The 55,469-nt window shown below is 70.1% G+C and carries 48 protein-coding genes, 3 tRNA genes and 1 pseudogene (1 of these 52 running past the window's edge); 31 read left to right on the top strand and 21 right to left on the bottom strand.

What is annotated here, in order from left to right; genetic code table 11:
• Positions 1 to 581, bottom strand: partial view of an alanine/glycine:cation symporter family protein gene (locus tag EPA64_RS05130; RefSeq protein WP_134725186.1) — the beginning only. It extends 829 nt beyond the left edge of the window; 581 of the gene's 1,410 nt are visible here — the first part of the coding sequence; its start codon is at positions 579 to 581; its stop codon lies beyond the left edge, outside the window.
• Between the two features lie 87 nt (positions 582 to 668).
• On the opposite strand from EPA64_RS05130, the gene EPA64_RS05125 reads away from it, so the two are divergent.
• The gene (locus tag EPA64_RS05125) at positions 669 to 2,015 is read left to right on the top strand and encodes a cytochrome P450 (protein WP_134725185.1); all 1,347 of its coding nucleotides are present in this window, start codon (positions 669 to 671) and stop codon (positions 2,013 to 2,015) included.
• Here the strand turns inward: EPA64_RS05125 and EPA64_RS05120 are convergent.
• Positions 2,012 to 2,860 carry a 2-keto-4-pentenoate hydratase gene (locus EPA64_RS05120; RefSeq protein WP_246026617.1) on the bottom strand — a complete coding sequence of 283 codons (849 nt, stop codon included), beginning with the start codon at positions 2,858 to 2,860 and terminating at the stop codon, positions 2,012 to 2,014. The genes EPA64_RS05125 and EPA64_RS05120 overlap by 4 nt on opposite strands.
• A gap of 236 nt (positions 2,861 to 3,096) precedes the next feature.
• Here EPA64_RS05120 and mutS point away from each other — a divergent pair, with 236 nt between their 5' ends.
• On the top strand, positions 3,097 to 5,730 hold the full coding sequence (gene mutS, locus EPA64_RS05115; protein WP_134725184.1) for a DNA mismatch repair protein MutS: 2,634 nt from the start codon (positions 3,097 to 3,099) through the stop codon (positions 5,728 to 5,730).
• Here the strand turns inward: mutS and EPA64_RS05110 are convergent.
• The 3 genes from EPA64_RS05110 to EPA64_RS05100 all read right to left on the bottom strand — a co-directional run bounded on the left by EPA64_RS05110 (position 5,691) and on the right by EPA64_RS05100 (position 9,988).
• Positions 5,691 to 6,707 carry a glycosyltransferase 61 family protein gene (locus tag EPA64_RS05110; protein ID WP_134725183.1) on the bottom strand — a complete coding sequence of 339 codons (1,017 nt, stop codon included), beginning with the start codon at positions 6,705 to 6,707 and terminating at the stop codon, positions 5,691 to 5,693. The genes mutS and EPA64_RS05110 overlap by 40 nt on opposite strands.
• A 280-nt stretch (positions 6,708 to 6,987) precedes the next feature.
• Positions 6,988 to 9,156 (bottom strand): glycosyltransferase family 2 protein, encoded by a 2,169-nt coding sequence (locus tag EPA64_RS05105; protein WP_134725182.1) that lies wholly within the window; start codon positions 9,154 to 9,156, stop codon positions 6,988 to 6,990.
• A 97-nt stretch (positions 9,157 to 9,253) separates the two neighbouring features.
• Positions 9,254 to 9,988 (bottom strand): DUF1013 domain-containing protein, encoded by a 735-nt coding sequence (locus EPA64_RS05100; RefSeq protein ID WP_134725181.1) that lies wholly within the window; start codon positions 9,986 to 9,988, stop codon positions 9,254 to 9,256.
• Between the two features lie 152 nt (positions 9,989 to 10,140).
• On the opposite strand from EPA64_RS05100, the gene EPA64_RS05095 reads away from it, so the two are divergent.
• A complete protein-coding gene (locus EPA64_RS05095) occupies positions 10,141 to 10,797 on the top strand; it encodes a ribonuclease T2 family protein (RefSeq protein ID WP_134725180.1) in 657 nt (218 codons plus the stop codon).
• Between the two features lie 231 nt (positions 10,798 to 11,028).
• Here the strand turns inward: EPA64_RS05095 and EPA64_RS05090 are convergent, their stop codons facing one another.
• Complete coding sequence (locus EPA64_RS05090; protein ID WP_134725179.1) at positions 11,029 to 12,024, bottom strand: NAD(P)H-quinone oxidoreductase; 996 nt, start codon at positions 12,022 to 12,024, stop codon at positions 11,029 to 11,031.
• Positions 12,021 to 12,689, bottom strand: a complete 669-nt coding sequence (locus tag EPA64_RS05085) for a COQ9 family protein (RefSeq protein ID WP_134725178.1) — start codon at positions 12,687 to 12,689, stop codon at positions 12,021 to 12,023. Before EPA64_RS05085 ends, EPA64_RS05090 begins: the two co-directional genes overlap by 4 nt.
• Before the next feature lie 98 nt (positions 12,690 to 12,787).
• Between EPA64_RS05085 and rpsU the strand changes: the two genes are divergently transcribed.
• On the top strand, positions 12,788 to 12,994 hold the full coding sequence (rpsU, locus tag EPA64_RS05080) for a 30S ribosomal protein S21 (protein ID WP_011748553.1): 207 nt from the start codon (positions 12,788 to 12,790) through the stop codon (positions 12,992 to 12,994).
• A 111-nt stretch (positions 12,995 to 13,105) separates the two neighbouring features.
• Here rpsU and rsmD read toward each other — a convergent pair whose 3' ends face one another.
• Positions 13,106 to 13,666, bottom strand: a complete 561-nt coding sequence (gene rsmD / locus EPA64_RS05075; RefSeq protein WP_134725177.1) for a 16S rRNA (guanine(966)-N(2))-methyltransferase RsmD — start codon at positions 13,664 to 13,666, stop codon at positions 13,106 to 13,108.
• Positions 13,667 to 13,791: 125 nt separating this feature from the next.
• Here rsmD and rfbC point away from each other — a divergent pair, with 125 nt between their 5' ends.
• From rfbC to rfbA, 4 genes are read left to right on the top strand one after another with little or no spacing between them, the layout of a single operon-like run.
• The gene (gene rfbC / locus EPA64_RS05070) at positions 13,792 to 14,346 is read left to right on the top strand and encodes a dTDP-4-dehydrorhamnose 3,5-epimerase (protein WP_134725176.1); all 555 of its coding nucleotides are present in this window, start codon (positions 13,792 to 13,794) and stop codon (positions 14,344 to 14,346) included.
• Positions 14,343 to 15,380, top strand: coding sequence for a dTDP-glucose 4,6-dehydratase (rfbB, locus tag EPA64_RS05065; RefSeq protein ID WP_134725175.1), 1,038 nt, complete (start codon positions 14,343 to 14,345; stop codon positions 15,378 to 15,380). The genes rfbC and rfbB overlap by 4 nt, the downstream gene beginning before the upstream one ends.
• The gene (gene rfbD, locus EPA64_RS05060) at positions 15,377 to 16,246 is read left to right on the top strand and encodes a dTDP-4-dehydrorhamnose reductase (protein WP_246026616.1); all 870 of its coding nucleotides are present in this window, start codon (positions 15,377 to 15,379) and stop codon (positions 16,244 to 16,246) included. The genes rfbB and rfbD overlap by 4 nt, the downstream gene beginning before the upstream one ends.
• Positions 16,243 to 17,112 (top strand): glucose-1-phosphate thymidylyltransferase RfbA, encoded by an 870-nt coding sequence (rfbA, locus tag EPA64_RS05055; protein WP_134725174.1) that lies wholly within the window; start codon positions 16,243 to 16,245, stop codon positions 17,110 to 17,112. The genes rfbD and rfbA overlap by 4 nt, the downstream gene beginning before the upstream one ends.
• Positions 17,113 to 17,309: 197 nt before the next feature.
• Here the strand turns inward: rfbA and EPA64_RS05050 are convergent, their stop codons facing one another.
• Positions 17,310 to 18,017 carry a response regulator gene (locus tag EPA64_RS05050; RefSeq protein ID WP_134725173.1) on the bottom strand — a complete coding sequence of 236 codons (708 nt, stop codon included), beginning with the start codon at positions 18,015 to 18,017 and terminating at the stop codon, positions 17,310 to 17,312.
• Positions 18,014 to 18,568 (bottom strand): MarR family winged helix-turn-helix transcriptional regulator, encoded by a 555-nt coding sequence (locus EPA64_RS05045; RefSeq protein ID WP_134725172.1) that lies wholly within the window; start codon positions 18,566 to 18,568, stop codon positions 18,014 to 18,016. The genes EPA64_RS05050 and EPA64_RS05045 overlap by 4 nt, the downstream gene beginning before the upstream one ends.
• Positions 18,569 to 18,749: 181 nt before the next feature.
• Between EPA64_RS05045 and EPA64_RS05040 the strand changes: the two genes are divergently transcribed.
• The 6 genes from EPA64_RS05040 (at position 18,750) to EPA64_RS05015 (ending at position 27,179) form a co-directional block, all read left to right on the top strand.
• Positions 18,750 to 19,622 carry a branched-chain amino acid aminotransferase gene (locus EPA64_RS05040; protein ID WP_134725171.1) on the top strand — a complete coding sequence of 291 codons (873 nt, stop codon included), beginning with the start codon at positions 18,750 to 18,752 and terminating at the stop codon, positions 19,620 to 19,622.
• 143 nt (positions 19,623 to 19,765) lie between these two features.
• Positions 19,766 to 20,920 carry a GNAT family N-acetyltransferase gene (locus EPA64_RS05035; RefSeq protein ID WP_425467016.1) on the top strand — a complete coding sequence of 385 codons (1,155 nt, stop codon included), beginning with the start codon at positions 19,766 to 19,768 and terminating at the stop codon, positions 20,918 to 20,920.
• Positions 20,921 to 21,019: 99 nt separating this feature from the next.
• Positions 21,020 to 24,457 (top strand): calcium-binding protein, encoded by a 3,438-nt coding sequence (locus tag EPA64_RS05030; RefSeq protein ID WP_246026615.1) that lies wholly within the window; start codon positions 21,020 to 21,022, stop codon positions 24,455 to 24,457.
• Between the two features lie 97 nt (positions 24,458 to 24,554).
• Positions 24,555 to 25,454, top strand: coding sequence for an acetylglutamate kinase (gene argB / locus EPA64_RS05025; protein ID WP_134725460.1), 900 nt, complete (start codon positions 24,555 to 24,557; stop codon positions 25,452 to 25,454).
• An 87-nt stretch (positions 25,455 to 25,541) separates the two neighbouring features.
• Positions 25,542 to 26,060, top strand: coding sequence for a SixA phosphatase family protein (locus EPA64_RS05020; RefSeq protein ID WP_134725169.1), 519 nt, complete (start codon positions 25,542 to 25,544; stop codon positions 26,058 to 26,060).
• 459 nt (positions 26,061 to 26,519) lie between these two features.
• Positions 26,520 to 27,179, top strand: coding sequence for a L,D-transpeptidase (locus EPA64_RS05015; protein WP_167626592.1), 660 nt, complete (start codon positions 26,520 to 26,522; stop codon positions 27,177 to 27,179).
• Positions 27,180 to 27,203: 24 nt separating this feature from the next.
• On the opposite strand, the gene EPA64_RS05010 is transcribed toward EPA64_RS05015, so the two are convergent.
• A complete protein-coding gene (locus EPA64_RS05010; RefSeq protein ID WP_134725168.1) occupies positions 27,204 to 28,490 on the bottom strand; it encodes a PP2C family protein-serine/threonine phosphatase in 1,287 nt (428 codons plus the stop codon).
• Between the two features lie 143 nt (positions 28,491 to 28,633).
• On the opposite strand from EPA64_RS05010, the gene EPA64_RS05005 reads away from it, so the two are divergent.
• Entirely contained in the window at positions 28,634 to 28,954 is a 321-nt protein-coding gene (locus EPA64_RS05005; RefSeq protein WP_167626591.1) for an Hpt domain-containing protein, read from the top strand.
• A 7-nt stretch (positions 28,955 to 28,961) separates the two neighbouring features.
• On the opposite strand, the gene ilvA is transcribed toward EPA64_RS05005, so the two are convergent.
• Positions 28,962 to 30,248 (bottom strand): threonine ammonia-lyase IlvA, encoded by a 1,287-nt coding sequence (gene ilvA / locus EPA64_RS05000; RefSeq protein ID WP_134725166.1) that lies wholly within the window; start codon positions 30,246 to 30,248, stop codon positions 28,962 to 28,964.
• Positions 30,249 to 30,392: 144 nt separating this feature from the next.
• On the opposite strand from ilvA, the gene EPA64_RS04995 reads away from it, so the two are divergent.
• The 4 genes from EPA64_RS04995 (at position 30,393) to EPA64_RS04980 (ending at position 33,794) form a co-directional block, all read left to right on the top strand.
• Positions 30,393 to 31,619 (top strand): argininosuccinate synthase, encoded by a 1,227-nt coding sequence (locus tag EPA64_RS04995; RefSeq protein WP_134725165.1) that lies wholly within the window; start codon positions 30,393 to 30,395, stop codon positions 31,617 to 31,619.
• Between the two features lie 218 nt (positions 31,620 to 31,837).
• Positions 31,838 to 31,911: transfer RNA gene (locus tag EPA64_RS04990), tRNA-Cys, on the top strand.
• Positions 31,912 to 32,088: 177 nt separating this feature from the next.
• Positions 32,089 to 33,282, top strand: coding sequence for a 3-deoxy-D-manno-octulosonic acid transferase (locus tag EPA64_RS04985; protein ID WP_134725164.1), 1,194 nt, complete (start codon positions 32,089 to 32,091; stop codon positions 33,280 to 33,282).
• Between the two features lie 86 nt (positions 33,283 to 33,368).
• Positions 33,369 to 33,794, top strand: coding sequence for a DUF1178 family protein (locus tag EPA64_RS04980; RefSeq protein WP_134725163.1), 426 nt, complete (start codon positions 33,369 to 33,371; stop codon positions 33,792 to 33,794).
• Between the two features lie 57 nt (positions 33,795 to 33,851).
• On the opposite strand, the gene EPA64_RS04975 is transcribed toward EPA64_RS04980, so the two are convergent.
• A complete protein-coding gene (locus EPA64_RS04975) occupies positions 33,852 to 35,957 on the bottom strand; it encodes a Hint domain-containing protein (protein ID WP_134725162.1) in 2,106 nt (701 codons plus the stop codon).
• 399 nt (positions 35,958 to 36,356) lie between these two features.
• Here EPA64_RS04975 and EPA64_RS04970 point away from each other — a divergent pair, with 399 nt between their 5' ends.
• The 3 genes and pseudogenes from EPA64_RS04970 (at position 36,357) to EPA64_RS04960 (ending at position 40,579) form a co-directional block, all read left to right on the top strand.
• Complete coding sequence (locus tag EPA64_RS04970; protein ID WP_134725161.1) at positions 36,357 to 37,613, top strand: aspartate kinase; 1,257 nt, start codon at positions 36,357 to 36,359, stop codon at positions 37,611 to 37,613.
• Positions 37,614 to 37,690: 77 nt separating this feature from the next.
• Positions 37,691 to 39,941 (top strand): annotated as a pseudogene (locus EPA64_RS04965) (phosphoenolpyruvate--protein phosphotransferase).
• Positions 39,942 to 40,186: 245 nt separating this feature from the next.
• Entirely contained in the window at positions 40,187 to 40,579 is a 393-nt protein-coding gene (locus tag EPA64_RS04960; protein ID WP_167626590.1) for a GFA family protein, read from the top strand.
• A 34-nt stretch (positions 40,580 to 40,613) separates the two neighbouring features.
• Here EPA64_RS04960 and EPA64_RS16245 read toward each other — a convergent pair.
• A tRNA-Ser gene (locus EPA64_RS16245) sits at positions 40,614 to 40,706 on the bottom strand.
• A 198-nt stretch (positions 40,707 to 40,904) separates the two neighbouring features.
• Here EPA64_RS16245 and EPA64_RS04955 point away from each other — a divergent pair.
• The 3 genes from EPA64_RS04955 (at position 40,905) to EPA64_RS04945 (ending at position 42,717) form a co-directional block, all read left to right on the top strand.
• Positions 40,905 to 41,330 (top strand): hypothetical protein, encoded by a 426-nt coding sequence (locus EPA64_RS04955; RefSeq protein ID WP_134725159.1) that lies wholly within the window; start codon positions 40,905 to 40,907, stop codon positions 41,328 to 41,330.
• Positions 41,293 to 41,826: a site-specific integrase gene (locus EPA64_RS04950; protein WP_134725158.1), complete on the top strand. Its 534-nt coding sequence runs from the start codon at positions 41,293 to 41,295 to the stop codon at positions 41,824 to 41,826. The genes EPA64_RS04955 and EPA64_RS04950 overlap by 38 nt, the downstream gene beginning before the upstream one ends.
• A 681-nt stretch (positions 41,827 to 42,507) precedes the next feature.
• Positions 42,508 to 42,717, top strand: coding sequence for a helix-turn-helix transcriptional regulator (locus tag EPA64_RS04945; protein WP_134725157.1), 210 nt, complete (start codon positions 42,508 to 42,510; stop codon positions 42,715 to 42,717).
• 1,878 nt (positions 42,718 to 44,595) lie between these two features.
• Here the strand turns inward: EPA64_RS04945 and EPA64_RS04940 are convergent.
• A tRNA-Arg gene (locus EPA64_RS04940) sits at positions 44,596 to 44,672 on the bottom strand.
• 82 nt (positions 44,673 to 44,754) lie between these two features.
• Entirely contained in the window at positions 44,755 to 46,155 is a 1,401-nt protein-coding gene (locus EPA64_RS04935) for a sensor histidine kinase (protein ID WP_134725156.1), read from the bottom strand.
• A gap of 266 nt (positions 46,156 to 46,421) precedes the next feature.
• Here EPA64_RS04935 and rpmH point away from each other — a divergent pair, with 266 nt between their 5' ends.
• The 5 genes from rpmH to EPA64_RS04910 all read left to right on the top strand — a co-directional run bounded on the left by rpmH (position 46,422) and on the right by EPA64_RS04910 (position 49,680).
• Positions 46,422 to 46,556, top strand: a complete 135-nt coding sequence (rpmH, locus tag EPA64_RS04930) for a 50S ribosomal protein L34 (RefSeq protein WP_073061402.1) — start codon at positions 46,422 to 46,424, stop codon at positions 46,554 to 46,556.
• Positions 46,557 to 46,639: 83 nt separating this feature from the next.
• On the top strand, positions 46,640 to 47,083 hold the full coding sequence (gene rnpA / locus EPA64_RS04925) for a ribonuclease P protein component (RefSeq protein WP_134725457.1): 444 nt from the start codon (positions 46,640 to 46,642) through the stop codon (positions 47,081 to 47,083).
• Positions 47,080 to 47,319, top strand: a complete 240-nt coding sequence (gene yidD / locus EPA64_RS04920) for a membrane protein insertion efficiency factor YidD (protein WP_134725155.1) — start codon at positions 47,080 to 47,082, stop codon at positions 47,317 to 47,319. The genes rnpA and yidD overlap by 4 nt, the downstream gene beginning before the upstream one ends.
• Before the next feature lie 130 nt (positions 47,320 to 47,449).
• Positions 47,450 to 48,343, top strand: coding sequence for a tRNA 2-thiocytidine(32) synthetase TtcA (gene ttcA / locus EPA64_RS04915; protein ID WP_134725154.1), 894 nt, complete (start codon positions 47,450 to 47,452; stop codon positions 48,341 to 48,343).
• 59 nt (positions 48,344 to 48,402) lie between these two features.
• On the top strand, positions 48,403 to 49,680 hold the full coding sequence (locus EPA64_RS04910; protein WP_134725153.1) for an EAL domain-containing protein: 1,278 nt from the start codon (positions 48,403 to 48,405) through the stop codon (positions 49,678 to 49,680).
• A 33-nt stretch (positions 49,681 to 49,713) separates the two neighbouring features.
• On the opposite strand, the gene EPA64_RS04905 is transcribed toward EPA64_RS04910, so the two are convergent.
• The 3 genes from EPA64_RS04905 to EPA64_RS04895 form a co-directional block, all read right to left on the bottom strand.
• Positions 49,714 to 50,574, bottom strand: a complete 861-nt coding sequence (locus tag EPA64_RS04905) for a carbon-nitrogen hydrolase family protein (RefSeq protein WP_167626606.1) — start codon at positions 50,572 to 50,574, stop codon at positions 49,714 to 49,716.
• A 175-nt stretch (positions 50,575 to 50,749) separates the two neighbouring features.
• Entirely contained in the window at positions 50,750 to 51,331 is a 582-nt protein-coding gene (locus EPA64_RS04900) for a GNAT family N-acetyltransferase (RefSeq protein WP_134725151.1), read from the bottom strand.
• On the bottom strand, positions 51,328 to 51,735 hold the full coding sequence (locus tag EPA64_RS04895) for a ketosteroid isomerase-related protein (RefSeq protein WP_134725150.1): 408 nt from the start codon (positions 51,733 to 51,735) through the stop codon (positions 51,328 to 51,330). The genes EPA64_RS04900 and EPA64_RS04895 overlap by 4 nt, the downstream gene beginning before the upstream one ends.
• 144 nt (positions 51,736 to 51,879) lie before the next feature.
• Between EPA64_RS04895 and EPA64_RS04890 the strand changes: the two genes are divergently transcribed.
• A complete protein-coding gene (locus tag EPA64_RS04890) occupies positions 51,880 to 53,253 on the top strand; it encodes a phosphohexomutase domain-containing protein (RefSeq protein ID WP_134725149.1) in 1,374 nt (457 codons plus the stop codon).
• A 26-nt stretch (positions 53,254 to 53,279) separates the two neighbouring features.
• On the opposite strand, the gene EPA64_RS04885 is transcribed toward EPA64_RS04890, so the two are convergent.
• On the bottom strand, positions 53,280 to 53,954 hold the full coding sequence (locus EPA64_RS04885) for an ABC transporter ATP-binding protein (RefSeq protein ID WP_134725148.1): 675 nt from the start codon (positions 53,952 to 53,954) through the stop codon (positions 53,280 to 53,282).
• Positions 53,955 to 53,961: 7 nt separating this feature from the next.
• Positions 53,962 to 55,469: KpsE/RkpR family capsule polysaccharide export protein (locus tag EPA64_RS04880; protein ID WP_246026614.1), on the bottom strand; the 1,508-nt coding region annotated here is incomplete at its 5' end.

Raw genomic sequence — 55,469 nt, 5'->3', positions numbered from 1 at the left:
AAGATGATGACCGCCGTGACCGCCGCCAGCCCGACCCCGGTCACCCAGCGCGGGATGCCGAACGTCACCCACGCCTCGGCGATGGAATTGGCCTGCACCGCCTCGAACACGAGACCGAAGGAAATCAGCAGCGCCACGGCGAACAGCGCCCCCAGCCAGCGCAGCCCCAGCCCGTTGGCGATATAGAACGCGGGGCCGCCCCGATACATGCCGTTCGGCCCGTGCACCTTGTAAAGCTGCGCCAGCGCCGATTCCGCATAGGCCGTGGCCATGCCGACCGTCGCCACCACCCACATCCAGAAGATCGCGCCCGGTCCCCCCAGCGTGATCGCCACCGCGACGCCCGCGATGTTGCCTGTGCCCACGCGGCTGGCCAGGCTGACCGACAGCGCCTGAAAGGGCGAGATCCCGTCCGCGTCCTTTTCCGTCCGCCCGAAGGTGCAGCGCAGCATCTCGGGAAAGTGGACGAACTGGATAAAGCGCAGGCGCAGCGTGAAATAGATGCCGACGACGATCAGCCCATAGATCAGCACATAGTTCCAAAGGACGCCGTTGATCGCATTGATGATGCCGTCGAGCATGGAGCTCTCCTGCTGCGGGTTTGACGCAGGGGTGACATCTTGCGTCCGCCCGTGCAACCGTTCCGTGGCTGCCGGGGTTAGGGCTGCATGAACACCGCCCCCGGCTATCCCCCCCGCGTGGCGCTTGCGCGCAAGCCGCTGGGCATCCTGGGATCGGCAATGACGGCGCGGCGCAACGTGCTTGAGCTGATCCCCGAACTTGCGCTGAAACAGCCGATGGTGTCGGGCAGGCTGGGCATCCGCTGGCACATGGTCATGGACCCCGGCGCGCTGCGTCGCGTGCTGAAGGACGCGGTCGAGGATTATCCGAAATCGACCGTGACGCGGCTGATCCTGGAACCGGCCATCGGCGACAGCCTGTTCGTGGCCGAGGGCGCGCACTGGCGCTGGCAGCGGCTGGCCGCCGCCCCCGCCTTTGCCGCCCGCCATGTCGAGGCGCTGGGGCCGGTGATGACCGCCGCCGCCCGGGCCAGCGCGGACCGCGTGGGCGGGGCGGCGCAGCCCTTCGACGCCTTTGCGGAAATGGTCGCCGCCACGTTCGAGGTCATCAGCGACGTCACCTTTTCCGGCGACGCGGGGTTCGACCGCGATGCCGTCCATACCGCGATCGAGGGCTATATCGCCCGCACCGCCCGCGTCTCGCTGCTGGACATCCTGGGCGCGCCGCCGTGGGTGCCGCGCCCGGGGCGGATGGTGGCGGGGGGCGCGCTGCGGCGGACCAAGGCGCTGGCCGACCGCGCCATCGCCGACCGCGCGGGCCGCGGCCCGCGCCTGCCGCCCGACCTGCTGGACCTGCTGCGGTCCGGGGTGGACCCGGAAACGGGGCGGTCGATGAACCCGGCGGAACTGCGCGACAACCTGCTGACCTTTATCGTCGCGGGGCACGAGACGACGGCCCTGACGCTGGCCTGGGCGCTGTATCTGTGCGCTTTCGACCCCGCCGTGCAGGACCGCGCCGCGGCCGAGGCGCGGGCGGTCGGCCCCGTGATCACCGCGGCCGACCTGCCGCGCCTGCCCTATGTCGCGCAGGTGGTGCAGGAAACGCTGCGGCTGTATCCGCCGGCCGCGTTCCTGTCGCGCACGGCGCAAAAGCCCGACACGCTGGGCGGGCGCGAGGTGAAGCCGGGCGACACGGTCATGCTGCCGATCTATGCGCTGCACCGCCACCGGATGCTGTGGACCGACCCGGACCGGTTCGACCCCGACCGTTTCGCGCCCGGGGTGGACCGCGACCGTTTCGCCTATCTGCCCTTTGGCGCGGGGCCGCGCATCTGCATCGGCGCGAACTTTGCCCTGCAAGAGGCGGCGATCATCCTTGCCACGCTGCTGGCGCGGTTCCGGTTCGACACGGTGCCGGGCCGCGCGCCCTATCCGCGCATGATCCTGACCCTGCGCCCCGAGGGCGGCGTCTGGCTGCGCGCGACCCCGCGCTAGTCGGCCAGCGTCGCCGTCACCCGCATCGGCTTTCCGCCGATGGAGTAATCGGCGGCAAGCGCCACCCCCGGCGCCGCCGGCGTCAAGGGGCTGAGCGAGCCCAGCGAGATCATCGTGCCCTTGTCCAGCGCAAAGCCGCCCTGCGCGATCAGCCACAGCACCACGTCCAGCGGGTGTCCCAGCAGCATGTCGCCGGTGCCGGCCGCCACCGGCTTGCCGTCGGCCTTCAGTTCGACCGTCAGCGCGGCAAGGTCCGCGACCGGGTCGGGCAGGTCGGCGATCTTGACGCCCGGCCCGATCACGCCCCGCCACGGCATGACGCCATAGGCGGCCATGATCGGCCCGGTGGGCTTCAGCCCCTCGGTCACGGCCATGTCGGGCAGCTCGATGAAGGGGCGCACCTCGTCCAGCGCGGCCGCAACCTGTTCGCGGGTGGTGGCCTGCATGATGGCGGGGTCCGCGACGGTCACGATCAGATCGGCCTCGTAGAACGGGGCGCGGCTGCCCGCCAGCGGGACGGTCGCGCCGTCCTGCAGGATCATCGGCGCGAACAGCGCGCCAGCGACCGGGGCGGTCACGCCAAAGCGTTCCTGCGCGGGCCTTGAGGTGAAGCCGACCTTGACGCCGACCGGCGCGCCCATTTCGGCCTCGATCGCGCCGCGATAGGCGGCATAGGCGCAGGCCGCGTCGTTGATGCTGCCGACCTGCGGGTCGGGCAACCGCTCGCCCGCCAGCCAGCCCTGCGCCGCGGCCTGCATCGTGGCGGCGGGCGGGCAGGCGGCCAGGACGGGTGAGGCCGCCATCATCGCCGCCAGCGCCAGCGCGCCGGATCGTGTCGTGGTCATGTCGAATCCCCCTGCCGGACAACTCCACAGTGCCGGGGAACCGGCCGCGTGTCACCGATTTGCGCGGGGAGCCGGGGCGAGGCACGCGTGCCAAGGTGAAGGGGGCGGCGAGGCCGCCGCAGCCGGACCGCCTGCCGAAGATCCGGCGGCCTTGCCGCCCGCGCCTTGGTTCCAATCGCGGCCGCGCGCCACTAGAAGGAACCGTCCCGCGCGACAGCCCCGATCAAGGCCCCCCGATGACCGACCAGCCGACCCCGATGATGGCCCAGTATCTTGCGATCCGCGAGGCCAATCCCGGCGCGCTGCTGTTCTATCGCATGGGCGATTTCTACGAAATGTTCTTTGACGACGCGGTCGCCGCATCCGCCGCGCTGGACATCGCGCTGACGAAACGCGGCACCCATCAGGGCCAGCCGATCCCGATGTGCGGGGTGCCGGTCCACGCCGCCGAAGCCTATCTGCTGACGCTGATCCGCAAGGGGTTCCGCGTCGCCATCGCCGAACAGATCGAAGACCCGGCCGAGGCCCGCAAGCGCGGCGCTAAATCGGTCGTCGCCCGCGACGTGGTGCGGCTGGTGACGCCCGGCACCCTGACCGAGGAGTCGCTGCTGGAGGCGCGGCGGCACAACTTCCTTGCCGCCTTCGCGCAGGTCCGCGACGAATCGGCGCTGGCGTGGGTGGATATCTCGACCGGCGCTCTGCGCGTGGCGCCCTGCCCGCTGGCGCGGCTGGCCCCGGAACTGGCCCGCCACGCCCCGCGCGAGCTGCTGGTGGCCGAGGGCAGCCGCCTTGACGATCTGGCCGCCGACGCGGGCGTCGCGCTGACCGAACTGGCGGCGGGCAGCTTTGACAGCACGGCAGCGGTGCGGAGGCTGTGCGCGCTGTATGGGGTGGACACGCTGGACGGCTTCGGCAGCTTTGCCCGTGCCGAACTGGCCGCGATGGGGGCCATCGCCGACTATCTCGACCTGACCCAGCGCGGCCGGATGCCCCGGCTGCTGCCGCCCGCGCGCGAAAGCGGCGCGGGCGTGATGCAGATCGACGCCGCCACCCGGCGCAACCTTGAACTGACGCAGGCGCTGTCGGGCGGGCGCGAGGGGTCGCTGCTGGCCGCCATCGACCGCACCGTGACGGCGGCGGGCGCGCGGCTGCTGGACCGGCGGATCAGCGCGCCGTCGCGCGAACTGGCGGTGATCCACGCCCGGCAGGCGGCGGTGGGTTGGCTGGTGGACGACCCGCGCCTGACTGCCGACCTGCGCGAGGCGCTTTCCCGCGTGCCCGACATGGACCGGGCCGTGTCGCGGCTGGCGCTGGACCGGGGCGGGCCGCGCGACCTGTCGGCGATCCGCGCCGGGCTGGCGGCGGCGGCGCAGATCGCCGCGTTGCTGGAGGGCACCGACGATCTGCTGGCCGATGCGGCGCGCGACCTTGTGGGCCACGACGCGCTGGTCGGCCTGCTGGACGCCGCGCTGGTGGCCGAACCGCCGCTGCTGACCCGCGACGGCGGTTTCGTCGCCGCGGGCCATGACGCCGATCTGGACGAGACCCGCGCCCTGCGCGACGAGGGCCGCGGCGTCATCGCCCGGATGCAGGCGGATTATGCCGAACAGGCGGGCATCCCAAGCCTGAAGATCAAGCACAACAACGTGCTGGGCTATTTCATCGAAACCACCACCACGCACGCCGAACGGATGCTGGCCCCGCCGCTGAACGAACGCTTCATCCACCGCCAGACGACGGCGAACCAGATCCGATTCACCACCGTCGCGCTGTCGGAACTGGAAACCCGCATCCTGAACGCCCGCGACCGCGCGCTTGAGATCGAGCGCGGGATCTTCGCCCGCCTGACCCGCGCCGTGCTGGACGCCGCCGGTCGCATCGGGCAGGCGGCCCGCGCGCTGGCGGAAATCGACGTCGCCGCCGCCTTCGCCGATCTTGCGGCGGGCGAGGGGTGGACGCGCCCCGTTGTGGACGACAGCCGCGCCTTTGTGGTGCAGGGTGGCCGGCATCCGGTCGTGGAACGCGCGCTGCGGCGCAAGGGCCAGCCCTTCGTCGCCAACGACTGCGCGCTGACCGAAGGGCCGACCCCGGCGATCTGGCTGCTGACCGGGCCGAACATGGCGGGGAAATCGACGTTCCTGCGCCAGAACGCCCTGATCGCGGTGCTGGCGCAGGCAGGCGCCTTTGTTCCCGCCACCCGCGCCCATGTCGGGCTGGTCACGCAGCTGTTCAGCCGCGTCGGCGCCGCCGATGACCTGGCGCGCGGCCGCTCCACCTTCATGGTCGAGATGGTCGAAACCGCCGCGATCCTGAACCAGGCCGACGCCGGCGCGCTGGTCATCCTGGACGAGATCGGGCGCGGCACCGCGACCTGGGACGGGCTGTCCATCGCCTGGGCGGTGCTGGAACATCTGCACGCCGCCAACCGCTGCCGGGCGCTGTTCGCCACCCATTACCACGAGATGACCCAGCTTGCCGCGCGGCTGGACGGCGTCGACAACGCCACCGTCGCCGTGCGCGAGTGGGAGGGCGAGGTGGTCTTCCTGCACGAGGTCCGCCGCGGCGCCGCCGACCGCAGCTATGGCGTGCAGGTCGCGCGGCTGGCGGGCCTGCCCCCCGCCGTCGTGGACCGCGCCCGCGACATCCTGTCAGCACTGGAATCCGGCGCGCGCGAGGGCGGCGCAAAGCCCGCCGCCCTGATCGACGACCTGCCCCTGTTCCGCGCCGCCCTGACCGCCCCCGCGCCGGCACCGCGCACATCGGCGGTCGAGACGCGCCTGCGCGCCATCACCCCCGACAGCCTGACCCCGCGCGAGGCGCTGGAACTGGTTTACGAGCTGGTGGGCGCGGTGGGGGCGGGCGAGGGCTGAGCGTTCTCGCCCAGCGGCTTGAACCGGACCGCGTGAAGGTCGCTGATCCGGGCGACATCGGCCTCGCGCTGCTCGTCAGTCAGCGCCGGCCACGGCACGTCCGACGCGATCATACCCTTGGCCTTCAGCGCCGCGTAGGTGCGCGGAAGGTCGATCTCGCCGTACGAGCTGCGGCCGGCCCGATGGGCATTGCCCGGCACCCAGTCCCGCACCAGCGCGTTCACCTCGAAGGCGTCGGCGCCGGTGAACGTCCTGATCTGGCGCACCATCGATTCCGCGATCGCCATGCTGCGGCGAGTCAGGATGCCGACCCGCTGGGCGCTGTCGCCCACATAGCCGACGAGATGCAGCGGCGAGCAATCGACCGAGATGATGTCGCGCGCCGCTTTGTACTGGGCGATCTGGTCGGCTTGGGTTTCCTTCTGCGGATGATAGATGGCGTAACCCTCGCCGATCAGCAGCTCCTCGAGCACCGCTTCGCCGATCAGACCGCCGCGCATCGCTGGCAGCTTGCTGCGCGAGATATAGATGCGTTCCGGTCCCTTCGGCGCGATGTCGCGACCGGCGTTCTCGGTTATGAAGCGGCGGAACTTCTCGCTGCCCTCGATCAGGTCCATCATGCCGAAGCCCTGGCGCGGCACGTAGAGCCGCTGGACCTGCAGTGGAACCGCGGTGCTGCGGGCGGGCACGCTTACCCCCATCGCCTGCATCAGCGGTGTATAGACCTGCACGATGCGCTCGACGTTCGGCCCCACGATCTTGGGGGTGAAGATGATCCCGTCCAGCTTGCCGGCAAGCTCGCCCAGCGCCCAGATCCGCGACATCGATTCCACGATGAAATGCCCGAAGTGGCCATAGGCGATCCCAGCGAACATCCAGGTGCCGGGCAGAGCCTCGACTGTGGCCGGATCGGGCATCGGCGGGGCGGCGTTCACCGCCTCGGTTGTGTTGGACCAGCTGACTGAATTCCCGACCATCTGCCCGTCTGGCGCCAGCACGCCCGACAGGCTTTGCCGACTGCGGCTATCCGGGGGCGGCGGGACTACGAGGGCGTTCTCGACCAGGACGATATCGTCGTCAGCGGGGGCAAGGGACAGGGGCACGGCAAGCTTTCTGTTCGAACGACGTGGAAGACGTGCAACGCGATGGATGCCTGGAATGGCCGAGGCCTGAATACGCCAGACGCCTGCGGGCGTCCACTCGCGGCGCGCAGTGCGTCCGTCTTGAAGGCGGGCTAGTGTCGGGACGGCTGACCGCTCAGCCCGCGTTTGCCTCGGCCTTCAACCGCATGATCTCGGGGAAGCGGACGGCAAGGCTTCGAGCCACCTGGGGCCGGCCCAGATCGTTCAGGATGCCCTCATATGAATGCAGGCGCTCAGGGCGCCTTGACGCCGCGATGCGATGCGCGACGCCGTTAAGGTACCAGGGCAGGGCTCGCCCGCGGCGGTAAAGGGAATAGAACCGGGGCACAGTAAGTGTGCCCGCGACAGCCTCGCGGACGACCGTGGACAGCAGGTCTGCCCGCCGGAGGAACAGCGCCGTCTTGTGATCGGCGTAGCGCGCATGCAGTCGCATGATGTTGTCGCCCGTATATCGCGCTGCGTGCAGCCGATCTTCTTCCACGGCGGGGTCATAGACCAGCCAGACCTTGCTTGCGGCGTGCGCTTCTGCAGCGGCATCGGCGAACGGGCCGGTCCAGTCAGCCTTCCGGCCCGAGCTGTAGCGGCTTTCCCACGGAACCAGGCTCTTCTTCAGCGTCGATTGCGGCGAGAACGCCACGACCGAGCATCCGGGCGCAAGAGATGCGAAAGCCGTGGCGCCATAGGCTCCCATCGAGGTTCCGATCATCGTCACCGAACGATAGCGGCTGAAGAATCCGTCGTCGGCCAGTCTCCGCAGTCCGGCGAACAGTTCCTCGTCGCGGAACCATGTCGGCTGGTAGGCAAGGACGCCAAGATGAGACCAGCCGTTCTTGCGGATGAATCCATATCCCCAGCTGTCACGATCCACGGGGTTGTCGCGCGCCGACGACAGGTTGTCGAAACTGACGACGAGATGCTCGGCCCCGCGATCAACGTGATGGAGGCCGTAATCTCCGAACGACTGATAGAACCCGCGCTGATGAGGACCCCGGCGGAGATCGGAAAGCCACCCGGGCGCAGCGTCGACCGCAGTGTCGTCGGGCGAGTCGTCGCCCAGCGACTCCTCGTCCGCCCCCGCGGCCCGGCGGGGCGATGGCGTCGGTGGAGCTTGCGCCGGTTTGAGAGCCCGCCTGGCGCCGGCCTTCGCTTCGGGCCGGGGCTCACCTGCCGCGCGGCGGGACGATGGCAGCCCGGCGAGCCACGCCTCCTGATCTGCGATCTCGGCACGGACCACGTCTGCGTCGAAAAGTCGCCGATACTCGTCAGGTGCCTCGACGCAAAGTCGATCCTTCAGGTCGTCGATCTGCTTGCGGTATGCTGCGACAGCGCCCTGATGCAACTTCTTGGTCGATGGAACCTCGGCGTACAATCGTTTGATTTCGGCCATGACGGGCTTGACCCACGGTTCCATGCCGTCGTCGCAGGCGTGGTTGGCGTTGAAGGTGTCGTAATATTCAAAGTTGATGCGGTCCGCCTTGGCGCTGTTGGCGGTGCCCCGCCAACGCTTCATCAGGAAGACTTCGTTCGAGCGGATCATGTAGTGATTGATCTGGCACAGGTCGTAACCGAGATGCTTGCGCGGGACACCCCAGTTCTTGGACCTGAAATGCTCGGTCTGGTCGCTGCCGTCGCTGGCGATCACCCGCACGGGTTCCTCGCCCGACAGTACAGCGGGGGTGAACAGCGGGCGATGAACGCTGAGTTGCACCACCTTTCCAGGTCGAAACATCGACTTGACACCCAGCATCGCCATGTTGCTGAACGCCGTCGAGGGTTCTGCGCGCCGAAACTGATCGATCTGCAGCCTATCCTTGTATTGGAGGATGCCGCCCGATCCAAATACCCGCCAGCGCGCTGCGATCATGTCGACCGGACCGTGGATCTCGTCGAACATGGCGTCGAGCGTTCCATCGCCCGCGTTCACCTTGAAGAATTCGTCGCCGTCAACGACAAGAACCCAATCGGATTCCATCACTTCGGAAAGATGGAGGGCGGTGCCATAGGCGCGGCGCTGCGGATCCTTGGATCTTCCCTCCGGAATTTCACTGTTATCGAAATGATGCACCAGCCCCGCCGCGTCCAGCGCCTGCAGAATCTCGTGGGTGCCATCAGTGCAGTCGTTCGAGAAGACGACGAAGCGGTTAAAGCCGATCAGCCGGTGGTAGGCCAGCCATTCCAGCAGGAAGGGGCCCTCATTCTTCACCGTCGTGACGATGGTGCGGATCGCGTTGCCGGTTGGCCGCACCGGCGGTGCGGTGCGTTGTGCTCTTGCGTCGTCGGCCATGCTGCAACCTCTCAGTTCGGGGCGCGGCAGCGCGCCCCTGCTGCTGGATGCGCCCCTGCTGGCAGATCGGGGCCAGCAAGGTCAAGGCCCCGCGGCCTCAACCGGCGGGATCATCCTCCTCGTCATCCGCCTCGGGCAGGTTGAAGAAGCTGTCGGCGTCGCGCTCGCGGGTGGGCTTGGCGTCCTCGCGGGTCAGGCTGAAGTTTTCCAGCCCCGCGATCGAGGACGGCAGGCGCGGCTCGTCGGGCATCGCAAGGCTGCTTTCGGTCGAGACCAGCTTGCGGCGCTCGTCGTCGCTCATCACCTCGGGCTTGGACTTGGCGGCCTTCTGCACGGCGGCGTCCAGTTCGGACTGCCGGCACAGCCCCAGCGCCACCGGGTCGATGGGCGAGATGTTGGCGATGTTCCAGTGGCTGCGGTCGCGGATGGCCGAGATGGTGGGCTTGGTCGTGCCGACCAGGCGGCTGATCTGGGCGTCGGTCAGTTCGGGGTGGAACTTGACCAGCCACAGGATCGCGGCGGGCCGGTCCTGGCGCTTGGACAGGGGCGTATAGCGCGGGCCGCGGCGCAGTTCCTCGCCCTCGGCGGCGGGGTTGTGCTTGAGCTTCAGCGTATAGGCCGGGTCTTTCTGGCCGCGCGCGATCTCGCCCTCGTCCAGCTGGTTCGAGGCGACGGGATCGAAACCCTTGACCCCCGCCGCCACGTCGCCGTCGGCGATGCCCTGCACCTCAAGCTCGTGCATGTTGCAGAAATCGGCGATCTGCTTGAAGCTGAGCGTGGTGTTGTCGACCAGCCAGACGGCGGTGGCCTTGGCCATCAGCGGCTTGTTCATCGGTTGCTCCTCGCAATATCTTTCACGTCCGGGAAACCGGGGCGGCAGGGTGCCATTCCTCAATTTCGGGGGAATTGGCTGTTCATATACGCGCGGGCGGGGCGGTTTCAAAGCCCCTTTTTCGGCGCGGCGGGCGCGGCTAGGCTGCGGGCATGTCGCGCGCCGCCGTGCTGGCCCTGTGCCTTGCCCCATGCCTTGCCCTGTCCCCGGCCGGTCCCGCCGGGGCGCAGGCGGCCGACCGGGCCGGGCAGTTCGACTATTACGTGCTGGCGCTCAGCTGGTCGCCGACATGGTGCGCCACGACCGGCGACGCACGCGATGCCGGACAATGCGACGCCGGGCGGCGGACGGGGTTCGTCGTTCACGGGCTGTGGCCGCAATACGAACGCGGCTGGCCGGACGACTGCGCCACGACCGAACCCGACCCGACGCGGCGCGAGACGGGGGCAATGGCGGATGTGATGGGCTCGGGCGGGCTTGCGTGGCACCAGTGGCGAAAACACGGCCGCTGCTCGGGGCTGTCGGCGCGCGGCTATTTCGGGGCGGTGCGCGAGGCCGCCGCGGCGGTGGGCATCCCGCCGGTGCTGGCGATGCTGCCCCGCGACGTGCGGCTGGACGCCACGGTGATCGAGGACGCCTTCATCGACGTGAACCCCGACTTGGCGCGCGACGGAATCACCGTCACCTGCGACGCGGGCCGGCTGGACGAGGTCCGCATCTGCCTGACCCGCGACCTGCAGCCGCGCGCCTGCGCCCCGGACATCCGGCGCGACTGCCGGTCCCGGATGCTGGTCGAGGCGCCGGGCTGACCTGCCGGAGCCTCCGGCGGGGATATTTTCGGCCAGAAGATGGCCGCTAACGGAATATTAACCCCGCCGTGCGACAGGGGAGACGCGGTACAGGCGGGGACGCCGATGACCGCGCCAGGAGATGCCACACCCCGGCCGGACGGGTGCCGGGCCGGGGTGTGTGCGTCATCTTCTGGCCTCAAATATCCCCGGCGGAGGCTCCGGCCGCGCCGCACGCGCGCCCCGCGCGGATCACTCGCCGCCGACCCGCAGGACGATCTTGCCGATATGCGCGCCGCCCTCCATCCGCGCATGGGCGGCGGCGGCATCGGCCAAGGCGAACCCTTCGTCCATCACCGGGCGCAGCTTGCCCAGTTCCACCATCGGCCAGACGTGCTGGCGCAGCTGGTCGGCGATGCGCGCCTTGGCCAGGTCGGACTGCGGGCGCAGGGTCGATCCGGTGATCGTCAGGCGGCGGGTCATCACCTGGGCAAAGTTGATCTCGGCCCTGGATCCGCTCAGGGAGCCGATCAGGACCAGCCGCCCGTCGTCGGCCAGCGCCTTGAGGTTGCGCGCGATATAGTCGCCGCACACCATGTCCAGGATCAGGTCGGCGCCACCCTCGGCCCGCAGGGCGGCGACGAAATCGTCCGTGCGATAGTTGATGGCGGTTGCGCCCAGCGATTCGATCGCCGCGCATTTGCCGGCGCTGCCCGCCGTCGCCCAGACGCGGGCGCCAAGGGCACGGGCGATCTGGATCGCGGTCGTGCCGATCCCCGACGATCCGCCGTGGATCAGAAAGCGCTCGCCCGCCTGCAGCCCGCCGCGCATGACCAAGTTCGACCAGACGGTAAAGCAGGTCTCGGGCAGGCAGGCCGCCTCGCGCAGCGACAGCCCGGCGGGCACCGCCAGCGCGTGGTCGGCGGCGGTCAGGACGTATTCGGCGTAGCCGCCGCCCGGCAGCAGGGCGCAGACCGCGTCGCCCGCGCGCCAGCGCGTGACGCCGGGGCCGACCGCGGCGACATGGCCCGAGCATTCCAGCCCCGGCAGGTCGGACGCGCCGGGCGGGGGCGCATAGGCGCCCATGCGCTGCAGCACGTCGGGCCGGTTCACCCCGGCCCAGGCCACGCGGATCAGGATCTGGCCATGTCCGGGCGCGGGCACCGGGCGGCGGGCGGGGGTCAGCGCCTCGGGGCCGCCTGCGCCGGCGATCTCGATGACGTCCATCTCGACGGGCAAGCTGGTCATGCCTGTTCCTTTCCGGCGCGCCACCGTCCCGGTGCGGGGGATGGCGCTGGCTTGCGGATCCAGCCCGTGGCCAGGTCGGCCAGCGCCGCCGCGCCCGGCAGCCTGCGCGCGCTGGCCTTCAGCTTCTCGATCTGCATCACGCCGTCGATCCGGCGGTCGATGAAGGCGCGGGTGTCGGCCTTGCCGTTGGACTGATCGCCCAGCCAGTACAGCACCACGGCGCCCCAGACCGACGCCAGCGTCGCCCGCTTGGTCCACCAGTTCACGTCGGCGGCGGTGTCGCCCAGCCCGTTCCAGATGCTGTCGGCGGTTTCCCACATCAGCCGCGCGCCAAGGCCCGCGTTCTGCGGCAGCGCCATGATCGCGGCCCCCGCGCGAACCAGTTCCGGGTCGGCCAGCAGCAGCCGTTCCCAGATCGCGCCGGCCACGCGGTCGCGGAACCGGCCCGTCACGGGGGCGGCCGCGATCCGGTCGCGCAGCGCCGCGTCGCCGCGCCGGTGATAGGCGGCGGCAAGCCCCGCGCCCCCCTGCGGGATCAGGGCGCGCGCGAGGTCGGGCGACATCCCCAGGTCGCGGGCGCCTGCGGCGATGGCGCGCTGGTTCATCCCCTCGAACGGGACATGGGTCAGGGCGGCGTCGATGAGCCGGTCGCGGTCGTCGGTCATGAACAAATCCTCGGGCTGGACAAGACGGGCCGGGTGATGTATCTGGCCGCGTCCTGCAATCAAGATCAACTTTAACCTAGGAAGGTGGTGACAACCACATGCAGGTAAGTGTTCGCGACAACAACGTCGAACAGGCGCTTCGTGCCCTGAAGAAGAAACTTCAGCGCGAAGGTGTTTTTCGTGAAATGAAGCTCAAGCAGCATTTCGAGAAACCGTCGGTCAAGAAAGCCCGTGAAAAGGCCGAGGCCGTTCGCCGCGCCCGCAAGCTGGCCCGTAAAAAGGCACAGCGCGAAGGCGCCCTTTAAGGGGTTTGCGACGGCGCGCCGCACGGCGCGCGCGAGCCGGACAGGTTCAAGGAACGGCCCCTGCCACCGCGGCGGGGGCCGTTTCATTTCGGCCGCGCCGCAGCCCGCCCGTCAGCCCGCCGCGCGCAACAGCGTGACCAGCGTGTCGCCGTAGCGGCGCTGGTCGATCTGCGTCAGCCCGGCCGGGGGCAGGGGGGGCGTGTCCTCCTCCCATGCGATCAGGGCGGCGGGGGCGATCCAGCCGCCCGCCAGCGCCGAGGACAGCGCCGCCTCGCCCAGCCGCGCGCCATAGGGCGGGTCCAGGAACACGACGTCATAGGGCGCGCCGAGGTTCGGACCCAGCGCCGTCGCGTCGCGCCGCCAGATGTCGGTCGCCCCCATCGCGCGGGCCTTTTCGACGTTGGCGCGCAGCAGCGCGCGCGCCGCCGCGCCGTCATCGACGAAGGCCACGCGCGCCGCGCCGCGCGACAGCGCCTCAAGTCCCAGCGCGCCGGTGCCCGCGAACAGGTCCAGCACGCGCGCGCCGTCCAGCGCGATGCCGTGGCTGTTCTGGATCAGGTTGAACATCGCCTCGCGCACGCGGTCGGTCGTGGGCCGCAGGTGCCCCGCCGCGTCGCCCGCGCCCACATCCGTCAGTTTCAGGCCGCGCAGCCTGCCGCCCACGATCCGCATGGCCGCGTCCTTCGTGCTCAATCCAAAGGCGAAACTATCGCCACGGCAACGTCTTGCCCAGCCGCCGCCTTTCCCTTGGCGTGGAATAATGCCAACAGGGCGCCGAACCGAATCCGAGGGACCAGATGCAGATCGAGACCACATCCCTTCCCGGCGTGCTGATCCTGACCCCGGCCCGCCACGGCGACGCGCGCGGGTTTTTCGCGGAAAGCTGGAACCGCCGCACGCTGTCCGCGGCGGGGGTCGATCTGCCGGAATTCGTGCAGGACAACCATTCGATGTCGGCGCGCGCCGGCACGCTGCGCGGGCTGCATTACCAGGCCCCGCCGCATGCGCAGGGCAAGCTGGTGCGCTGCGGGCGGGGCAGCCTGTATGACGTGGCGGTGGACGCGCGGCGCGGCAGCCCGACCTATGGCCGGTGGGAGGGGGTCGAGCTGAGCTTTGAAAACGGCCGCCAGCTGTGGATTCCGCCGGGTTTCCTGCACGGCTTCGTCACCCGCGAGGACGACACCGAGATCGTCTACAAATGCACCGATTACTATGACAATGCGTCGGACGGGGCGGTCCGCTGGGACAGCCTGGGCATCGACTGGGGCGCCGCCGACCCGATCCTGTCCGACAAGGACCGCGCGGCCCCGGCCTTCGCCGACTGGCAATCCCCCTTCGAGGTGACGGCATGAAGATCCTTGTGACCGGCGGCGCGGGCTTCATCGGCTCGGCGGTGGTGCGGCAGGCGGTGGCCCGCGGCCACGCGGTCGTGAACCTGGACGCGCTGACCTATGCGGCCAACCTGGAAAACGTCGCCAGCGTGGCGGACAGCCCGCTTTATGCGTTCGAGCATGTGGACATCCGCGACCGCGCCGCGCTGGACCGGGTGCTGGCCGACCACCGGCCCGACGCCATCCTGCATCTGGCGGCGGAAAGCCACGTGGACCGGTCCATCGACGGCCCCGGCGCGTTCATCGAGACGAACGTCACCGGCACCTATAACCTGCTGGAAGCCGCGCGCGCGTATTGGACGGCCCAGGGCCGCCCCGACGCGTTCCGCTTCCACCACATCTCGACCGACGAGGTGTTCGGGTCGCTGGGCGAGACCGGCCAGTTCACCGAGGACACGCCCTATGACCCGCGCAGCCCCTATTCGGCCAGCAAGGCGGCCAGCGACCATCTGGTTCGCGCCTGGCACGAGACCTATGGCCTGCCGGTCGTCCTGACCAACTGTTCCAACAATTATGGGCCGTTCCATTTCCCCGAAAAGCTGGTGCCGGTCGTCATCCTCAAGGCGCTGGCCGGGCAGCCGATCCCGGTCTACGGGGACGGCGGCAACGTGCGCGACTGGCTGTATGTCGAGGATCACGCCGACGCGCTGCTGACCGTGCTGGAACGCGGGGAAATCGGTCGCAGCTATAACATCGGCGGCGAGAACGAGGCCCGCAACATCGACCTGGTTCGCACCATCTGCGCGCATCTGGACGATCTGCGCCCCGAGGGCGCGCCGCATGACCGGCTGATCGCCTTTGTCACCGACCGCCCCGGCCACGACCGCCGCTATGCCATCGACCCGACCCGCATCCGCACCGAACTGGGCTGGCGGCCGTCGGTCACGGTGGAACAGGGGCTGCGGCTGACGGTGGAATGGTATCTGGCCAACGAGGACTGGTGGCGGCCGCTGCTGGACCGGCAGGGCGTGGGCCAGCGGCTGGGCACGGCATGATGGGGAACGGGGTGATGGACGGGCTGCTGGTCTTTGGACAGACCGGGCAGGTCGCGCGCGAACTGGCGCGGATCGCGCCGGGCGCGCGTTTCGCCGGGCGCGCGGACGCCGACCTGACCGACCCCGCCGCCTGCGCCGCGCTGATCCGGCAGGCGCGGCCGCGCGCCGTCATCAACGCCGCCGCCTATACCGCCGTGGACAAGGCTGAATCGGACGCGGCCGCCGCGCGTCTGGTCAACGCCGACGCGCCGGCGGCGATGGCCGCGGCCTGCGCCGAACTGGGCGTGCCCTTCGTCCATATCTCGACCGACTATGTCTTTGACGGCTCGGGCGATGCCGCGCGGCCCGAGGATGCGGCGACCGGCCCGCTGGGCGTCTATGGCGCGACCAAGCTGGACGGCGAACGCGCCGTCGCCGCCGCCGGCGGGCAATGGGCGGTGCTGCGCACAAGCTGGGTCTTTTCGGCGCATGGCGGCAATTTCGTCAAGACGATGCGGCGGCTGGGGGCGGAACGCCCCCGCCTGACCATCGTCGCCGACCAGATCGGCGGGCCGACCGCCGCCGCCGACATCGCCCGCGCCGTGCTGACGATGGCGCAGGCGATGGTGGCCGACCCGGGCAAGGGCGGCGTCTATCACTTTGCCGGCGCCCCGGACGTCAGCTGGGCCGATTTCGCGCGCGAGATCTTCGTGCAGTCGGGTCTGTCCCCGCAGGTCGCGGACATCCCGACCGCCGACTATCCCACCCCCGCGCGCCGCCCGCTGAACTCGCGGCTGGACTGCGCGGCGATCACCCGCGACTTCGGCATCGCGCGCCCCGACTGGCGCGCCAGCCTGACCCCCGTCATCAAGGAGCTTTCCGCATGACCCAGCGCAAGGGCATCATCCTGGCCGGCGGGTCGGGCACAAGGCTGTATCCGATCACGATGGGCGTGTCGAAACAGCTGCTGCCGATCTATGACAAGCCGATGATCTATTACCCGATCAGCGTTCTGATGCTGGCCGGCATCCGCGAGATCGCGATCATCACCACCCCCGACGACCAGGCGCAGTTCCAGCGCCTGCTGGGCGACGGCAGCCAGTGGGGCGTGTCGCTGACCTGGATCGTGCAGCCCCGCCCCGAGGGGCTGGCGCAGGCCTATATCCTGGCCGAGGATTTCCTGGCGGGCGCGCCGTCCGCGATGGTGCTGGGCGACAACATCTTTTTCGGCCACGGCCTGACCGACCTGCTGGACGCGGCGGACGGGCGCGAGGATGCGACGGTGTTCGGCTATCACGTCGCCGACCCGGAACGCTATGGCGTGGTGGCCTTCGACGGTCAGGGCCGCGCCGTGCAGATCATCGAAAAGCCCGCCGTGCCGCCGTCGAACTATGCGGTGACGGGCCTCTATTTCCTTGACGGCAGCGCGCCCGAGCGCGCCCGCAAGGTGCAGCCCTCGGACCGGGGCGAGCTGGAAATCACGACGCTGCTGGAAACCTATCTGCACGAGGGCCGCCTGACGGTCGAGCGGATGGGCCGCGGCTATGCCTGGCTGGACACCGGCACCCACGCCAGCCTGCTGGACGCGGGCAATTTCGTGCGCACGCTGGAACAGCGCCAGGGGATGCAGTCGGGCTGCCCCGACGAGATCGCCCACCAGATGGGCTGGATCACCGACGTGGACCTGCGCGCCCGCGCCCAGATGTTCGGCAAGAACGACTACGGCCGGTATCTGGCAAGGTTGCTGGACTGAGGCGGCGGCGCCTTCGCGCGAAAGCCCTGCGGCCACCGCGCGCGGGGAAACCCGTTCCGTGGACTGTCTTCACCGACGCAGCGAGCGGCAGGCATCAAGGGTCAAAACTCACGCGCCGGAATCAGTCCGCGTCGAGGTTCTTTCTTGCGGAAATATCCTCCGGGGGTCCGGGGGTGGAAAACCCCGGCAGCGGCGGATCAGTCCGGGACCAGCATGTATCCCGTGCCGCGCACGGTCTGCAGGAACCGCGGCTCGCGCGGGTCGGGTTCCAGCTTGCGGCGCAGTCGGGTGATCTGCACGTCGATGGCGCGCTCGCTGTTCTCGCCGCCGCCGTCGGGGTCGCGGCCCAGTTCCTCGATCAGGGCGGCGCGGCTGACGGGTTCGCCGGGCGTGTCGGCCAGCCGGCGCATCAGCGTCTGTTCGCTGCCGGTCAGGCGGATATGGGTGTCGCCCTGCGTCAACTCTCCCTTTCCGGCGTCATAGCGCAGGGGCCCGAGTGCAAGGTATTTCGGCCCCCGCGCCTCGGCCGCCGGGATGCGGCGCAGGATGGCGGCGATTCGCAGCAGCAGCTCGCGCGGCTCAAAGGGCTTGGGCAGGTAATCGTCGGCGCCCGATTCCAGCCCGGTGATGCGGTCGTCCGTCTCGCCCCGCGCGGTCAGCAGCAGGATCGGGGTCAGCGAGCGTTTGCGCAGGTCGCGGGTCAGGGAAAACCCGTCCTCGCCCGGCATCATCACGTCCAGCACGATCAGGTCGAACTCCAGCCCCGACAGCAGCCGTCGCGCCTGCGCCGCGTCCCGCGCCGTGGTGACAAAGAACCCGTTGCGCATCAGGAACCGGCGCAGCAGCGTGCGGATGCGTTCGTCGTCGTCGACGACCAGGATATGGGCGTCGGGCGCGTCGGTCATGCCTTGCCGTCCGCCAGCTCGTGCAGCGACTGGAACTGGCGCAGCGTGTCGCGGTCCATCATCGATTCCAGCACCTGCCGGAACCCCGCGACCGCCTGCGGCCCGGCGGCGCGATAGGCCGCGCGCATCCGCGCCCGCTGCGATTCCGACAGTCGCTTTTCCAGCGCCGCACCCTTGTCGGTCAGGTAAAGCTGACGCTCGCGCCGGTCGCGCCGGCCGACCCGGCTTTCCACCAGCCCGTCGTCGATCAGCCCCCGCAGGACGCGGTTCAGCGACTGTTTCGTCACCCCCAGCACGTCCAGCAGCGCCGTGACCGTCAGCCCCGGATCGCGGTTGATGAAATGCAGCGAGCGGTGGTGCGCGCGGCCATAGCCCATCTCCTCCAGCATCAGGTCGGGGTCCGAGGTGAAGGCGCGATAGGCGAAATACATCGCCTCGATCCCGCGGCGCAGCTGTTCGTCGGTCAGAAACAGCAGCGACTCGCCCCCCGGCGGGGCGGCCAGCCGCCCATGCGCCGCGCCGAAGGCCCGTCCCGTGCCCGCCTGCTGCATCGCCCCGTCCCCCGTTCCGTCCGCGCGTCCTGTCCGGCCATCCGCCGGTCGGGCCGAGTAATAGGGCAGTCTTGTTGACTTTCCAAGAATCAATCGCTAGCGATGGCGTCACGCGCAACTTTATGCCGGCCGAACCGGCGGCGTGCGTAACAATCGCAAAGATGGTCAGGGGGACCGCGAGATGGCAGGCAGCTATGACGACCGCGACGGCAAGATCTGGATGGACGGCGAACTGGTCGACTGGCGCGATGCCAAGGTGCATGTGCTGACCCACGCCCTGCATTACGCCAGCGCCGTGTTCGAGGGCGAACGCTGCTATGACGGCAAGATCTTCAAGGGCCACGAACATTCGGAACGGCTGCTGAAATCCGGCCAGCTGATCGACATGGAGATCCCCTGGACCGCCGACCAGATCGACGCCGCCAAGCGGCAGGTGCTGGACGCCAACGGGTTCGACAACGCCTATATCCGGGCGCTGGCGTTCCGCGGCGCCGGGCCGGACATGGGGGTCGCGGCCAGCCGCAACCCGGTGCGGCTGGCGATCTGCACCTGGGAATGGGGCAGCTATTACGGCGACGCCAAATGGCAGGGGGCCAAGCTCGACATCGCCAAGTGGAAGCGGCCCAGCCCAGACACCATCCCCGCGGCGGCCAAGGCGGCGGGCCTTTACATGATCTGCACCATGTCCAAGCACGCGGCGGAAAAGAAGGGCTGTTCCGACGCGCTGTTCATGGATTTCCGCGGCTATGTGGCCGAGGCGACGGGCGCCAACGTCTTCTTTGTCCGCGACGGCGAGGTGCATACGCCCCTGGCCGACGTGTTCCTGAACGGCCTGACCCGGCAGACGATCATCCAGATGCTGAAGGACCAGGGCACCCCGGTCCACGAACGCCACATCATGCCCGACGAGGTCGCGAGCTTTCAGGAATGCTTCCTGACCGGATCGGCCGCCGAGGTGACGCCGGTCGCCCAGATCGGCGAGGACTGGCATTTCCAGGTCGGCCCGACCACCCGCAAGATCGCCGAGGATTACGAGGCGCTGGTCCGCGCCTGAGCGGCCCAAAGGGGGGCTGCGCGCCCCCCAACGGCCTGCGGCCGTTCCCCCCGCGGGATATTTGCGGCCAGAAGATCGCCGGCGGTCGGGCAGGGCTGGCCCGGGGGCGTTGCGAACCGGCGGGGCGTGCCTAGATGACGACGATGGCCGAACTGACCTTCACCATGATGCCCGAGATCGCCGCCATCCCCGCGTCCGACTGGGACGGCTGCGGGGACGGGGGCGATCCGTTCACCAGTCACCGTTTCCTGCTGGCGCTGGAAAGCTCGGGGTCGGTCGGCGGGCGGACGGGGTGGCATCCGCGCCACCTGGTCGCGCGCGCGGGCGGCAGCGTCGTGGGGGTCGCGCCCTGCTATCTCAAGGCGCACAGCCAGGGGGAATACATCTTCGACCACGCCTGGGCCGACGCGTGGCAGCGTGCCGGCGGCGCCTATTACCCCAAGCTGCAATGCGCGGTTCCCTTTACCCCGGCCAGCGGCCCGCGCCTGATCGCGCGGGACGCGCGCGTGCAGGCCGGGCTGCTGGCGGCGATGGCGCAGGTCACCGATCAGGCCGGGCTGTCGTCGGCGCATGTCACCTTCTGCACCGGGACCGAGCGGGCGCTGGCCGAGGCGCAGGGCTGGCTGGCGCGGACCACCACCCAGTATCACTGGGAAAACCGCGGCTATGCCGATTTCGACGATTTCCTGGCCCGGCTGTCCAGCCGCAAGCGCAAGGCGATCCGCAAGGAACGCGAGCGCGCGCAGGCCTTCGGCGGCACCATCCGCAGCCTGCGCGGCGACGACATCCTGCCCCGGCACTGGGACGCCTTCTGGACGTTCTATCAGGACACGGGCGGGCGCAAATGGGGGCGGCCCTATCTGACGCGGGCGTTCTTCGACGCGCTGCACGACACGATGCGCGACGACTGCCTGCTGGTCCTTGCGGAACGCGACGGGCGTCCCGTCGCGGGCGCGCTGAACCTGATCGGGCGGGACACGCTGTTCGGCCGTTACTGGGGCTGCGTCGAGGATCACCCCTTCCTGCATTTCGAGCTGTGCTATCACCGCGCCATCGACTGGGCGATCGCTCACGGCATGGCCCGGGTCGAGGCCGGGGCGCAGGGCGAACACAAGCTGGCCCGCGGCTATATGCCCAGCCAGACGCATTCGGTCCACTGGATCGCCGACGCCGGGTTCCGCGCGGCCATCGCCAATTATCTGCAGCACGAAACCGCCGCGGTCGGCGACGACATGGCCGAGACGGCGGCCTTTGGCCCCTATCGCCGGGATGCGGAGGCCGAGGGGGGCGATCGCTAAAATGGCGGGCATTTCGTCGCCCGCGAAGGCCCGAAACTCATCGACCGTAAAGACCTGACCTGCAATCTGATCCCGGACCGATGACGTTGGGGGACGGGGATGGTCGGGTTTCGCGTGGTGGCCACACTGGACGGCGCTGGCGCCGGATTCGTGGGCAATCTGACCGATCTGACGCTGGGCGTCGTCGGGGACAGGCTGATGCTGTTCGGCGTCACCCATATGGGCGGCGGCCAGACCGTCTGGTCCGTCACCGCAGCCGACCGGCAGGCGGTGACGGTCGCCAGCTATGCCTATGGGCCGGGGCTGCAGCATCTGGCCGATCCGCAGGCGGTGCTGATCCAGCGGCCGGGCGGCACCAGCCTGCTGAACGCGGGCCTGTTCGGCGCGACCGAGGCGGTGCGCCTGATCGGCACCGACGGCACGCTGGGGCCGGGCGACGGCGGGATGATCCGCGCGCCGCTGCCCCCCGACCTGCTGACGGCGACAACCCTGACCACCGCGTCGGGGCTGTCGATGCTGCTGGTCGCGCGCCACGACACGCCCGCCTTTACCATCTGGCGGCAGATGGATGACGGCCGCGTCGTGCAGACCGGCTGGGCGGCCGCGCCGCCGGGCCTGCCTGCGGACGCGCAGATCGACGCGATGACGCCGATCCGCATCGGCTCGGTCGATCTGGTCGCCACCGCATCGACGCGCGGCAACTATATCGCGCTGCACCGGGTGCTGCCGGACGGGACGCTGGCGCCGGGCGAGTTCCTGGGCACCGCGCGCGGCAGCGGCTTCAACGGGCCGCGCGACATCGCCCATGTCGAGGTCGAAGGACACCATTTCCTGATCGTCAGCGGCGCGGGCAGTTCGTCGCTGACCACCGTCCGCGTGATGCCCGGCGGCCTGCTGGTGCCCGTCGATCACATCCTGGACGAACGCACGACCCGGTTCCAGAACGCCACCGTGATGGAGGCGGTGTCCGTTGACGGCCGCGCCTTTGTCATCGCCGGGGGCGCCGACGACGGGCTGAGCCTGTTCACCGTGACGCCGGACGGGCGGCTGCTGCACCTGCAGACCATCGCGGACGCGGACGACATCGCCCTGGCCGACGTGTCGGCGCTGGCGGCCCATGTCGTGGACGGGCGGATCGTGGTCTTTGCCGGATCGGCCACCGAACCGGGGCTGACCCAGTTCGTCATCGACCCCGGCACCATCGGCCAGACCCGCCATGTGGGCTATGGCCGCCACGACGGCACCGCCGGGAACGATCTGATCCAGGGGGGCGGCGACACCAGCATCCTGAAGGGACTGGACGGCGACGACATCCTGATCGCCGGCTCGCGGTCGGTGGCGATGTATGGCGGGCGGGGCGCCGACCTGTTCGTGCCCCTGCCGGTGGCCGGGCGCGTCGCGATCAAGGATTACGAACCGGGCATCGACCGGCTGGACCTGTCGATGCTGGGCATGATCCGTTCCACCATGCAGCTGCGGCTGGTCCCGCAAAGCTGGGGGATCAAGATCCGCTTCGGCGACACGGTGATCGACATCTATTCCCGCGACGGGCGCACGCTGCTGGCGGACATGTTCGACAACGCGCTGTTTCCGGTCGCGCATTACGTGCCGCCGGACGTCCGCTCGACCGTGCTGGGCACGATGCGGGCCGATGTGCTGTCGGCGGCGCGGGGCGGCTCGACCGTCTGGGGCATGGCGGGCGACGACACCGTCCTGGGCAGCGGGCTTGAGGATCGCATCATCGGTGGCATCGGCCGCGACCGCATCACGGCGAACGGCGGCGACGACACGGTGCAGGGCGACGCGGGCGACGACACGATCCGGGGCGGCACGGGGCTGGACCTGCTGGTCGGCGGCGACGGCAACGACCAGATCTTTGGCGAGGCGGACGCCGACCGCATCATCGGCAACGCGGGCGACGACACCCTGACCGGCGGCGTCGGCAACGACGTCCTGACGGGGGGCGACGGCGCCGACCTGATGACCGGCGACGACGGCCACGACACCCTGATGGGCGAGGGGGGCGACGACCGCCTGCAGGGCGGGGCCGGCAACGACGTGCTGATCGACCCGCTGGGCCGCAACATCTTTACCGACTGGCTGGGCAACAACCTGATGGTCGGCGGCGCGCTGCGCGACATGATGCATGCGGGGTCGGGCGCCGACACGCTGCGGGCGGGGGGCGGCGACGACTATGTCTCGGCCGGGGCGGGCCGCGACCGGGTCGAGGCGGGGGGCGGCAACGACCTGGTGCTGGGCGGTGCGGGCGACGACACGATTTTCGGCGACGACGGCAACGACACCTTGCTGGGCCATTCGGAAAGCGACCTGATTTCGGGCGGGCTGGGGCACGATCTGCTGAACGGGGGCCTGGGGCGCGACACGCTGATGGGCGACGGCGGCCATGACATGCTGATCGGCGACGCGGGCGCGGACGTGCTGCGCGGCGGCGATCTGGCCGATACGCTGCACGGGGGGCTGGACGACGACCAGTTGTTCGGGAACGAGGGGGGCGACCGGCTGTTCGGCGGCGACGGTCACGACACGTTGATGGGCGACGGCGGCGCCGATCTGGCGCAGGGCGACGCGGGCAACGACCTGATCGGCGGCGGCGCGGGGTTCGACACGCTGCTGGGCGGGGCCGGGGACGACACGGTGCTGGGCGGCGACGGCGACGACCTGCTGGGCGGGGGTGAGGGCGGCGACCTGCTGGCGGGCGACACCGGCGCGGACACGCTGCGCGGCAATCAGGGCAACGACACGCTGTCGGGCGGGGCGGGCCACGACCTGCTCGAGGGGGGCGACGGCGACGACGCGCTGCGCGGCGATCTGGGCGACGACCGCCTGATCGGGGGCGGCGGCAACGACACGCTGGCCGGGGCCATCGGCGACGATACGCTTTGGGGCAATCAGGGCGACGATCATCTGGTCGGCGGCCAGGGCAACGACACGCTGGCCGGCGGCGGCGGCCACGACCGCCTGCTGGGCGAATGGGGCCGGGACGGTCTGGACGGCGGCGCGGGCAACGACACGCTGGCGGGTGGCGCCGACGACGACACGCTCCACGGCGGCGCGGGGGACGATTCGATCGACGGCGGCTCTGGCGCGGACGCGCTGGACGGCGGTGATGGGGCCGACACGCTGCAGGGCGGGGCGGGCGCCGACCTGCTGCAGGGCGGCCGCGGCGACGACGTGCTGGAATCGCGCGGCGACGGGGACCGGCTGCTGGGGGGCGAGGGCGCGGACGCGTTCCTGTTCCTGCCCCCCGCGCAGCTGTCGGGCGGCCAGCAGGCCGCCGCGACCGCCGACCGCATCGCCGATTTCCAGCACGGCGCCGACGTGCTGGACCTGTCCGCCATCGGCGGGGCGTGGATCGGCGGGGCCGATTTCTCGGGCGCGGGCGGGGTGGAATGGCGCTGGCTCGCCGCCGCCGGCGGGGTCGAGCTGCTGGCCGATCTGGACGGCGACCGGCTGGCCGATCTGATCGTCCTGATCGAGGGGGTGGTGCGCCTGACCGGCGACGATCTGCTGAGCTGACGGCCCGGCCTCCGCGCGCCGCGGCCGCTGGACCTTGCCGCCCGTGCGGCATAGCCTGCCCGCGAACCCGCAGGGACGCCGGATGAGACAGCAGAACATGGACCGAGATTTCGCCGCCCCCGCCCGCACCCTGTCCGAGGCGCTGCCCTATATGCAGCGCTATGCCGGGGCCGTCGTGGTGGTCAAGTTCGGCGGCAACGCGATGGGCGATGACGCCGCGATGGCCGAGTTCGCCCGCGACATCGTGCTGATGAAACAGGTGGGCATCCATCCGGTCGTGGTCCACGGCGGCGGCCCGATGATCAACGACCTGCTGGAACGGCTGGGCATCGAAAGCCGATTCGTCCGCGGCAAGCGCGTCACCACCGCCGAGGCCGTGCAGGTGGTCGAGATGGTGCTGTCGGGCCTTGTCAACAAGCGCATCGTGCAAGCGATCAACGACGCCGGCGGCCGCGCCATCGGGATCTCCGGCAAGGACGACGACCTGATGGTGTGCGAGGCCGACGACCCGGAACTGGGCTTCGTCGGCCGCCCGGTCGAGATGAATGTCCAGATCATCCGCGATCTGTATCTGGCCGGGCTGATCCCGGTTATCGCGCCGGTGGCGACCGGCATGGCCGACAACGAGACGTTCAACGTCAATGGCGACACGGCGGCGGGCGCGATCGCGGGCGCGCTGCGGGCCGACCGGCTGCTGCTTTTGACCGACGTGTCGGGGGTCAAGGACGCCTCGGGGCAGGTGCTGACCCAGATCAACCCCGACCAGCTGCGCGCCATGATCGCCGACGGCACGGTTGCGGGCGGCATGATCCCCAAGACCGAAACCGCGCTGAAGGCGCTGGCGGAGGGCGTGCGCGCGGTGGTGATCCTGGACGGCCGGGTGCCCAACGCCACGCTGCTTGAGCTGTTCACCGAACAGGGCGCGGGCAGCCTGATCCGGGCGACCGAACCCCGGGTCAAGCCGCACGGGCTGCGCCAGGGCGGCAGCGGGCTTTAGTTGCACATCGCCGGTGGCGCAGGGGGCGCTTGCGGCACCGGCTGGGCGGTGGCAGTCTTGCCGCATCCGGGACCAGAAAGGGTTGTGATGACGCCGAACGGACACCGCCGCCTGATCCTGACCCGCCACGCCAAATCGGACTGGGACGATCCGACCGTTCCCGACCATGACCGCCCGCTCAACGAACGCGGCCGCCGGGCGGCGCGCGCGCTGGGCGACTGGCTGGCCAGCCGGGGCCACGAGCCGGAGGAGGTGCTGTGTTCCGACAGCCGCCGCACCGTCGAGACGTGGGAGCTGATCGAAGGCGCGGTGTTCGAGACGCGCCCCGCGCTGCGCGCCGACCGGCGGCTGTATCTGGCCGCGCCCGAGACGCTGATGGCGGCGCTGCACACCGCCCGCGCGCCGACCGTGATGATGATCGGCCACAACCCCGGCATCGCCGCCTTTGCCCGGATGCTGCCCGCGCGCGCGCCGCTGGACCCCGATTTCCGCCGGTTTCCCACCGCCGCCACGCTGGTCGTCGATTTCCAGGTCGACGACTGGTCGCAGGCGGCCGAGGGGCAGGGCAGCGTGCTGGATTTCGTGCGGCTGGACGGGCGCGGCTGACCGGCACTGACCTGACCGGCCGCCGCCTGCTGCCCTCCGCTAGCGCCCATCGCCCACCGGCCACTTCTCACCGGCCCCTGCGCACTGCCCTCCGGCCACTGCCCTCCAGCCACCGGCCACTGCCCACGGGCCAACGCCCACCAGCCGGAGAAATGGCGCCATCGCAGCCAAGGTGGCGTGGGCTGCCCGCAAGGCAAGCCCGCAGTGCCGGACGGGCACCGCATGGCGCCCGTGAGCGACCGCCCCCCCAGCAACCGCCCCTCAGCGATTGCCCCCCTCAGCGATCGTCGCCCGGGGCGACGGACCTTGGCCCCCGCGGCGGGACGGCTGGCAAACGCGCCACAGCACCGCGGGAACTGCGGCCCATGACGGCCGTTTGATTTGCCACGGCCGCGGGCCGGACCTAAATCCGCGGGTCAGAAGGCCGCAGCAAGGCGGCCCGCCTTACAGGAGACAGCGATGCGCCCCACGACGCCCCCCGCCCTTGACCGGCGGGCCTTTCTTGCCACCTCGGTCGCGCTGGGTGCGGCCGGACTTGCCACGACGGCCGCCGCGCAGGCGGTCGACCCCTATACCGGCCAGCCGCTGTCCGGTGTGCCGGGCGCGGGCGCGACCCCCGACGCGGGCGTGGTGCAATACGATTCGCAGCAGGACAGCCGCCGCAACATCTCAAGCTTTCGGGTCCAGGACTGGCGGCCCTATTTCAGCGACCTGACGAACGGCGCGGTGCTGGTCGACCTGACCTCGCGCGCGCTCAGCTATTGGTCCGAGGATGGCGCGACGTTCCGCCTGTTTCCGACCTCGATCCCGGTCAGCGAGGATCTGACCCGCCGCGGCCGGACCGAGATCATCAAGAAGGTCGTGGGCCCGACCTGGTCGCCCACCCCCGACATGAAAAAGCGCAATCCCGAGTGGCCCGATTTCGTGCCCGCCGGGCCTGACAACCCGCTGGGCACCCATGCGCTGTGGCTCAGCTGGCAATATTACCGCATCCACGGCACCCACGACACGCGCAAGATCGGGCGCAAGTCGTCGAACGGCTGCATCGGCCTTTACAACGAGCATATCCAGCAGCTCTTCGACCTGACCAAGATCGGCACGCAGGTTCTGCTGATCTGAGGCGTGCGGGCGGGCGGCGCCTGGTCATCCGACGCCGTCCTCTTCGTGGGCAAGGGCGATCAGCTGCGCGCCCGACAGATGCTCGACCAGGATCGCCGATACGTCGTCGCTGCGCTGGCCGCCGGAAAACTCGGACACCGACCAGCAGAGCGATTCCAGCAGCGCCTCGCCCGTCAGGGGCGCGTTCAGTTGCAGGATGGCGCGCAGCCCTTCCTCGCCCAGCTGCTGGCCGCGGGCGCTGACCGCCTCGGTGATGCCGTCGGACGCGATGAACAGGCGGTCGCCGGGGGCAAGCGTCAGCGTCAGCTCGTCGAACTGCGCGTCCTCGAACAGGCCGACGGGCATGCCGCCCTGGCCGATGCGCTCGATCGCGCCGGACGCGCGTTGCAGCAGCGGGTGCGGATGCCCGGCCTGGATCAGGCGCACGGTGCCGGTGGACAGCTGCAACTGTGCGTAAACCATCGTCAGATAGGCGTCGGTGCGCAGATGGTCCAGGATCATCGCGTTCAGCGACCGCACCACCTCGGCCGGGGGCGGGATTGCGCGACGTTCGGGGTTGTCCAGCCCGTCAAGCTGGGCGGCCAGCCGGGCGGTGAACAGCGCAGCCGTCACCCCGTGGCCGGACACATCGACCGCGTGCAGCGCCACGGTGTCGTCGTCCAGCTGCCGGAACCCGACCAGGTCGCCCCCGATCAGCCCCGCCGGCCGCCACAAGAGCGACGCGCGCATCGGCCCGAACCGGCGCTGGCGTTCCCGGACCAGCCCCTGCTGCAGCTTGCGCGCCTCGCGCAGGTCGCCGGTCATCACCTCCTGCGCCTGGCGCAACTCGGCCAGGGTCGTCTGCAGGGCCTGGTTCATCGCCTCGACCCGTTCCTGCATCTCGATCACGCGCTCGCCGGCCGCCAGCCGCGCCAGCAGCTCGGCCCCCGACACCGGCTTGGTCAGGAAATCGTCCGCCCCCGACTGCAGGCCGACGGCGATGTCGGCGCTGTCGGTCTTGGAGGTGAGCAGCACGAAATACCCATAGCCGGGCCGTTCGATGGCGCGATGGGCGCGGCACAGGTCCGGCCCCGACATCCCCCGCATCACCCAGTCCGACACGATCAGGTCGGGCCGGCGCGCGCGGCAGATGTCCAGCGCATGGGCCGGGCCATCGGCCTGGATGACGTCATAGCCGGCGCGGGCCAGCAGCACCGACAGCAGCCGCCGGTGCGCGCGGCTGTCATCGACCAGCAGCACCAGCCGCCGCGCGGCCGCGGGGCGGCCGGGGGCGCTTGCGGCGGCGGGGGCAAGGCGATTCGTCTGGCTCATGCCGGGACACTAGCCGGGCCGGGTAAAGCGCCGGTTAAGCGCCGCGCGGGGCCGCGTTAACCGCCCGTCAACCCGGCGCTGCTAGACGGGACGGGATTTGGCCGCGGGGGTTCGGGATGATAGACTGGGGACGATTGTGCGAGATGCACCGGGAACTGGGCGAGCCCGAGTTCCGCACCATCCTGGAACTGTTCCTGGACGAGATCGAGGCCGCCGTCAGGCGTCCCGCCGCAGCCGGCACGGCCGAGTTCGAAGCGCAGCTGCATTTCCTGAAGGGCAGCGCCTGGAACATCGGCCTGTCCGATTTCGGCGCGCTGTGCCAGGTGTGCGAGGCATTGGCCATCCGCGGCTGCGCCGACCAGGTCGATCCGGCGACGCTTGCGGAATGCTATGCGCTGTCCAGGCAGGTGCTGATGCGCGACCTGGACCGGATGCTGGCGCGGGGCCGCGATGCTGTGGCCTGACCCCGGATCAGATCAGGAACTCGGACAGGACCACGTCGCCGGTGATGTCGCGCCAGTCCATGCCCGCCTGTTCCAGCCGGTCATTCAGCGCCGCGATGTTGCCCGGGTGCGTCGTCTCGATCCCGATCAGGACCGAACCGAAGTTGCGCGCCGATTTCTTGAGGTATTCGAATCGCGCGATGTCGTCGTCCGGCCCCAGCAGGTTCAGGAACTCGCGCAGCGCGCCCGGCCGCTGCGGCAGGCGCAGGATGAAGTATTTCTTGACCCCCGCGTGCCGCTGCGCCCGCTCGCGCACCTCGGGCAGGCGCTGAAAGTCGAAATTGCCGCCCGAACACAGGCACACGACCTGACGCCCGGCCAGCCGGCCCCGCTCGCCCAGATCGCGCAGCGCGTCGATGGCCAGCGCGCCGGCGGGTTCCAGCACGATCCCCTCGACGTTCAGCATTTCCAGCATGGTGGCGCAGATCCGGTCCTCGGGCGGCAGCACGAGGTCGTCGGCGGTGAACCGCGACAGCGCCGCGAACGGCATGTCGCCGATCCGCGCGACCGCCGCGCCGTCCACGAAATTGTCGACGGCGGGCAGGGTGACGGGGTGGCCCGCCGCCAGCGCCGCGTGCAGGCTGGCGCCGCCCATCGGCTCGACCAGCGCGACGCGCGTCGCGGGGGCGCGTTCGGCGAACAGCCGCGTCACCCCCGCCGCCAGACCGCCGCCGCCCACCGGCAGCACGATCAGGTCGGGGGCGATGACCGCCTGATCCAGGATCTCGTGCGCCACCGTCGCCTGCCCCAGGATCACGTCGGGATCGTCGAAGGGCGACAGGAACACGCTGCCGCTGTCCTGCGCCATCGCCTGCGCGGCCCGCAGGCTGTGGTCGAAATAGTCGCCGACCAGTTCGATCCGCACGGCGTCGCCACCGAACATCCGGGTTTTCTGGATCTTTTGCTGCGGCGTCGTCACGGGCATGAAGATGGTGCCCTGCGCCCCGAACTCGCGGCAGGCATAGGCCATGCCTTGGGCATGGTTCCCGGCGCTGGCGCAGACAAAGCGCGCGCCGGGCCGCAGCGCCAGCGCATGGCGCATCGCCGTCAGCGCGCCGCGCAGCTTATAGCTGCGCACCGGCGTCAGATCCTCGCGCTTCAGCCAGATGTCGGCGCCATAGCGGTCCGACAGCAGGGCGTTGCGCTGCAGCGGCGTGGGATCGAACAGCGGCCGCAGGGCGGTCTCGGCCGCGGCGACGGCGGCGGCAAAGGTGGCGGGCGCGGTGGGCTGGGGCGGGGTGCGGTCGGTCTGCATGCCGCCTGTGTGCGCGCCTCTGCCCGTCAAGGCAAGCGCCCGCCCGTGCCGCACGCCACTGATGCGGGCCTCATGCCGGCCCTTGTGAGGCTGGGCAAAACCCCCTATCCCCGCCGGCAATCACGTCCGCACGGAGTTTTCGCCATGACCGAGGCGCCCAAGAAAGTCGTTCTGGCCTATTCCGGGGGGCTGGACACCTCGATCATCCTGAAATGGCTGCAGACCGAATACGGCTGCGAGGTCATCACCTTCACCGCCGACCTGGGCCAGGGCGAGGAGCTGGAGCCGGCGCGCGCCAAGGCCGAGATGCTGGGCATCGCACCCGGGAACATCCACATCGAGGATTTGCGCGAAGAGTTCGTGCGCGACTATGTCTTCCCGATGTTCCGCGCCAATGCCGTCTACGAGGGGCAGTATCTGCTGGGCACCTCGATTGCGCGGCCGCTGATCGCGAAACGTCTGGTCGAGATCGCGCAGGAACACGGCGCCGACGCCGTCGCCCACGGCGCGACCGGCAAGGGCAACGACCAGGTGCGGTTCGAACTCAGCGCCTATGCGCTGGACCCGTCGATCAAGGTGATCGCGCCGTGGCGGCTGTGGGATCTGACCAGCCGCACGAAACTGATCGAGTTCGCCGAGAAGAACCAGATCCCGATCGCCAAGGACAAGCGCGGCGAGGCGCCGTTCAGCGTCGACGCGAACCTGCTGCATACGTCGTCCGAGGGCAAGGCGCTGGAAAACCCGGCCGAAGAGGCGCCGGATTATGTCTATCAGCGCACCGTCAGCCCCGAGGAGGCGCCCGACCAGCCCCAATATGTCGAGATCGGGTTCCAGCGCGGCGATGCCGTGTCGATCGACGGCGAGGCGATGTCGCCCGCCGCCATCCTGACGCGGCTTAACGAACTGGGCGGCGCGCATGGCATCGGCCGGCTGGATTTCGTCGAGAACCGCTTCGTCGGGATGAAGTCGCGCGGCATCTACGAGACCCCCGGCGGCACCATCCTTCTGGAGGCGCATCGCGGGATCGAGCAGATCACGCTGGACAGCGGCTCGGGGCATCTCAAGGACAGCCTGATGCCGCGCTATGCCGAGCTGATCTACAACGGCTTCTGGTTCAGCCCGGAACGCGAGATGCTGCAGGCGCTGATCGACAAGTCGCAGGAATATGTGACCGGGACCGTGCGGCTGAAGCTTTACAAGGGGTCGGTCGCCTGCGTTGGCCGCTGGTCGGACATGAGCCTGTATTCCGAGGCGCATGTGACCTTCGAGGACGACGCCGGGGCCTATGACCAGAAGGACGCGGCAGGCTTCATCCGCCTGAACGCGCTGCGTCTGAAGCTGATCGGCAACCGCAACGCCCGTGTGAAGTAAGGGGGCGCCGCGCCCTCGTCCGGGCCACTGCCGGGCCTTTCTGGCTGACCCGGCCCGCCTGGACCCATCCGACGGGAACACAGCCTTGCGGCCCGCTTTCTGATCCGCCCTTTATCCGCGCAGTCGGAAGCCTGCGCAGGGTCTGGACCCTCCGAACAGGCTCACGCGGCGGCTTGCAGGGCAGGGCGGTTTCGCATATCTGTCCTGCACCTCGAGGCGGCGGGTTGGCGGAGAGGTTACGCAGCGGATTGCAAATCCGTGAAGACCGGTTCGATTCCGGTACCCGCCTCCATGATGTCCGGCACGCGCGCGGCCCTGTCCGGGGCAGGACGGCAGAGCTTGCCGTCCGAACACGGTGCCCAACCCTGCCGATCCGCGCCGCAGGGCGTGCAGGATGCCGCCGGGTTTTCGCCGTCGCCGGCCCGCACCCCCCCTTCGCAACCCGCCGCCGGTCGCCTAGAACCCGGGCATGATCTATCGTGCTGCGACCTATCTGGCCGGGGCCGCGTTGCGCGGCGGCGCGCCGCTGGCGGGGGCTGACCTCCGTCAGCGGCTGGGGCTGGACGCCGGTCCGCCCGATGTTTGCGGCGGGGTCTGGCTGCACGGCGCCTCGGTGGGCGAGCTGAACTCGGCCCGCGTGCTGGCCGAACGGCTGGCCGCGTCGGTGCCGGTGCTGGTGACGGCCAACAGCGTCACCGGACGGGCGGCGGCGCAGGGCTGGGGCCTGGACGCGCGGCTGGCGCCGCTGGACGTGCCGGGCGCGGTGGCGCGGTTCCTGGATGCCGCCCGCCCCTCGCTGATCGTCACGATCGAGAACGAGATCTGGCCCAATCGCGCGGGGGGCGCGCGCCGGCGCGGCATCCCGCAGGCGGTGGTCGGCGCACGCATGTCGGCGCGGTCGGCGCGCCGCTGGGGGCGGATGCGCGGGCTGGTCGCGCCGGTCTTGAGCGGGCTGGACCTGTTGTCGGCGCAGGACGCCGCGACCGAAGGGCGGCTGCTGGCGCTGGGGCTGCGGCCGCAGGCGCTGGCGCCGCGCACCAACCTCAAGCTGATGGGACCGGCGGGGTGGGCGCCTGTGCTCCCCGGCCCGTCGCGGGACGCGACCTGGCTTGCGGCATCCACCCACGAGGGCGAGGACGGGATCGTGCTGGACGCCCACGCCGCCCTGCGCGCCCGCCGCCCGGGGCTGCGGCTGATCCTGGCGCCGCGCCACCCGCGCCGCGCGGACGCGGTGGCGGCGCTGGCCGCCGCGCGGGGGCTGACGCTGGCGCGCTGGCGCGGCGCGCCGGACGCGGATGCCGCCGTGACGCTGGTGGACCGGCTGGGCCAGATGCAGGCGGCGGCGGCGGCGGCGGGGATCTGCCTTGTCGCGGGGACGCTGACCGATCGCGGCGGCCATACGCCGTGGGAACCCGCGGCCTGCGGCTGCGCGCTGCTGCACGGCCCGGACGTCGCCAACTTTGCCGGGGATTTCGCCCTGCTGACGGCGGCGGGGGCGGCGCGGGCGGTCAGCGGCGCGACGCTGGCCGCGGCGGTCGGCGCGCTGGCCGACGACCCGGTGGCGGCGCGCGCGATGGGGGCGGCGGCGCGCGCGGCGCTGGACCGCGAGGCGCCCGATCCCGCCCTGCTGGTCGCCCGGCTGCTGGCGCTGGCGGCGCGCTGAGGACGCGGCGGCGCAGCCCGCCGCCGCCCTTGCGCGACAGCCCCTGCGGGCCGATATTCGTCCCCAGGACAGGAGTTTCCGCGACAATGATCCGCTATGCGCTGCGCTGCGACAAGGGCCATGATTTCGACAGCTGGTTCCGGTCGGCCAGCGGGTCCGACACGCTGCTGGCGGGCGGGCAGGTCAGCTGCGTCGTGTGCGGATCGACCCAAATCGCCAAGGCGCCGATGGCCCCCGCGGTGCCGGTGCGGGCGGCGGCCGACGGCCCGCAGCCGCTGGACGCCCCCGCCAGCGCCGCCGAACGGCGGCTGGCGGCGCTGCGCGCCCATGTCGAACGCACCTCGGATTACGTGGGCGACGCCTTCGCGGCCGAGGCGCGCGACATGCACGACGGGGTCAAGCCCGAACGCCCGATCCACGGCGAGGCGCGGCTGGAAGAGGCGCGCAAGCTGCTGGAGGACGGGATACCCGTGGCCCCGCTGCCGTTCGGCGCACGCCGCAAGATGCACTAGGCGGACATGCAAAGGGACCGGCCCGCGGGCCGGTCCCTTGTCTTGGTGCGGCCGGGGTCAGGCGACCAGCGGCTTGCCGTTCTGGGCGTGGCGCATCGCCAGCTTGCGGCCCATCCGGCCCGAGGCGAGCGTCCGCGCGGGGGCGCGGGCCGCCGCGTCGTCGCGCAGTTCGGGGAACAGCGCCAGGATCTCGTCGCGGGCGGCGGTGCCGACCATGTCCAGCGCCTGCTTGCCGGGGTGCAGCGATTCGGTTTCGGCGCCGTTCGACCACACCACCTGGTGATCGTCGAACAGGATGTGGACATAGCCGATGCCGGCCAGATCCTCGGCCACGTCCACGCCGTCGATCAGCAGCAGTTGCTTGGCGGCGACCAGAACCTCGTCGGTGCCGAACATCTTCTGCGCGATGCGCGAGCGCACCAGAACCCGGTGCTGCGGCGACACGATCAGGTCCGAGGACGGCGTCCCGGCCCCCAGCGCGCCCGCGGCGATGCGGATCGGGCGCAGGTTCGGGGCGGCCTCCAGTTCCGCCGCGGACAGGTCGCGCCGGCCGGTCCAGCGCACCGGCTGCATGCCCGCGTCGCGGGTGCGCACCATGTCCCCCACCACGACGTCGCCCGCGGCGACCGGGCCGCGCGCCGTCTCGATCAGCGCGTCCGCGCCAAAGCAGGTCACGCCGCTGTTGCTGTCGACAAGGCCAGCCGTGCCGCCGCCGCCGGTCAGCGTCAGCCTCACATTCAGCGGCTGGCCATTCGGGCCCGGCGCCATGCTGAGAACGCCGTCCGCGGCGTCGGCGCGCAGCCAGCCAAGCGCGGTGGCGTATTGCTGGCCCGGGTTGGCCGCGTTCCAGGCCGCGAGGGTGGTTTCGTTGTAATACCCCGACAGATCCATCGAGTCGCGGTTCAGCGGATCGGCTCCGGTGTTGAAGTCGGTGATCGTGTCGCCCTGGCCCGCGACGAAGACGTCCGCGCCAAGGCCGCCGGTCAGCGTGTCCGCGCCAAGGCCGCCGTTCAGGACGTCGTTGCCCGTGCCGCCGTTCAGGACGTCGTTGTCCGCGCCGCCGAACAGCGAGTCGTTGCCCGTCCCGCCCTGAATGTTGTCGGTGCCCGCGCCGCCATAGACCGTGTCGTTGCCGGCGCCGGCGATGATCTGGTCGTTGCCGTCGGCACCGTCGATGTAATCGTTGCCGCCCAGCGAGTCGGTGCCCGCGACGTCGTCGCCATAGATGGTGTCGTTGCCGGCGCCGCCATAGATGCGGTCGTCGACGGTGCCGCCCTCGCCGCCCGTGCGGCCGGTGGTCAGCGTGACACCGGCATCACCGTCCCACAGGCCGCCGATGATCCGGTCGTCGCCGTTGCCGCCGAACAGGTAATCCGATCCGGTCAGCCCGTCGATCACGTCGTTGCCGTCGCCGCCGTCGATATAGTTGGTATAGGTCGACCCGTCCGGGTCCACGCCGTCGCCGTTATAGCCGGTGATGGTGTCGTTGAACCGGCTGCCGATGATGCCGTCCATGCCCTCGAGGCTGTCGGTCCCCACGCCCTGAGTCGTGCCGGTCACGGTGAACGACCCGGTGCTCATGTTGATGGTCAGCCCGATCTGCGCGTCGGAATAATCGGCGATGTCCAGACCATAGCCGCCGATCAGCGTGTCGTTGCCGGCCCCGCCCTGCATGCGGTCCCAGCCGCCCTGGCCTTGCAGCGTGTCGTTGCCGGCGCCACCGATGAGCACATCGGTATCCCCTTCGCCGCCCGAGGAAGCGTCAGAACCTGTCCCGCCGCCGCCTCTGATCAGATCAGGCCCGCCATTTCCATAGAAGGTTTGCGGCGTGCCGCTGCCGTTGAGGGTTTCCGTAGAGGTGTTCGTGTTGAGGCCATTGACCACATTGCCGGTGTTATAGACCGGCGAGATATGGACCGTCGCCGAGGTGATCGTCAGATCGGCGACATCGGGCTGGAAATACAGGCTGCCATCGCCGCCGACAAAGAAGGCGCCGCTGACGGGGCGGCCGGCAAGGGTGTCTCCGCCGCTGGTGCCGGTGACGAGGATGCTGCCCGCGCCCACGCGGCTGGCGGCGGTGAAATCCGTGCCGGTGCCAGTGACGCTGTCGCCGTACCACAGGGTGTTGTCGGTCCCAAGGGTGACACGAAATCCAATCGGCATCTTTAAAACTCCCTACTCAATCAGCCCGCCGGGATCGGCCACACGCCGTGTCGCCCGCGCAGGAACTCTGTTCCGGTTGTCCGGGCTGTCCGACCCGGTCGGGGGCGGTCTGCCCCCGGTCGTGGACCTGGGCGCGTGGCGACGATGCTGTCGGGAAAGGGCCTCCGCCCCTTTGCGGGGCGGAACGCGGCACACTCTTCAGACTGCAAGCAGCGCGGGGCTGCCGAATCGTCGGGCTGCACACCCGGTCGAGTGAGCGTGTGTTTAATGTGCGTTTGTAACAATTCATAACGAAATCGTGGACCGGGCGGATTTTACCCTGCGTCGCGCGGCCCTTGCCCTCGAACCGGCCCGGCCCTAATAGCCTGCCGTCCGATCCTGGCGACTGGGGGGCCATGAATGCCGCTTCTGGTGATGAAATTCGGCGGCACGTCCGTCGCCGACCTGGACCGCATCGCGAACGCCGCCCGCAAGGTGCAGCGCGAGGTCGAGCGCGGCCACGACGTCATCGTCATCGTCAGCGCCATGTCGGGCAAGACGAACGAGCTGGTCGGCTGGGTCGAGGGCACGTCGCGCCTGTATGACGCGCGCGAATACGACGCCGTCGTCGCCAGCGGCGAGAACGTCACCGCCGGGCTGATGGCGCTGCGCCTGCAGGAAATGGGCGTGCCCGCGCGCAGCTGGCAGGGCTGGCAGGTGCCGATCAACACCACCGCCCAGCACAGCGCCGCCCGCTTCGTGTCGATCCCGCGCGCCAACATCGACCAGAAATTCGCCGAAGGCATGCGCGTCGCGGTCATCGCGGGGTTCCAGGGCATCGGGCCGGACGGGCGCGTGACGACGCTGGGGCGCGGCGGGTCCGACACCACCGCCGTCGCCTTCGCCGCCGCCTTCGGGGCAGAACGCTGCGACATCTATACCGACGTGGACGGGGTCTATACGACCGACCCGCGGATCAGCCGCAAGGCCCGCAAGCTGGAAAAGATCGCCTTCGAGGAGATGCTGGAACTGGCCAGCCTCGGCGCCAAGGTGCTGCAGACCCGCTCGGTCGAACTGGCGATGCGCTACAAGGTGCGGCTGCGGGTGCTGTCCTCGTTCGAGGAAACCGATGAAACCAGCGGCACGCTGGTCTGCGATGAGGACGAGATCATGGAATCCAAGGTCGTTGCCGGGGTCGCCCATTCGCGCGACGAGGCCAAGATCACGCTGGTCACGGTCGAGGACCGCCCCGGCATTTCCGCCGCCATCTTCGAGCCGCTGGCCCAGGCGGGCGTGAACGTGGACATGATCGTCCAGAACATTTCCGAACGCGACTACGAGGATCATCCCGGCGCGGTCACCGACATGACCTTCAGCTGCCCGGTCAACCAGGTCGAACGCGCCCGCAAGGCGATGGAGGACGCGCGCGCCGCGGGCCTGATCGCCTATGACGAGCTGGCGGTCGATGACGACGTGGCCAAGGTGTCCGTCGTCGGCATCGGGATGCGCAGCCATGCCGGCGTCGCCGCGCGCATGTTCCGGGCGCTGGCTGATGAAAACGTCAACATCAAGGTCATCGCCACCAGCGAGATCAAGATTTCGGTGCTGATCGACCGCCGCTATATGGAACTGGCGGTGCAGGCGCTGCATGATGCGTTCGACCTTGACCGGACGTGACCGGACAGGGCGGACGCGGCGACGCGCCCGCGGCCCGCGCCGCTGACGCGGGCGTGACCAGAAAGGGCTGACGGCCGATGCCGCACCGGGTGGAAAGCGATTCTCGCAAGCTGCTGCGGCGGCTGCGCGACACGCTTGCCGCGCCCGGCGGCGGTCAGGACCGGCTGGACAGCATCACCCATCACATCGCGGATTCGATGGGCACGCAGGTCTGTTCCATCTATCTGTTCCGCGACCCCGACACGCTGGAACTGTGCGCCACCGAAGGGTTGCGGCCGGAATCGGTCCACAAGACCCGCCTGCGCCTGGGCGAGGGGCTGGTCGGCCGCGTCGCCCGCACCGGCCGCCCCCTGAACACCGCCAACGCGCCCGCCGAACCCGGCTTCCGCTTCATGCCCGAGACGGGCGAGGAGGTGTTTCCGTCGTTCCTGGGCGTGCCGATCCAGCGCGTCGGCGAAAAGCTGGGCGTCGTCGTCGTGCAGTCGCGCGAGGCGCGCGAGTTTTCGGACGACGAGATCTATGGGCTTGAGGTCGTGGCGATGGTGCTGGCCGAGATGGCCGAACTGGGCGCGTTCCTGGGCAATGACGCCCAACCCTCGACCCACCGCTTTCCGGCGATGATCCGCGGCGCGACCGGGCAAGAGGGCGCGGCCGAGGGCCAGGTCTGGCTGCACGAGCCGCGGGTGGTGGTCACCAATCCCGTGGGCGACGACCCCGACAAGGAACGCGCCCGCCTGACCGAGGCGATGGCCATGCTGCGCCGGTCGCTGGACGAGATGCTCAGCAGCAACGCCATCCCCAAGGGCGAAGGCGCCGAGGTGATGGAAACCTATCGCATGTTCGCCCAGTCGCGCAGCTGGCTGCGGCGGATGATCGACGACATCGAACGCGGCCTGTCGGCCGAGGCGGCGGTGGAAAAGGAACAGCTGCAGGCCCGCGCGCGGCTGGAAAGCTCGGCCGATCCGTATCTGCGCGACCGGCTGCACGATCTGGACGACCTTGCCTATCGGCTGCTGCGCATCCTGACGGGGCAGGGGCGCGACACCGGGGCCGCGATGCCGGCCAACCCGGTTCTGGTCGCGCGCAACATCGGACCGGCCGAGCTTCTGGATTACGGCCGCCGCCTGCGCGGCGTCGTGCTTGAGGATGGCAGCGTCGGCAGCCACGCCGCCATCGTCGCGCGCGCTGTCGATCCCGCTGGTCATCCACGCCGCCCGCGTCACCTCCGAGGCGCTGAACGGCGACACGATCCTGGTCGATGGCGACAGCGGCGTCGTCCACCTGCGCCCCGAGGATTCCGTGGCCGCCGCATTCCGCGACAAGATCGCCATGCAGGCGGCCGCGCAAAGCCGCTATGCCGACCTGCGCGGCCTGCCGGCGACGGCGCGCTGCGGCGGCACGGTCGGGCTTTACATGAACGCGGGGCTGATGGGCGACCTGCCCAGCCTGGACGGGTCGGGCGCCGAGGGCGTGGGCCTGTTCCGCACCGAGCTGCAGTTCCTGACCCGCACCCGCGTTCCCCGCCGCGACGAGCTGGCGGGCATGTATCGGCGCGTGCTGGACAACGCCCACGGCAAGCCGGTGGTCTTCCGCACGCTGGACATCGGGTCCGACAAGGTTCTGCCCTATATGAAGCCGCAGGACGAGCCGAACCCCGCGATGGGCTGGCGCGCGATCCGCGTGGGGCTGGACAAGCGCGGCGTGCTGCAGATGCAACTGCAGGCGCTGATCCGCGCCGCCGCGGGGCGCGCGCTGCACGTCATGTTCCCCTTTGTCGCCGAGGAAAGCGAGTTCACCCACGCCCGCGCCATGCTGGACCACCAGCTGGAACGCGAGGCGGCGATGGGCCGCGAGCTGCCGACCGCGATACAGGTCGGCGCGATGCTGGAAACCCCGTCGCTGGCCTTCGCCTCGCCCGCGTTCTTTCGCCAGTGCGATTTCGTGTCGATCGGCGGCAACGACCTGAAGCAGTTCTTCTTTGCCGCCGACCGCGAGAACGAACGCGTGCGGCGCCGCTACGACACGCTCAGCGTGCCATTCGTGGCGCTGCTGGCGCAGATCGTCGACCGCTGCGCGCAAGCCGGCGTGCCGCTGAGCTTCTGCGGCGAGGACGCCGGCCGCCCGGCCGAGGCCGCGACCTTCGCCGCGCTGGGGCTGCGCCGCCTGTCCATGCGGCCCGCGTCGATCGGCCCGGTCAAGTCGCTGATCCGCCGCATCGACCTGTGCGAGCTGCGCGGGCTGATCGACGCGGCCCGCGACGAGGGCGTGGGCAACCTGCGCCCGGTCGTGACCGCATACCTCGCGCGGGCGGCGGACACCCGCAGCTAGGACGGGCGGGGGAGCGTCCTGTTCGCGACCTGCAAGGCTCGTTGCCGAGACCTGAGCGTCGGACACCCGCAGCCGGGACCGGCGGGGGGTGTCCCCATTGCGCTGCCATGCCCGTTGCCGAGACCTGGCGCGCGCTTCGGGCACCCCGCGACGGCGCAGGGGCATCCTCATCGCGTCGCGCAAACCAGTTGATCGCGCGGCGTTCCACTGCATCATCGGACCAAGGGGTTCAGGGGGGGGGCGGCATGGACCGGTTCAGCGGGGGTTGCCTGTGCGGCAGGGTGCGCATCGTGGCGGTGGGGCGGCCCTATCGGGTGGGGCTGTGCCACTGCATGGACTGCCGCAGGCATCACGGGGCGCTGTTCAACGCGTCGGCAATGTTTCCACAGGATGCGGTGACCGTGGACGGCGAGACCCGCGACTTTGCCGGCCGGCATTTCTGCCCGCACTGCGGATCGTCCGTGTTCGCGCTGAGCGGGGATGAGATCGAGGTGAACCTCGGCTCGCTGGACGCGCCCGATCAGCTGGTTCCGACCTATGAAAACTGGACCATCCGCCGCGAAGCCTGGCTGCCGCCGTTCCCCGTCACCCGCCGATATGAACGGGATCGCGACCCCACCAGCCGATACGAGAACTGACGGAAGGTGCCCCGAAGGGCGAGTGATGAGGAAATGGCGGACCCGGAGCGATTCGAACGCCCGACCCCCAGATTCGTAGTCTTAGGGGACAGCCTGTCACCGGGTTTCGCCCAGTTTCACCACGCCCTTTTTTCGATATCAAAACATTAGGTTATACGTATCCCGGATTGCAGCGGCTTGCACCTGATTGCTTTGTTGGTGGTAGCCCGGTGGTAGCCCAAGGGGGTGTGCGTGTCGGATAGGGTCAAGATCACCAAGCGGGCGGTTGACGCAATGAAGGGCGCGGCCGTCCGCTATGTTGCATGGGATACCGACTTGGCCGGGTTTGGTCGGGCCAGTCGCGGCGCATCGCCTCGATCAGGTCGCGGGTCTGGAACCCCACGCGCGCGAAATTGCCCGACGCTGGGCGGCCGAAGTTGCGGCAGGGCGCGACCCGGCCGGGGAAAAGCAGGATCGCCGGGCGATGCCAACGGTCGCCAACCTGATGCGGTCTTATCTCGACAGCCATGTGAAGTTGCGGAACAAGCCCAGCACGGGTGCTTATGTCCGCGATCTGGTGGAGCGCATCATCTGCGCCGATCCGATTGCCAAATTGAAGGTTGCCGACGTGGTGGCAGCCGATGTTGCTCGCCTTCAAGCTCGCCTTTCGGAAACCCCAACCACGGCCAATCGGGTTCGTTCTGCCCTCTTCACGGCCTTCGGCTTAGCGGAACATGGGGCTATCGCCCCCAGAGGTTCAGAAATATCCTGAAAAGGCCAAGGAACGGTTTCTGTCCCCGATCGAGTTCGCAGCCCTTGGCGATGCGCTTGACAAGGCGGAGCGCGGTTGCCTCCAGATCGAGGAAGGCGGCAAGATGCGCTTGCGAACCGTCACCAAGTCGGCCGTAGCAGCCATTCGCCTGATGATCCGGGCAGGCGCCCGCCGGGGTGAAATCCTGGGGCTGCGGTGGGAATGGATTGACTGGCAGGCTGCGCATGTTTCCTTGCCCGACAGCAAGACAGGCAAAAAGCGTATCCTCTTGATCCCTGCCGCCTTGGCCGTTCTGAATGGACTTGACCTGCCCAGCAACGGCAGCGGGTATGTTATCCGCGGCGGCGATGGGACTGACCCCGAGGTTCCGCTGGTCAATATCAAGGACTCCTGGGGCGCTGTCCGACTGGCTGCGGGCCTACCCGACGTGCGGATACATGACCTGCGGCACTCTTTTGCTTCGGTGATGGTACGGGTGGCATGTCCTTGCCGATGATTGGCGCCTTGCTGGGGCACAGCGATGCCAAGCACACGGCGATATGCCCACTTGGCTGCCGATCCATTGCGCGCGGCCGCAGACAAGGGGGGCAGCACCATCGCTGGCCATCTTAACGCTGGCAAAGGGGGCGCGGAGGTTATCGCCATGCGCAGGCGCCAGTAAATTCGCCGCGCGTGGCCTTGCAGTGATGGATACGGGTGACATCGGCCGGGGCAAGGCAGGTGCCGGGAGGCTGGATAGCAAGGGCGGCGTTCCCCGGCATGTGCCCTTGTCAAACAAGGGTGGTAGTGCAGCCCGGCTTTGTCTGTGAGGTGCCATCCCGAAAGATCGCCCCGCACCCGTCACCGCCGATATTCGTTTGTCGTGATGGCGTAACCTTTTCACCCATTCCGATACTGCTCTGCCTTGGTTGTCTGGTTAGTTAGGGCATAGGGAGTTGCGGCCCGCACTATCGCCTCGCAGACTCGAAGGGGCGAGATACTGCCCAGAATGCACCCTGTTCGCAATCGCATCCTTGCCCGCAGCAGTGTGCTCATTTTGTGAAAACCTGTTCGCAAATAATCAAGCGCGACCGTTTGCGGTCAACAATGTGCATGTTTCTGATTTTATCGCCATGCAACCCAAGCAAAGGTCATGCGATGTAAGGATGCCCATGTAATCCCATGCAAGGACCATGCCATGACCGAGATTGATCTTCACCCCGACAGGCTTTTGACGCGGCCGGAAGTGGTTTCGCACTTTGGCCTGTCGCAGTGCCTCCTGGAGGGTTCCCCTGTCCGAGGGGACGGGCCATCGATGATTAAGATCGGCAGATCGGTGCGCTACAATGTGGCCGACCTGCGCGCGTGGATCGGTGCCCGCCGGGTCTATTCGACATCAGGCTTGTAATCGTCATGCGTCAGAACGGCGACTCCCGGCGCCGTAGCCGCGTCCCCGCATTCGAGGAATTGAACCCCTGCTGCCTCCAGCGTCAACCGGACAAGCTTTATGGTGGACGCCTTGCCGCTGCCCCGGTCCAGCCTATTCAGCGTATTGCGGTGCAAGCCCGTCATGCGGGCCAAATCAGGAAAAGGGGATGCTGCACTGCCCGGCCGCGTGTTGTTGATCGGTCGCGCCCGTTCGCCTGCCCTTGATCCTTCCGCCGCCGTGCCGCGCCAGGCAGACTGGTTGTGGCGCGCTTGGCAAGCTGGGCTGGAACCCTGCCCTGATCTTCCCGCCCTTGCCCGGGTGCCCCAGCGGACCGGCCCGCTGGCCTGGAACTTGTAATGGACGTGGCTGGCGCAACTTCCGGCCCTACGCTGTTGGTCGGTGCCCATGCGCCCCAGCCTTCCGCCGCCCTGCCTGCTGGCCCATCTGCCGGTGCCAGATTTTGGGCTGGGGCGATCATGCCGAAACCGGCACTGCGACGGCCACGGCCGCGCCAACCGGGCGCAGCGCCTGATGGATTGGGACGCGGGCGTGCGCCCGGCCGGTCCTGTGCGGGCACCATCGGCCCGGTCCGTCCGCAGTCCAGTCTTAGCCGCCCCGTCGCGCGGGGCCGGGCTGCGGCCTGGGCGGGAAGCGGCATCCTGGCGCGCCCTTCGCTGTCCTGTGTCCCGGCTTTCCGCTTGGCCTCCGGCGGCGTGTCTGAAAGGGCGGGCCTTTCTGCCCGTGCGCTGCGGTCCCAGCCTGGGAGCACGGCCGCTGCAAAGCACGATCCGCGGCCGCTACCCTGCCCGCCGGTTTCCCTTTCGTTCACCGCTACCGACCCGCTGCCCTTGACCTGTTCCGCTGTGCCGCGCTTGCCTGCCGTTTAACGATCCTGCGGCCGCCATGCGCCGCGGTGTGTCGGGGGGGGGCCGCGCCGCGGCATGACTGCGGTCCAAATCCGCCTGCCCCCGCCGCAGCCCGATCCTGCCCTGCCAAGGCCCGCAATGCCCAGACAGTGCCGGCAGGGAAGTGAGGCACAAGGTGCGTTCGCCGCAACCTGGGGCCGCCTCGATGAATAGGCGCGGCCGTCTGCCCGGCCTGCCCGCCTCCGTCACCGCCGCCCGGCTCCCCATAGGGCACAATCCTGCCCGGCCGTCCGTCGTGCCCGATCCTGCCTGCGGTGCGGGGCTGGAGTGTCAACAAAGCACACCTCAATGGAAATCCCGTGATTTCGGGATCACATCAACATCGCGCGGGTGTGTCTGTCGGCTGGCAGGGATGGGGCGGTTTACTTCGTCAGCGTGCGACATGGGCGGAGCNATTGCAGCGCCAACCAAGCGCAGCCCTGACGGATTTCATCCGCAGCACCGACCCGCTGCCCTTGACCTGTTCCGCTGTGCCGCGCTTGCCTGCCGTTTAACGATCCTGCGGCCGCCATGCGCCGCAGCACGACTGAGGCCTAACTTTTCCGCTCCCGCAGCAGCCCAATCCTACCCCTGCCCAAGGCCCGCAATGCCCAGGGCAGTGCCGGCAGGGAAGTGAGGCACAAGGTGCGTTCGCCGCAACCTGGGGCCGCCCCGATGGATAGGCGCGGCTGTCTGCCCGGCCTGCCCGCCTCCGTCACCGCCGCCCGGCTCCCCATAGGGCACAATCCTGCCCGGCCGTCCGTCGTGCCCGATCCTGCCTGCGGTGCGGGGCTGCAAACCGGCCGACAGAATCACCGCTCGCGCCACAACCGCAGAACGCCGGGCCAAGCAAGCCCGCCTGACAGGTGGAGGGCTTCAATCGAAAACTTGCTTAGTGGTAGCCCGCAAGAAAAAAGGGCCGAGGCAGCGATGCCTAAGCCCTTGTTTCAAATGGCGGACCCGGAGCGATTCGAACGCCCGACCCCCAGATTCGTAGTCTGGTGCTCTATCCAGCTGAGCTACGGGTCCGTCGTAGGGCGGCTAACTAATCAAGGCGCGCGGGGTCCGCAAGGGCAAAAACGGTCCGGCGCAAAGATTGCGGCGCGCGGGGTCAGGCGTCCATGTCGCGGGGCAGGTGGACCATGAACTCGGTGCCGTCGTCGCCGGTGCGGACCAGTTCCAGCCGCCCGTTGTGGCCGCGCACAAGGTCCGCGGCGATGGCAAGGCCAAGGCCGGTGCCGCCCTTGCGGATGCCGCCGGTGAACGGCTTGAACAGGTTCTCCAGCGCCTTTTTCGGCAGGCCCGGGCCGGTGTCGCCGACACGCAGCCACCACTGCGTCTCGTCCTCGCCGGCGCCGATCTCGATGGTGCCGGGGCGGCGGGTCGCCTCGATCGCCTGGCGGGCGTTGCGCGACAGGTTGGCCAGCACCCGATACAGCTGGTCGCGGTCGGCGCGGATGGTCAGCCCGGCGGGGATGTCGGTCACGAACTCGACCCGGCAGCCGACGTCGGCGGCCTCGGCGGCCAGCTGCTCGGCCTCGATGACGTCGGCGACCAGCGGGGCCAGGTGGAACAGCGACAGCGCGGGCGGCGCCTCTTCGGCCTTGCCGAAGGCCAGCGTCGTCTCGCACAGGTTGACGGCGCGGCTGATCGACCCGACCAGCTTGGGGGCGGCGCGGCGCACGGCGGGGTCGGCGCTGGATTCCAGCCGGTCGGCCAGGATCTGACCGGTGGTCAGCACGTTGCGCAGATCGTGGCTGATCTTGGCCACCGCCTGCCCCAGCTGGGCCAGCCGCTCGCGTTGTTTCAGCGACGCGGTGACGGTGCGCTGCATCGCGGCCAGCGCGGTTTCGGCGGCCCGCACCTCGGCCATCGAGGCCGCGGGGCTGATGATGGTGCGCGCATCGTCCGGCGCGGCGGCATAGGCGGTCATGTGGCCGATGACGCGGCGGATGGGGCGCACGATCAGGCGCTGCGCCGCAAGGTTCAGCAGCAACGCGGTCAGCACGGAAAACGCCGCCGACAGCGCCAGCAGCCGCAGCGCAAAGTCGATCATCGCGGCGCGCATCGGCGCGGTGTCCATCGTGATCTCGATCAGCTGCCCGCCCTGACGCACCGGCGCGCCGATGACGCGGATGATCTCGGGCGCGGGGTTGCGCAGCCGCGCCATCGTGTCGCGCACCGCATGCCAGTAACCCGCGTCGCGCAGGTCGATGGTCGAGGTGATCGGCCCCGGCAGCGGCGACGACAGGACCAGTTGCCGGATGTCGTCGCGGCGCAGCACGACGTTGAAGACGCCCGCGTTCTCAAGCAGTTCGCTTTCCAGGTCGGCGGCGATCGATTCGTCGGTCGCCAGCAGCGCGAGACTGGCGATCTGCGCCCGTTCCAGCCGCGTTTCCAGATAGTCGCGGCGGTGATTCGTGACCGATGGCACAAGGATCAGCACCTCGGCCATGATGACGAACACCACCGTCAGAAAGGCGAACCGGCCAGAGAGAGTGTTGAAGTTCATGACGTCCCGTATCGCCGCGCTCTCGCCAGCGGGGCAATGCGGCGTGCCGACCGGCGTGTGCGGTTCAAACAAATGTGATCGCGCCGGGGTTCCCTGCCCATGCAGTGCGCGCGAGACCGGCGCGGTCGCGGATGATTTCGGCCCCGCTGGCGCGGGTGGCGGTTGACTCGGCGCGGCGGGGCGCATAGTGGGCGGGCTTCGCATCACCGGCGCGTCTGCGGTGGGCCTGCCGCCCATACCCTGCGCGCTCGTCACGGAGCAAGACGATGAAACGCACTTTCCAGCCGTCGAACCTGGTTCGCGCGCGCCGGCACGGCTTCCGCGCCCGCATGGCCACCAAGGGCGGCCGCCGCGTCCTGAACGCGCGCCGCGCCAAGGGCCGCAAGGTTCTGTCGGCCTGATCCCTTCGGATCAGGTCGCAGTCCTGGCTGGCCAGATGGCCGGCTTGCCGATCCTGCCCGACACCGACCCGACCGGCCCTGACATGGACCGCGCCGGGTTTTCGTCGTCTGACGGCGCCGCCGCGCCGCGCACGGCGCTGACGACGCTGCAAAAGCGCGCCGATTTCCTGCGCGCGGCGTCGGCCCGCAGGCAGGGCACGGCCGGGTTCCTGCTGCAGGCGCGCCCGCGCGGGCCAGCCGACGCCGCGGCCCCCGATGCGCTGCGCGTCGGTTTCACCTGTTCCAAGAAGCTGGGCAACGCCGTCGCCCGCAACCGCGCCAAGCGCCGCCTGCGGGCGCTGGCGCGCGCGGTGCTGCCCGCCGGTGGCCGCCCCGGCTGGGATTATGTGCTGGTCGGCCGCCCCGACGCGACGGCCAGCCGCGATTTCGCCGCCCTGCGCGAGGATCTGGCGCAGGCATTGCTGCGCGTCCACGCCGACGACGCCACCCGTTCGCGCCCGCCCGGCCCGAAACGGGGGCGCAAGTGACCCCGCTGGCCCGCATCGTGGCGCTGCCGGTCAGGGGATACCGCCTGCTGCTCAGCCCGTGGATCGGCCACGCCTGCCGGTTCCAGCCGACCTGTTCGGCCTATGCGCTGCAGGCGCTGGAACGCCACGGGGCCGTGCGCGGCACGGCGCTGATGCTGCGCCGGATCGGGCGCTGTCATCCGTGGGGCGGATCGGGCTATGATCCCGTGCCGCCGCGCGCCGGCAGCGACCAATGAGACGCCGGCCCCGCGCGGTCGTCCCCGGCCTGATCCTGACGCTGGCCGCGGCGGTCGCCCTGATCGCGCTGGGCGCGTTCGTTTTCCGCGCCACGGCACCGCTGCCGTGACGCAGCCCAAGGACACTGTGATGCTGGACGATTCCGACGACCCCGCCCACACCGACGAGATCCACCCGCTGTTCCGGGGGGCGCCGTCCTCGACCGAGTTTCGCAAGCTGCGCAAGCGCCTGGTGCGCGAGGTGCGCGCCGCCATCGAGACCTATCACATGGTCAACCCCGGCGACCGCTGGCTGGTCTGCCTGTCGGGCGGCAAGGACAGCTATACCCTGCTTGCAGTCCTGCACGAATTGCAATGGCGCGGCCTGCTGCCGGTCGAACTGCTGGCCTGCAACCTCGATCAGGGCCAGCCCGGTTTCCCCGCCACGGTGCTGCCGCAGTTCCTGACCGACCGCGGCGTGCCGCACCGGATCGAATACCAGGACACCTATTCCATCGTGAAGGCCAAGGTGCCCGAGGGACGCACCTATTGCAGCCTGTGTTCGCGCCTGCGCCGGGGCAATCTGTATCGCCTCGCACGCGAGGAAGGGTGCAGCGCCGTGGTTCTTGGGCATCACCGCGACGATATTCTGGAAACCTTTTTCATGAATCTGTTCCACGGCGGCCGGCTGGCGACGATGCCGCCCAAGCTGGTGAACGAGGATGGAGACCTGACCGTCCTGCGCCCGCTGGCCTTCGTGGCCGAGGCAGATTGCGACCGTTTCGCCCGCGCGATGAACTATCCGGTCATCCCCTGCGACCTCTGCGGCAGCCAGGAAGGGCTGCAGCGGATGCAGGTGAAAAAGCTGCTGGACGAGTGGGAAGCGCGCAGTCCCGGCCGCCGGCAGGTGATGTTCCGCGCGCTGACGAACGTGCGCCCCTCGCACCTGCCGGACCCGGCGCTGTTCGACTTTGCCGCGCTGGCGACGACGATGACGGACGCCCCGGCGGCCAGCGACGTCCCCATCCTGCGCGACGGCGTTTAACGGAACGAAAAGGGAAAACTGCTAGAACGCCCCGGACGAGGATCAGAATCGGGGCGATCATGGGCGGGATACTGGGTCGGCTGACAGCGTGGGCGCCGCGCCCGCGGCATGCGGACCGCGACTGTCTGGCGCTGGTCCTGCGGATCGACAACATGGCCGCGCTGTCGCGCTGTCTGGGGGCGGCGGTCGTGGCGGGCCTGCTGGGGCAGGTCGCCTCGCGGCTAGCCTCGGGCCTGCGGCTGGGCGGCGCGATCCAGATGGATCAGGGCGGCCATCTGTGCGCCCTGCTGTCCGCGCGCCAGTCCCGAGGGTCTGCGCGGGTGGCCCTGCGGGTGCAGGCGCTCAGCCATGCGGGGTTCGACCTGCCGCTTTTCCCGGTCAGCCCCCAAATCTCGGCGGTGCTGGTCCGTGGCCCCGCGCATGTCGGCCCGACCGCGCTGTTCGACGCCGGGCGCCGTCACCTGGCCCGCCACGCGGCCCCGGCGGGCGCTGGCGTTCCCGTGGTCGACTGGATCGCCGCCGCCGGGCGGCCGGTCCCGCCGCGCGCGGCCCGGCGGGCGCCGATCGACCCCGCGCAGGCCGAGGTGCGGTTCCAGCCCCAGCTGTGCTGCCACACCGGCGCAGTCACCGGCTTCGCCGCCGTGCCCCGCCTGCGTCACCCGCCGCGCGGCCTGCTGGACCCGGCCGACGTGCGGCCGACGCTTTCCCCGTCCGACCGGCTGGCGCTGAACGCCGCGGTGCTGACCCAAGGACTGGCCGCCCTGCGCCACTGGGACCGGGCGGGCCATGCCGTGGGCACCGTCTCGCTGGGCCTGTCGCCGGCCGACCTGTGCCAGCCGCGGCTGGCGGAAATGCTGCTGTGGGAACTGGACCGGCAGGACATCGCGCCCGCGCGCCTGGTGATCGAGGTGCGCGAGGCGCCGCCCCGGTCCGACGGGTCCGATCACGCCAGCGCCAACCTGCACCGCCTGACCGAGGCCGGGTGCCGCATCGACCTGGACGGGTTCGGCACCGGCCACGCCAGTCTTGAATCGATCCGCCGGCTGCGCGTCCGCCGGGTCAAGATCGACCGCAGCTTCCTGCAGGGCTGCGACCGCGACCCGGCGCAGCAGCGCATGATCCTGGCGATGCTGGCGCTGGCCGACCATCTGGGGCTGGAGACGCTGGCCGACGGGGTGGACAGCGGCGCCGAACGCGCCTTTGCCGCCCAGATCGGCTGCAGCCAGGTCCAGGGGCTCGCGGTCTCGGCGCCGCTGCCGCTGGACCGGACCGACGCGTTCCTGATCCGCTGCCGGGAACAGGCCGACGACATGCCGCGCCTGCGCCGCCGCGCGTGACCGGCCGGCCCGTGCGGCGCGGATCGCGGCACGTCAGTCCCCGACCCGCCCCCGCGCCGCGCTTTCCGGCCAATGGGCAAAGGGCAGCACCCGCCCGTCGCGGCGGCTTTCGGCCACGCGGTCCAGATCGACCGTCGCCTTGACCCAGCCGGCGCTGTCCATCCCTCCCTCGGCCACGACGCCGGAGTCCGGCCACAGCCCGTCGGGCGGCGCATAGATCGCCGCGCGGCCACGGTTCTCGTCGATCGCGGGGTTCCAGTCGCAGCGCCCGACCGTGGGGGCGTGGACGACGACGCACTGGTTTTCCAGCGCCCGCGCCATCGCGCCGATGCGGACCCGGTTGAACCCGGCAACGGTGTCGGTGCAGCTGGGTACCAGCAGGATCTCGGCCCCCGCCTCGGCCAGCGCGCGGGCCAGCAGGGGAAACTCGCTGTCATAGCAGATCACGATCCCCAGCCGCCCGACCGGGGTGTCGAACAGCCGCAGCCGGTCGCCCGGCGCGACGTCCCACGCCTCGCGCTCGAACCGGGTCATGATCTGCTTGTCCTGGTGCCCGATGCGGCCTTGCGGCCCGAACAGCACCGCGCGGTTGACGGGCAGCGCACCGCTGAACGCCGGGCCGGATGCGGCCAGGATGTGGCAGCCGTGCCGCGCGGCCAGCCCGGCGTGCAGCGCGTCGCGCGCGGGGGCGTGGTGCGCCACCTCGCGCAGCGAGGCCTGCAGGTCGCCCGCGACCGCCCGCCCGCCCAGCGACGCCAGCTCCATCGCGCCGTATTCCGGGAACACCAGCAGGTCGCAGTCGGCTGCCTGCGCCACCCACGTCTCGACCTTGGCGGCATAGGCGTCCCAGTCGTCGAACCAGTCGAACGGATAGGCGGCGGCGGCGATGCGGATGCTGCGGGTCATGGTCACTGGCCTTGATGGTTCATCAGGAAAGGTCGCCGCATCGGGATGCGGCAGGCAGAAACGCACGCGCCGGCGATGAAACAGCGGCCACCGCCGCCCGTCCGCCTCGGTTTCATCGTGGCCCAAATATCCCCGCCGGAGGCACCGGCCGCGCGCCCGGACGCTACAGCTGCTTGATCCAGAACTGCATCGGCTTTTCGGTCGCCACGCTGTCGCCCCGGTCGCGCCAGCCGAACTGCGCCACCGCGCCGGGCAGGGGGGCATAGCCGCGCCCGCGCCAGAAATCGTCCAGCGTGCGGTAATCCGCAGGCCGCGCGGGGTGTTCGTCGGGACGGACCACGGAACAGAACGCCGACCAGCGCCGGCCCAGCTTGCGGGCGTGATGTTCGCGCCCGTCGAAAAACGCGTGGCCCAGGCCGCGCCCGCGCCATTCCGGCAGCAGGACCGATTCGGCGCAGTAGAAGATGTCCTCCAGCCGCTCGGGACGGTCGGCAAAGGCGGCGGCGAACTCGGCCGCGTGGCGTTCCATCGGCGCGCCGGTCGCGGCCCCGATCATCCGGTCGCCGTCATAGGCCGCGATCACCACCGCCCCCGGTTCCCGATAGGCGCGCAGATAGGCGCGTTCATAGTCGGACTCGCCCTCATACAGATAGGGCCAGTCCCGGAAGACCGCCATCCGCAGCCGCGCCAAATCGTCCAGCGCGGCCGTGACGTCGTCGCCTGTCAGGGTGCGGATCAGGCTCATGATACCTGTCGTTCCCACTCGGCCAGGTTGTAATAGGTCGTCACCCGCGCGATCAGCCCGTCGCGCAGCGCAAAGAACGTGCCCGCGGGCAGGACATAACGCTGGCCGCGCGCCGGCGGCAGGCCGGGGTCGGTCTTCAGGTATTCGCCGTTGACCACGAACTCGGCCGCCGCGCGGGCCCCGTCGTCGCTGACAAGGATCACCATGTTCGTCAGCGTCTCGCGATAGCTGTCGGTCATATGCGCGCCAAAGTCGGCGAAACGCTGCTTGCCGTGGCGGATCTCGCCCTGGTTGACGTGATGCTGGATGTCGTCGTGGACCAGCGCCAGCATCGCGGCGCTGTCGCCCCGGTTGAACGCGTCATAATAGGCGGCAATCAGGGCGCGGGTTTCGGCGGGGGTCATGTCGGCTCCGTTCCTTTGGCGGATACGGTCTAGCCTACCGGCGCGCGGACGCCAGCCCCGGCCGCGCATCCCCGCCGAAAGGGGCAAGGCTTGCGGCGGCGCGCGCGGCGCGGCAAGCCTGTCGGGCAGCCACCGGGGGCAACCATGACCGCGCGACAGATCACCTGCTTCAAGGCCTATGACATCCGGGGGCGCCTGGGGACCGAACTGGACGAGGATGTGGCGTGGCGGGTCGGCCGCGCCTTTGCTGCCCGCCCGGACACAGGCCGCGTGGTCGTGGGCCGCGACGGCCGCGCCAGTTCGCCCGCGCTGGCGCGCGCGCTGATCCGCGGCCTGACCGAGGGCGGGGCCGATGTGCTGGATCTGGGCATGGCGGGCACCGAAGAGATGTATTTCGCCACCGCCCACCACCGCGCAGGCGGCGGGATCGAGGTCACGGCCTCGCACAACCCCATCGACTATAACGGGATGAAGCTGGTCGGCCCCGGCGCGGCCCCGCTGGACCCGGCGACCGACCTTGCGGCGCTGGCGGCGCGGGCGCAGGCGGGCGCGTTCCCGCAGGCAGCAGGGCCAGGCCGGATCATCGACGCCGGCGACACGCGCGCGGCCTATGCCGCCGCCATCTGCGATTTCGTGGACGCGGGGCGGCTGTCGCCGCTGCATGTGCTGGTGAACGCGGGCAACGGGGTCGCCGGTGCCGCGTTCGACGCCATCGCGGACGAGCTGGCCCGGCGCGGCGCGCCCTTGCGGTTCACCCGGCTGCACCACGACCCGGACCCCGCATTCCCCAACGGCATCCCGAACCCGCTGCTGCCGGAAAACCAGCCGGTGACGGCCGACGCGGTGCGCGCGGCGGGGGCCGACATGGGCGTCGCCTGGGACGGCGATTTCGACCGCTGTTTCCTGTTCGACGCGGACGGCCGCTTTATCCCCGGCGAGTATGTGGTGGGCCTGCTGGCCGCGGCCTTTCTGGCGCGTGAACCCGGCGCGCGCATCGTCCACGATCCGCGCGTCGTGCTGAACACCCGCGACGTTATCGCGACGGCGGGCGGGCAGGCGGTGCAGTCAAGGACCGGCCACGCCTTCGTCAAGCAGACCATGCGCGCCGCCAACGCCGTCTATGGCGGCGAGATGTCGGCGCATCATTATTTCCGCGACTTCGCCTTTGCCGACAGCGGCATGATCCCGTGGCTGATGGTGGCGGCGCTGATGTCGCAGTCGGGCCAGCCGCTGGCGGCGCTGGTCGGCGACCGCATGGCGCGGTTCCCCTCGTCGGGAGAGATCAATTTCCGCCTGGACGATCCCGACGCGGCCCTGTCGCGGGTGATCGCGCGGTTCGCGCCCGGCGCGCTGGCGCGCGACGACGCCGACGGCATCAGCCTGGAATATCCCGGCTGGCGGTTCAACCTGCGCCGGTCGAACACCGAACCCGTCGTGCGGCTGAACGTGGAAAGCCGGGGCGACGCGGCGCTGGTCGCGGACCGGGTGGCCGAAATCTCGGCGCTGCTGAACGCCTGAGCTGCCCCCGCCGTCAGCCCCCGCCCTCAGTCCCCGATCGTGTCGGGAACGCCCATGACGTATTCATGATAGGCGATGGCCTCGTCCACGTCCTCGAACACGGCAAGGTGGCCGCGGTCCAGCACCGCGCCCATCGTGCACAGGCGGCGGATCATCGGCATGGAATGGCTGACCACGATGGCCGACGACGCATCCATGCGGTCGGCGAACACGCGCTGGGATTTCTCGCGGAACTCGGCGTCGCCGACGCTGGTCACCTCGTCCACCAGATAGGTGTCGAACCGGATGCCCATGCTGCACCCCATCGCCAGCCGCGACCGCATCCCCGACGAATAGGTGCCGAAGGGCGCGTGAAAGCGCGGCCCCAGATCGGCGAAATCGGCGACGTAATCGACCAGCTCGTCGCTGTCGACGCCATAGACCCGCGCGATGAAGCGCACGTTCTGCGACCCGCTGAGGTCGGGGTGAAAGCTGCCCGCGAATCCCACGGGCCAGGAGATCGTGCCGTCCGACACGATCCGCCCCGATGTGGGCAGCGTCGTGCCGGCGATCATGCGCAGCAGCGTGGACTTGCCCGCGCCGTTTCGCCCCAGCAGCCCGACCGCCGCGCCCGTCGGGAAGACCGCGTTCAGGCAGTTGGCCACGACGCTGCGCTGGCCGCGCGCGCGATAGATCTTGGTCAGGTTTTCCAGCCGGATCATGCCGCGCCTAGCGCCGGTCGCGCACGCTGTAATAGACCAGCGTTCCGATGGACCAGATCGCCAGCGCCAGGGCCGCGCCCATCGCCAGCAGCCACCAGCGCGCCGGTTCCAGCGAGCGTTCGGCCGCCGACGGCGCGATATGCGCGGCAAGATAGCGCGACTGGCGCTGCGCGGCCTGCAGCGCGCCCTCATAGGCGATGCGGGCGGTCTGGTGCGCGGCCTCGGCGAACTCCTGATCGACCAGCAGTTTTTCGTATTCCGCGACAAGCTGGGCGTAATTGGCGCCTTCGGGCGTGTCGCCGCCGAACTTGGCGCGCTCTTCCTCGATCTGCGATTCAAGCGCGGCCACGCGCTTTTCGCCCTGGATCACGCGCTGGTCCTGGGGGCGCGCGTTCTGGCGCAGCTGGTCCAGCATGACCTGCGCTTCGGCCAGCTGGCCCTGCAGCGAGGTCATCACCGTCATCTGCGCGCCAAGGTCCGCCGTGGGGTCGATGATGCGGGACCGGACGCGAAAGGCGGTCATCGCCTGGCGCGCCTCGGTCAGGACGCGGCGGGCCTTGTCCAGCTCGGCCTCGGCCAGGCGGGTGGCGTCGGTGCGGGCCTTTTCCGAAAGGCTGTTCACCACGCGTTCGCTTTCGTCAAAGATTTCCTGCGCCACGGCCTGCGCGTCCTGCGGCGCGAAGGCGCTGGCCTTGACCGTGATGATGCCCGAGGAATCGTCGTAATAGATGCGGACCTGCCGGTGCCAGAAGCTGGTCAGATCCTCGATCGTGCCCGAGGGGTCATAGGCAAAGACAAAGTCGCGCGGCCAGGCGCGCGAAAACATCGCGCGCAGGTCCAGCGTCTCGTCGATCCTTGTGACCAGATCGGGCGAGCGGATGAAGTCGTAAAGGATGTCGGTGTCCGACGCCGTGCCGCTGCCACCCGCAAGGCTGGTCAGCCCGCCCAGCAGGTCGATCGAAGGGGCCTGATCCTCTTTGCGGACGGAAAACCCGACGGTCGAGGCGTATTGGTCGGCCGCCCGGTTCCACAGATACCAGCCCCAGACGGCGGTCGGGATCACGACGATGAACAGGAACGCGGCCAGCACGCCCCAGTGGCGGCGGCGGGCCGAGGCGGGCGCCACGGGCGGGCGCACCGGGCGGAAGACGTGGCCCGGCGGAAACGCCGGGGGCGGGGCGGCGGGCCGCGCCAGGGGGACGCCGGGCGCGGGTCGCACTGCGGGGGCGGGCGCGGCGGCCGGGGCAGGGGTGCCCGCCTGCATCGGCCGCGCGCCGGGGTTGGGGCCGGGTCCGGGGTTGGGGGCGCCAGCGGCAGCGGCGGGGTTCGGCACCGCGTTCGGCACCGCGTTCGGCACGGGGCGGGGACCGGCCGCGGGCTGCGCCCCCGGCCCTTGCGCGGCGGCGCGTGCGGCGGCGGCGGCGGTCGCCGCATCGGCCGGGGTCAGCCGTCCCTGCGGGGGAACCGGCGCGACCGGTCGGGCGGCTGCCGCGCCCGGCCCCGGCGCGTTCGCGG

This window comes from Paracoccus luteus (assembly GCF_004522155.1).
GTDB lineage: Bacteria > Pseudomonadota > Alphaproteobacteria > Rhodobacterales > Rhodobacteraceae > Paracoccus > Paracoccus luteus.
Note: the sequence above shows the minus strand (reverse complement) of the source record. Positions and strands in the feature narration are given on the sequence as shown.

Bases quoted from the DNA above. Each gene is read 5' to 3' on its own strand.
- EPA64_RS05125 (WP_134725185.1), top strand. From the start codon at position 669: ATGAACACCGCCCCCGGCTATCCCCCCCGCGTGGCGCTTGCGCGCAAG.
- EPA64_RS05120 (WP_246026617.1), bottom strand. From the start codon at position 2,860: ATGACCACGACACGATCCGGCGCGCTGGCGCTGGCGGCGATGATGGCG.
- mutS (WP_134725184.1), top strand. From the start codon at position 3,097: ATGACCGACCAGCCGACCCCGATGATGGCCCAGTATCTTGCGATCCGC.
- EPA64_RS05110 (WP_134725183.1), bottom strand. From the start codon at position 6,707: ATGGTCGGGAATTCAGTCAGCTGGTCCAACACAACCGAGGCGGTGAAC.
- EPA64_RS05105 (WP_134725182.1), bottom strand. From the start codon at position 9,156: ATGGCCGACGACGCAAGAGCACAACGCACCGCACCGCCGGTGCGGCCA.
- EPA64_RS05100 (WP_134725181.1), bottom strand. From the start codon at position 9,988: ATGAACAAGCCGCTGATGGCCAAGGCCACCGCCGTCTGGCTGGTCGAC.
- EPA64_RS05095 (WP_134725180.1), top strand. From the start codon at position 10,141: ATGTCGCGCGCCGCCGTGCTGGCCCTGTGCCTTGCCCCATGCCTTGCC.
- EPA64_RS05090 (WP_134725179.1), bottom strand. From the start codon at position 12,024: ATGACCAGCTTGCCCGTCGAGATGGACGTCATCGAGATCGCCGGCGCA.
- EPA64_RS05085 (WP_134725178.1), bottom strand. From the start codon at position 12,689: ATGACCGACGACCGCGACCGGCTCATCGACGCCGCCCTGACCCATGTC.
- rpsU (WP_011748553.1), top strand. From the start codon at position 12,788: ATGCAGGTAAGTGTTCGCGACAACAACGTCGAACAGGCGCTTCGTGCC.
- rsmD (WP_134725177.1), bottom strand. From the start codon at position 13,666: ATGCGGATCGTGGGCGGCAGGCTGCGCGGCCTGAAACTGACGGATGTG.
- rfbC (WP_134725176.1), top strand. From the start codon at position 13,792: ATGCAGATCGAGACCACATCCCTTCCCGGCGTGCTGATCCTGACCCCG.
- rfbB (WP_134725175.1), top strand. From the start codon at position 14,343: ATGAAGATCCTTGTGACCGGCGGCGCGGGCTTCATCGGCTCGGCGGTG.
- rfbD (WP_246026616.1), top strand. From the start codon at position 15,377: ATGATGGGGAACGGGGTGATGGACGGGCTGCTGGTCTTTGGACAGACC.
- rfbA (WP_134725174.1), top strand. From the start codon at position 16,243: ATGACCCAGCGCAAGGGCATCATCCTGGCCGGCGGGTCGGGCACAAGG.
- EPA64_RS05050 (WP_134725173.1), bottom strand. From the start codon at position 18,017: ATGACCGACGCGCCCGACGCCCATATCCTGGTCGTCGACGACGACGAA.
- EPA64_RS05045 (WP_134725172.1), bottom strand. From the start codon at position 18,568: ATGCAGCAGGCGGGCACGGGACGGGCCTTCGGCGCGGCGCATGGGCGG.
- EPA64_RS05040 (WP_134725171.1), top strand. From the start codon at position 18,750: ATGGCAGGCAGCTATGACGACCGCGACGGCAAGATCTGGATGGACGGC.
- EPA64_RS05035 (WP_425467016.1), top strand. From the start codon at position 19,766: ATGGCCGAACTGACCTTCACCATGATGCCCGAGATCGCCGCCATCCCC.
- EPA64_RS05030 (WP_246026615.1), top strand. From the start codon at position 21,020: ATGGTCGGGTTTCGCGTGGTGGCCACACTGGACGGCGCTGGCGCCGGA.
- argB (WP_134725460.1), top strand. From the start codon at position 24,555: ATGGACCGAGATTTCGCCGCCCCCGCCCGCACCCTGTCCGAGGCGCTG.
- EPA64_RS05020 (WP_134725169.1), top strand. From the start codon at position 25,542: ATGACGCCGAACGGACACCGCCGCCTGATCCTGACCCGCCACGCCAAA.
- EPA64_RS05015 (WP_167626592.1), top strand. From the start codon at position 26,520: ATGCGCCCCACGACGCCCCCCGCCCTTGACCGGCGGGCCTTTCTTGCC.
- EPA64_RS05010 (WP_134725168.1), bottom strand. From the start codon at position 28,490: ATGAGCCAGACGAATCGCCTTGCCCCCGCCGCCGCAAGCGCCCCCGGC.
- EPA64_RS05005 (WP_167626591.1), top strand. From the start codon at position 28,634: ATGCACCGGGAACTGGGCGAGCCCGAGTTCCGCACCATCCTGGAACTG.
- ilvA (WP_134725166.1), bottom strand. From the start codon at position 30,248: ATGCAGACCGACCGCACCCCGCCCCAGCCCACCGCGCCCGCCACCTTT.
- EPA64_RS04995 (WP_134725165.1), top strand. From the start codon at position 30,393: ATGACCGAGGCGCCCAAGAAAGTCGTTCTGGCCTATTCCGGGGGGCTG.
- EPA64_RS04985 (WP_134725164.1), top strand. From the start codon at position 32,089: ATGATCTATCGTGCTGCGACCTATCTGGCCGGGGCCGCGTTGCGCGGC.
- EPA64_RS04980 (WP_134725163.1), top strand. From the start codon at position 33,369: ATGATCCGCTATGCGCTGCGCTGCGACAAGGGCCATGATTTCGACAGC.
- EPA64_RS04975 (WP_134725162.1), bottom strand. From the start codon at position 35,957: ATGCCGATTGGATTTCGTGTCACCCTTGGGACCGACAACACCCTGTGG.
- EPA64_RS04970 (WP_134725161.1), top strand. From the start codon at position 36,357: ATGCCGCTTCTGGTGATGAAATTCGGCGGCACGTCCGTCGCCGACCTG.
- EPA64_RS04960 (WP_167626590.1), top strand. From the start codon at position 40,187: ATGGACCGGTTCAGCGGGGGTTGCCTGTGCGGCAGGGTGCGCATCGTG.
- EPA64_RS04950 (WP_134725158.1), top strand. From the start codon at position 41,293: ATGGGGCTATCGCCCCCAGAGGTTCAGAAATATCCTGAAAAGGCCAAG.
- EPA64_RS04945 (WP_134725157.1), top strand. From the start codon at position 42,508: ATGACCGAGATTGATCTTCACCCCGACAGGCTTTTGACGCGGCCGGAA.
- EPA64_RS04935 (WP_134725156.1), bottom strand. From the start codon at position 46,155: ATGAACTTCAACACTCTCTCTGGCCGGTTCGCCTTTCTGACGGTGGTG.
- rpmH (WP_073061402.1), top strand. From the start codon at position 46,422: ATGAAACGCACTTTCCAGCCGTCGAACCTGGTTCGCGCGCGCCGGCAC.
- rnpA (WP_134725457.1), top strand. From the start codon at position 46,640: ATGGACCGCGCCGGGTTTTCGTCGTCTGACGGCGCCGCCGCGCCGCGC.
- ttcA (WP_134725154.1), top strand. From the start codon at position 47,450: ATGCTGGACGATTCCGACGACCCCGCCCACACCGACGAGATCCACCCG.
- EPA64_RS04910 (WP_134725153.1), top strand. From the start codon at position 48,403: ATGGGCGGGATACTGGGTCGGCTGACAGCGTGGGCGCCGCGCCCGCGG.
- EPA64_RS04900 (WP_134725151.1), bottom strand. From the start codon at position 51,331: ATGAGCCTGATCCGCACCCTGACAGGCGACGACGTCACGGCCGCGCTG.
- EPA64_RS04895 (WP_134725150.1), bottom strand. From the start codon at position 51,735: ATGACCCCCGCCGAAACCCGCGCCCTGATTGCCGCCTATTATGACGCG.
- EPA64_RS04890 (WP_134725149.1), top strand. From the start codon at position 51,880: ATGACCGCGCGACAGATCACCTGCTTCAAGGCCTATGACATCCGGGGG.
- EPA64_RS04885 (WP_134725148.1), bottom strand. From the start codon at position 53,954: ATGATCCGGCTGGAAAACCTGACCAAGATCTATCGCGCGCGCGGCCAG.